This is a genomic window from Rhizobium sp. BK661 (genome assembly GCF_024808825.1).
Taxonomy (GTDB): domain Bacteria; phylum Pseudomonadota; class Alphaproteobacteria; order Rhizobiales; family Rhizobiaceae; genus Rhizobium.
In genome coordinates, this window is sequence record NZ_JANTYT010000031.1 from 1 (window position 1) to 49,683 (window position 49,683).

43 protein-coding genes, 1 tRNA gene and 4 pseudogenes are annotated in these 49,683 nt (G+C 58.3%); 18 read left to right on the top strand and 30 right to left on the bottom strand.

What is annotated here, in order from left to right:
• The 5 genes from FHX16_RS29675 to FHX16_RS29695 form a co-directional block, all read left to right on the top strand.
• Positions 1-239 (top strand): hypothetical protein (locus FHX16_RS29675; RefSeq protein ID WP_259131884.1); only part of this gene is annotated, 239 nt, incomplete at its 5' end.
• A 264-nt stretch (positions 240-503) separates the two neighbouring features.
• Positions 504-944, top strand: coding sequence for an NUDIX hydrolase (locus tag FHX16_RS29680; RefSeq protein ID WP_259131886.1), 441 nt, complete (start codon positions 504-506; stop codon positions 942-944).
• Positions 945-1,349: 405 nt separating this feature from the next.
• A complete protein-coding gene (locus FHX16_RS29685) occupies positions 1,350-1,925 on the top strand; it encodes a (2Fe-2S)-binding protein (RefSeq protein ID WP_183758047.1) in 576 nt (191 codons plus the stop codon).
• Positions 1,925-2,941, top strand: coding sequence for a xanthine dehydrogenase family protein subunit M (locus FHX16_RS29690; protein WP_259131888.1), 1,017 nt, complete (start codon positions 1,925-1,927; stop codon positions 2,939-2,941). The genes FHX16_RS29685 and FHX16_RS29690 overlap by 1 nt, the downstream gene beginning before the upstream one ends.
• Positions 2,938-5,223, top strand: a complete 2,286-nt coding sequence (locus tag FHX16_RS29695) for a xanthine dehydrogenase family protein molybdopterin-binding subunit (RefSeq protein WP_259131890.1) — start codon at positions 2,938-2,940, stop codon at positions 5,221-5,223. Before FHX16_RS29690 ends, FHX16_RS29695 begins: the two co-directional genes overlap by 4 nt.
• A gap of 78 nt (positions 5,224-5,301) precedes the next feature.
• On the opposite strand, the gene FHX16_RS29700 is transcribed toward FHX16_RS29695, so the two are convergent.
• From FHX16_RS29700 to FHX16_RS29745, 10 genes are all read right to left on the bottom strand, one after another.
• Complete coding sequence (locus FHX16_RS29700) at positions 5,302-5,874, bottom strand: cupin (RefSeq protein ID WP_405049340.1); 573 nt, start codon at positions 5,872-5,874, stop codon at positions 5,302-5,304.
• 211 nt (positions 5,875-6,085) lie between these two features.
• Complete coding sequence (locus FHX16_RS29705) at positions 6,086-6,229, bottom strand: hypothetical protein (RefSeq protein ID WP_259131893.1); 144 nt, start codon at positions 6,227-6,229, stop codon at positions 6,086-6,088.
• A gap of 247 nt (positions 6,230-6,476) precedes the next feature.
• A complete protein-coding gene (locus FHX16_RS29710; protein WP_259131895.1) occupies positions 6,477-6,809 on the bottom strand; it encodes a hypothetical protein in 333 nt (110 codons plus the stop codon).
• A gap of 1,435 nt (positions 6,810-8,244) precedes the next feature.
• A complete protein-coding gene (locus tag FHX16_RS29715) occupies positions 8,245-9,243 on the bottom strand; it encodes an Ldh family oxidoreductase (protein WP_259131897.1) in 999 nt (332 codons plus the stop codon).
• 1 nt (position 9,244) lies between these two features.
• Positions 9,245-11,230, bottom strand: a complete 1,986-nt coding sequence (locus FHX16_RS29720; protein ID WP_259131900.1) for an FAD-dependent oxidoreductase — start codon at positions 11,228-11,230, stop codon at positions 9,245-9,247.
• A 228-nt stretch (positions 11,231-11,458) separates the two neighbouring features.
• Positions 11,459-12,535 (bottom strand): glycine betaine/L-proline ABC transporter ATP-binding protein, encoded by a 1,077-nt coding sequence (locus tag FHX16_RS29725; protein WP_259131902.1) that lies wholly within the window; start codon positions 12,533-12,535, stop codon positions 11,459-11,461.
• Positions 12,528-13,415 carry a proline/glycine betaine ABC transporter permease gene (locus FHX16_RS29730; protein ID WP_183758029.1) on the bottom strand — a complete coding sequence of 296 codons (888 nt, stop codon included), beginning with the start codon at positions 13,413-13,415 and terminating at the stop codon, positions 12,528-12,530. The genes FHX16_RS29725 and FHX16_RS29730 overlap by 8 nt, the downstream gene beginning before the upstream one ends.
• Before the next feature lie 101 nt (positions 13,416-13,516).
• Complete coding sequence (locus FHX16_RS29735) at positions 13,517-14,518, bottom strand: ABC transporter substrate-binding protein (protein WP_183864655.1); 1,002 nt, start codon at positions 14,516-14,518, stop codon at positions 13,517-13,519.
• 64 nt (positions 14,519-14,582) lie between these two features.
• A complete protein-coding gene (locus FHX16_RS29740; RefSeq protein WP_183864654.1) occupies positions 14,583-15,377 on the bottom strand; it encodes a pyrroline-5-carboxylate reductase in 795 nt (264 codons plus the stop codon).
• 8 nt (positions 15,378-15,385) lie between these two features.
• Positions 15,386-16,015 carry a TetR/AcrR family transcriptional regulator gene (locus tag FHX16_RS29745; protein WP_183864653.1) on the bottom strand — a complete coding sequence of 210 codons (630 nt, stop codon included), beginning with the start codon at positions 16,013-16,015 and terminating at the stop codon, positions 15,386-15,388.
• A gap of 144 nt (positions 16,016-16,159) precedes the next feature.
• On the opposite strand from FHX16_RS29745, the gene FHX16_RS29750 reads away from it, so the two are divergent.
• The 3 genes from FHX16_RS29750 (at position 16,160) to FHX16_RS29760 (ending at position 20,005) form a co-directional block, all read left to right on the top strand.
• Entirely contained in the window at positions 16,160-18,196 is a 2,037-nt protein-coding gene (locus tag FHX16_RS29750) for an NADH:flavin oxidoreductase (protein ID WP_183758021.1), read from the top strand.
• Positions 18,197-18,283: 87 nt separating this feature from the next.
• The gene (locus FHX16_RS29755; protein ID WP_183758019.1) at positions 18,284-19,033 is read left to right on the top strand and encodes an electron transfer flavoprotein subunit beta/FixA family protein; all 750 of its coding nucleotides are present in this window, start codon (positions 18,284-18,286) and stop codon (positions 19,031-19,033) included.
• Positions 19,034-19,057: 24 nt separating this feature from the next.
• A complete protein-coding gene (locus FHX16_RS29760) occupies positions 19,058-20,005 on the top strand; it encodes an electron transfer flavoprotein subunit alpha/FixB family protein (protein WP_183864652.1) in 948 nt (315 codons plus the stop codon).
• Positions 20,006-20,229: 224 nt separating this feature from the next.
• On the opposite strand, the gene FHX16_RS29765 is transcribed toward FHX16_RS29760, so the two are convergent.
• Positions 20,230-21,255 (bottom strand): NADP-dependent oxidoreductase, encoded by a 1,026-nt coding sequence (locus tag FHX16_RS29765; protein ID WP_183758015.1) that lies wholly within the window; start codon positions 21,253-21,255, stop codon positions 20,230-20,232.
• 473 nt (positions 21,256-21,728) lie between these two features.
• On the opposite strand from FHX16_RS29765, the gene FHX16_RS29770 reads away from it, so the two are divergent.
• Positions 21,729-22,202 (top strand): nuclear transport factor 2 family protein, encoded by a 474-nt coding sequence (locus FHX16_RS29770; protein ID WP_183758013.1) that lies wholly within the window; start codon positions 21,729-21,731, stop codon positions 22,200-22,202.
• 557 nt (positions 22,203-22,759) lie between these two features.
• On the opposite strand, the gene FHX16_RS29775 is transcribed toward FHX16_RS29770, so the two are convergent.
• Positions 22,760-22,835, bottom strand: a tRNA-Val gene (locus tag FHX16_RS29775).
• Between the two features lie 56 nt (positions 22,836-22,891).
• Between FHX16_RS29775 and FHX16_RS29780 the strand changes: the two are divergent.
• From FHX16_RS29780 to FHX16_RS29805, 6 genes and pseudogenes are all read left to right on the top strand, one after another.
• Positions 22,892-23,023 (top strand): annotated as a pseudogene (locus FHX16_RS29780) (GntR family transcriptional regulator); the annotation flags it as partial.
• Between the two features lie 70 nt (positions 23,024-23,093).
• Positions 23,094-24,035 (top strand): annotated as a pseudogene (locus tag FHX16_RS29785) (GlxA family transcriptional regulator); the annotation flags it as partial.
• 15 nt (positions 24,036-24,050) lie between these two features.
• The gene (locus tag FHX16_RS29790; protein ID WP_246720198.1) at positions 24,051-24,785 is read left to right on the top strand and encodes an MOSC domain-containing protein; all 735 of its coding nucleotides are present in this window, start codon (positions 24,051-24,053) and stop codon (positions 24,783-24,785) included.
• A 121-nt stretch (positions 24,786-24,906) separates the two neighbouring features.
• Positions 24,907-25,095: a hypothetical protein gene (locus FHX16_RS29795; RefSeq protein WP_183758011.1), complete on the top strand. Its 189-nt coding sequence runs from the start codon at positions 24,907-24,909 to the stop codon at positions 25,093-25,095.
• Between the two features lie 241 nt (positions 25,096-25,336).
• Positions 25,337-25,936: a YidB family protein gene (locus FHX16_RS29800; RefSeq protein ID WP_246712772.1), complete on the top strand. Its 600-nt coding sequence runs from the start codon at positions 25,337-25,339 to the stop codon at positions 25,934-25,936.
• A 369-nt stretch (positions 25,937-26,305) separates the two neighbouring features.
• Positions 26,306-28,066: a N,N-dimethylformamidase beta subunit family domain-containing protein gene (locus tag FHX16_RS29805; protein WP_259131912.1), complete on the top strand. Its 1,761-nt coding sequence runs from the start codon at positions 26,306-26,308 to the stop codon at positions 28,064-28,066.
• 41 nt (positions 28,067-28,107) lie between these two features.
• Here FHX16_RS29805 and FHX16_RS29810 read toward each other — a convergent pair whose 3' ends face one another.
• The 7 genes and pseudogenes from FHX16_RS29810 to FHX16_RS29840 form a co-directional block, all read right to left on the bottom strand.
• On the bottom strand, positions 28,108-28,890 hold the full coding sequence (locus tag FHX16_RS29810; RefSeq protein ID WP_183758007.1) for an ABC transporter ATP-binding protein: 783 nt from the start codon (positions 28,888-28,890) through the stop codon (positions 28,108-28,110).
• 1 nt (position 28,891) lies between these two features.
• Entirely contained in the window at positions 28,892-29,752 is an 861-nt protein-coding gene (locus FHX16_RS29815; RefSeq protein ID WP_183864651.1) for an ABC transporter permease, read from the bottom strand.
• Positions 29,753-29,772: 20 nt separating this feature from the next.
• Complete coding sequence (locus FHX16_RS29820; RefSeq protein WP_183864650.1) at positions 29,773-30,786, bottom strand: ABC transporter substrate-binding protein; 1,014 nt, start codon at positions 30,784-30,786, stop codon at positions 29,773-29,775.
• 191 nt (positions 30,787-30,977) lie between these two features.
• Positions 30,978-31,709 (bottom strand): histidine utilization repressor, encoded by a 732-nt coding sequence (hutC, locus tag FHX16_RS29825; RefSeq protein ID WP_183758001.1) that lies wholly within the window; start codon positions 31,707-31,709, stop codon positions 30,978-30,980.
• Positions 31,710-31,745: 36 nt separating this feature from the next.
• Positions 31,746-32,754, bottom strand: a pseudogene (locus FHX16_RS29830) (zinc-binding dehydrogenase).
• A 4-nt stretch (positions 32,755-32,758) separates the two neighbouring features.
• The gene (hisD, locus tag FHX16_RS29835; RefSeq protein WP_259131915.1) at positions 32,759-34,087 is read right to left on the bottom strand and encodes a histidinol dehydrogenase; all 1,329 of its coding nucleotides are present in this window, start codon (positions 34,085-34,087) and stop codon (positions 32,759-32,761) included.
• A 268-nt stretch (positions 34,088-34,355) separates the two neighbouring features.
• A complete protein-coding gene (locus tag FHX16_RS29840) occupies positions 34,356-35,126 on the bottom strand; it encodes an SDR family NAD(P)-dependent oxidoreductase (protein ID WP_259131917.1) in 771 nt (256 codons plus the stop codon).
• A gap of 330 nt (positions 35,127-35,456) precedes the next feature.
• On the opposite strand from FHX16_RS29840, the gene FHX16_RS29845 reads away from it, so the two are divergent.
• A complete protein-coding gene (locus FHX16_RS29845) occupies positions 35,457-36,236 on the top strand; it encodes an alpha/beta hydrolase (protein WP_259131919.1) in 780 nt (259 codons plus the stop codon).
• Positions 36,237-36,374: 138 nt separating this feature from the next.
• On the opposite strand, the gene FHX16_RS29850 is transcribed toward FHX16_RS29845, so the two are convergent.
• The 4 genes and pseudogenes from FHX16_RS29850 to FHX16_RS29865 all read right to left on the bottom strand — a co-directional run bounded on the left by FHX16_RS29850 (position 36,375) and on the right by FHX16_RS29865 (position 39,059).
• On the bottom strand, positions 36,375-36,842 hold the full coding sequence (locus FHX16_RS29850) for an HD domain-containing protein (RefSeq protein WP_310503163.1): 468 nt from the start codon (positions 36,840-36,842) through the stop codon (positions 36,375-36,377).
• A gap of 216 nt (positions 36,843-37,058) precedes the next feature.
• A pseudogene (locus FHX16_RS29855) lies at positions 37,059-37,229 on the bottom strand (ATPase); the annotation flags it as partial.
• Between the two features lie 11 nt (positions 37,230-37,240).
• Positions 37,241-38,590 carry a chloride channel protein gene (locus tag FHX16_RS29860; protein ID WP_259131921.1) on the bottom strand — a complete coding sequence of 450 codons (1,350 nt, stop codon included), beginning with the start codon at positions 38,588-38,590 and terminating at the stop codon, positions 37,241-37,243.
• 217 nt (positions 38,591-38,807) lie between these two features.
• A complete protein-coding gene (locus FHX16_RS29865) occupies positions 38,808-39,059 on the bottom strand; it encodes a GlsB/YeaQ/YmgE family stress response membrane protein (RefSeq protein WP_183757989.1) in 252 nt (83 codons plus the stop codon).
• 500 nt (positions 39,060-39,559) lie between these two features.
• On the opposite strand from FHX16_RS29865, the gene FHX16_RS29870 reads away from it, so the two are divergent.
• Positions 39,560-40,456, top strand: a complete 897-nt coding sequence (locus FHX16_RS29870) for a DUF72 domain-containing protein (RefSeq protein ID WP_259131925.1) — start codon at positions 39,560-39,562, stop codon at positions 40,454-40,456.
• A 271-nt stretch (positions 40,457-40,727) separates the two neighbouring features.
• On the opposite strand, the gene FHX16_RS29875 is transcribed toward FHX16_RS29870, so the two are convergent.
• The 6 genes from FHX16_RS29875 to FHX16_RS29900 form a co-directional block, all read right to left on the bottom strand.
• Positions 40,728-40,994 carry a hypothetical protein gene (locus FHX16_RS29875; RefSeq protein ID WP_259131927.1) on the bottom strand — a complete coding sequence of 89 codons (267 nt, stop codon included), beginning with the start codon at positions 40,992-40,994 and terminating at the stop codon, positions 40,728-40,730.
• Positions 40,995-41,165: 171 nt separating this feature from the next.
• Positions 41,166-41,798, bottom strand: coding sequence for a hypothetical protein (locus FHX16_RS29880; protein ID WP_259131929.1), 633 nt, complete (start codon positions 41,796-41,798; stop codon positions 41,166-41,168).
• A 132-nt stretch (positions 41,799-41,930) separates the two neighbouring features.
• Positions 41,931-43,496, bottom strand: coding sequence for a response regulator (locus FHX16_RS29885; protein ID WP_259131931.1), 1,566 nt, complete (start codon positions 43,494-43,496; stop codon positions 41,931-41,933).
• 4 nt (positions 43,497-43,500) lie between these two features.
• Positions 43,501-44,067, bottom strand: coding sequence for a chemotaxis protein CheB (locus FHX16_RS29890; protein ID WP_183757980.1), 567 nt, complete (start codon positions 44,065-44,067; stop codon positions 43,501-43,503).
• The gene (locus FHX16_RS29895; protein ID WP_259131932.1) at positions 44,067-44,912 is read right to left on the bottom strand and encodes a protein-glutamate O-methyltransferase CheR; all 846 of its coding nucleotides are present in this window, start codon (positions 44,910-44,912) and stop codon (positions 44,067-44,069) included. The genes FHX16_RS29890 and FHX16_RS29895 overlap by 1 nt, the downstream gene beginning before the upstream one ends.
• A complete protein-coding gene (locus FHX16_RS29900) occupies positions 44,897-48,331 on the bottom strand; it encodes a response regulator (protein ID WP_259131934.1) in 3,435 nt (1,144 codons plus the stop codon). Before FHX16_RS29900 ends, FHX16_RS29895 begins: the two co-directional genes overlap by 16 nt.
• 299 nt (positions 48,332-48,630) lie before the next feature.
• Here FHX16_RS29900 and FHX16_RS29905 point away from each other — a divergent pair, with 299 nt between their 5' ends.
• Entirely contained in the window at positions 48,631-48,816 is a 186-nt protein-coding gene (locus FHX16_RS29905) for a hypothetical protein (RefSeq protein ID WP_259131936.1), read from the top strand.
• A gap of 284 nt (positions 48,817-49,100) precedes the next feature.
• Here FHX16_RS29905 and FHX16_RS29910 read toward each other — a convergent pair whose 3' ends face one another.
• Positions 49,101-49,394, bottom strand: coding sequence for a hypothetical protein (locus tag FHX16_RS29910; RefSeq protein WP_259131938.1), 294 nt, complete (start codon positions 49,392-49,394; stop codon positions 49,101-49,103).
• Between the last annotated feature and the right edge of the window lie 289 nt (positions 49,395-49,683).

Sequence of the window (49,683 nt, forward strand, 5' to 3'; positions counted from 1 at the left end):
CAGCTTGCCGGCAGTGGCACGTTGATCAGTCCGGCTCACGCCGGAGAGCATGGGACCAGAGCCGTCCAGTTACACCACTGCAGTGGGCACGATCGAAGGGCAAGCTGGCGGAGCTGGAAGCCAGGCTTGAGGAGATCAAGGCAGAAGCACTGGCCTTGGAAGCGCTGAAGGCAGCTTTCAGTGCTCGCCGGCGGACACATCTCCCCGGTCGAGCACGGCTTCGACTTTCGAGTTTTTAGACCGCGTTCTGGGTAATTGTCTCATCCGGCTTGCCGAGGAGATCGCAGGCAAGCAATTTGTCTCTGTCCGAGGTCACCAGCTCGAGCTTTGGTTCAACTTCCGCCATGACCCGCTCCTTTCCAGCGTAAACCTGGAACGTTTTTAGTCGGCAAACAATTCAACTTTTCATCGCTTGAACTATGAACCCATTTCAGTGGACACTCCAGCCCCGACCGGTCTAGAGGGTCCCCGGATGCCGGTGATTGCCAAGCTGAGGCGATGCTATGTTAGAGAGCACCCCGGACTATCAATCCATTTTGTCGCACCGGCTCCCGGACATTCAACAGGCGGGTGCGGTCTGTCTCAGGCGCACTGAAGAAGGCGTTGAGATTCTGCTTGTCGGCAGCAAGCGAAATGGGCGCTGGGGTCTGCCGAAAGGTCATATCGAAGGTACCGAAACGACCCATGCGGCCGCTGAGCGGGAAGCGTTCGAAGAGGCCGGAATACGCGGCCGGGTGGCAGTCCGACCGTTCGGTGCTTTCACCTATGTCAAGGACACCAACCGGCAGCGATACAAGGTGACCTCGCACATCATCCATGTGACGTCGGTCGCCGATACTTTCCCTGAGCAGGCGACACGGATAACCAGATGGTTTCCAATTAACGATGCCGCGGTCGAAGCGGGCCAGCCGGGCTTGCGCGCACTTCTGCGAAGACTGATGTAGAAGCACGCAAGCTGCAAGACCAGCTGACGCCGCGAACCCGACGCGGCTGCCGTCCGCTTGATCGCCTTACGTCTCGATAGTAATCGAAACTCACAAAGCCTCACTCTAAGTGGTGGAGAGTTCGTGGTATCGGGCCGGCACAGGTGCAATCGGCATCGCCCGCTGTCGGTCTTGAGAATGTTTTCAGATCGGGAGATCGCAAACTCAGCGAAATTGGCTTCGGGCCAGGGCAAGCAAGCCAGGAAAAACCAACCGCGCCTTGGAACTCTTTCGCCGAGGAGAGGTTAGCGCACGGTCGACAAGCCTCGTTGGCTGGGGCGGGCAAACGAAATCTGAAGAACGTTGGACGACCGCATGCCTTCACCCACGCACGCCGGAAGTGCCGGCCTTACCAGGCGAACCCTCATGACAGGCACAATCACGGTTGCCGCTGCAGCCATCCCGCTCAAAGGAGCCACCGCAGCTTCAGGGCAAGCCCAGGAATCCGAGAGGCGCAATGCAGACGAGGCTGTGGCGATATCCATGCGGATAAATGGGCAGTCGTATCAATTCAATGTCGACAGCCGCACCTCGCTTCTGGACCTCCTTCGCGACCACGCGGGCCTGACCGGCACGAAGAAAGGCTGCGATCACGGACAATGCGGCGCTTGCACTGTTCTGACGGATGGTGAGCGGACGTTATCCTGCATAAGCTTTGCCGCGATGAACCAGGGTCGCGAGATCACGACCATCGAAGGTCTTTGTTCTGCCGACGGAACGCTGCACCCGATGCAACAGGCGTTCATCGACTGCGATGCCTTTCAGTGTGGCTACTGTACCCCCGGCCAGATCATCTCTGGTGTTGCCTGCGTTAAGGAGGGTCATGCAGACAGCGACGCAGATATCCGGGAATACATGAGCGGTAACATCTGTCGGTGCGCTGCCTATCCCAACATCGTTGAAGCCGTAAAACAGGCCCGTGAAGAGATGGAGAAGGTCTGATGCTACCCTTCATCTACGAGAGGGCCGACACGCTGCACGAAGCTCTTTCAGCAATGGAAGAGGTCAATCAGCAGCCCCCAACCGATGCCCCGTCGCAATTTATTGCTGGCGGTACGAACATGTCCGACTACATGCGGCTCGGAGTCAATCGTCCCTCTCGACTTGTGGACATCAACCCGATCCAGGAAACCGCCATGCGTACGATCGCACTCGAGGGTTCGGAACTCCGGCTTGGCGCCCTGGTGCGGATGAGTGAGGCGGAGGACCACGCCGAAATCAACCGGCGATGCCCGATGCTGAGCGAGAGCCTGAAGCTTGCAGCCAGTCGCCAGATCCGAAACATGGCGACGCTCGGCGGCAACCTGCTGCAGAGGACACGGTGCGAGTATTTTCGCGAAATCTCCTGGCCCTGCAACAAGCGCCTTCCAGGTTCCGGCTGCTCGGCGATGGACGGCTTCAACCGGCAGCATGCGATCCTCGGTGTAAGCGATTCTTGCATCGCAACATATCATGGCGATTTCGCACAAGCCCTGATCGCGCTGGACGCCTCGATCGAGATCCAGGGCCGGGATGCCAACCGTCGCCTCCCGATTTCTGAACTGCATCGTCTGCCGGAGGACCGGCCTGACATTGAAACGGTCCTGCGGCCCGACGAGATGATTACCGCCATCATCGTCCAAATTCCTCAATGGGCTTCAAGGTCCACATATCTGAAGGTCCGTGATCGCCAATCCTATGCATTTGCATTGGCCTCGACCGCGGTCGCTCTCGATCTCGATGATAAAAATGTGCGTGACGTGCGCATCGGTCTCGGAGGACTGGCGACCGTGCCCTGGCGTGCAGTAACAGCCGAGGACGTGCTGCGGGGGCGACCGCTGACTGAGGAAGCCGCAAATGCCGCGGCGGATGCGGCCTTTGCGGAAGCAAAGCCTCGGGAACACAATTCATTCAAGGTCGAATTGGGAAAGCAGACGCTGGTGCGCGCTCTGATGGAAGTCCGGGAGATGAGCTTATGAGCAAGAGTGAAGCTGCGCCAACGCCAGGCGAAAACATGGGACCGCCGCTTGCGCGCGTGGACGGCCGGCTCAAGGTCATGGGCAAGGCATCCTATCCCGCCGACATCCCGCTCAACAATATCGCTCATGGGTATCTCGTCACGAGCGCTATCGCTTGTGGCCGGATCAAGGGGCTTCACCTCGAAGACGCACGTGCCATTCCCGGCGTGCTCGACGTGCTAACGCACGAGGACGTGGGCAAGGAGCTGGAGCCGCCGGAATTTGGAACCTCCGGATCGACATCGATCGGTCCATTGCACGATACGAAGATCTGGCATGACGGCCAGATTATCGCTCTTGTGGTGGCCGAGACGGTCGAGGTCGCCCGCGAAGCGGCAATGCGCATCAACGCCGACTACGAGGAAGAGCAACCGAGTACAGGTTTCGGGTCGGACGGAACGGAAACGGTTGCTGCAGCGCAGGCAAGCGAGGAATTCGGCAAAGACGTAAAGGCCGGCGATTTCGACGCCAATTTTGCCAAGGCGGATGTAAAGGTCGATGCCGAATACGGCATGGCGACGCACCACCACAATCCGATCGAGCTGTTTTCAACGACCGCCTATTGGCAGGGTGATAATTTGACCGTCTACGAGCCGTCGCAGAATGTCTATGGCTGGAAGGTGGAAATAGCCCGGCAGCTGAGGATCGAACCCGACCGCGTGCGAGTGGTTAGCCCTTATATTGGTGGAGCCTTCGGCTCAAAGGGACCGATCACGCCGCGCACGGCAATCGTCGCGCTGGCGGCGCGAAGGTTGGGCAGGCCGGTACGCTGCGTCGTGACGCGGCCGCAGGCATTCACGACCCAAACATATCGCGCCGAGACCCGTCATCATGTCAGGATGGGCGCTGCGCGCGACGGCCGGATTTTGGCCTTTCAGCACGAGGGGTGGGAGGTGACATCGCGTCCCGATCCTTATGTCGTCGGCGGCACGAAAACCACTGGACGCATTTATAACTACGGCTCGGTCCTGACCAAGGTCTTCCTGGTGAAGGCCGACCGACCGACACCAAGTTACATGCGATCGCCACCGGAGACCCCTTACGTCTACGCGCTCGAAAGTGCGATGGACGAAATGGCGGTCGCTCTCGACATGGATCCGGTCGAATTTCGCCGGATTAACGATGCGAGCAGGGATGCGATCGAGGGCAAGCCATTTTCAAGCCGGTCCCTAATGGAGTGCTACGATCAGGCAGCACGCGAATTTGGCTGGTCCAGTCGAAATCCGCAGGTCGGCAGCACGCAGGATGGTGACTGGCTGATTGGCATGGGTTGCGCCACGGCAGTTTATCCCTCCAACGTCGCGCCATGCGCGGTCCGGATCACGCTGACCGATGACGGTCACGCGCGGATACAGACGGCGTCTCACGAGATTGGAACGGGCATCCGCACAGTCGCGGCTCAGCTTGTCGCCGAGCAGTTGGGTCTCGATCCAGTCGTGGTCGAGGTGGAGATGGGTGACACACGCCTACCGCCTGCCCCGGTCGCTGGCGGATCCAATACGACTGCAAGCGTATCGTCAGCCATCATCAAGGCATGTGGCGAAATCCGCGACAAGCTCACACGAGCCGTAGTCACGGCAAACGACGGACCCCTGGCAGGAAGCGATCCGCGATCGATAGGCTTCAAGGGAGGCAGGTTGATTGCCGGCAACGCCTCGCAGGACCTGAGGGATGCCTTCAAAAATCTCGGAAGCGGCGTTATCGAGCAATACACGGAATTTCGTCCGGACACAGCTTCTCCGGAGGCCGTCTCCAAGCTCTACAAGGGCAATATGGAGATGGTGAGCGGTGAGAAGGGCGAGATGATGAAATATGCCTTTGGGGCCGAATTCGTCGAGGTGCGCATCCATCGTCGCACGCGCGAAATCCGAGTCCCGCGCATTGTTGGTGCCTTTGCGGGCGGAAGGATCATGAATACCAGAACCGCACGCAGCCAGCTGATGGGAGGCATGATCTGGGGCATCTCGTCAGCCCTCCACGAGGCGACCGAATTCGATCATAGGAGCGCGCGTGTCGTCAATCGCGACCTGCAGGATTATCTCGTACCAGTGAACGCCGACATCGGGGAGGTTAAGGTCATCCTGGTCCCCGAGACCGACAACGACGTCAACCCCGCTGGCGTGAAGGGGCTAGGTGAGCTTGGCAATGTCGGTACCGCTGCAGCGGTCGCGAGCGCCGTGTTTCACGCGACAGGAAAGCGTGTCAGGCAGTTGCCAATTCGCATCGACAGTCTGCTTTCCTGAACCACTGACGTTCATCAAGCAAATCTCTCGGGAATGACCGAACCTGCACGCACTGGGGAAAGCGAACCGGGCTTTGCCTCAGATCTGATCCGCGTTCGGTGATCGCCAGTGCTTCAGCAAGGGCTCGGGATGGCCCGTCAGGGGATCGGTTGGGGGAAGAGGCAAGTTTTTTATAGCCGTGAGCTCCTCCTCAGTTGCGCCTGACCTCTTGATATCCGCATGTTGGCCAGGCGGATAAGCACCAACCACCAGGAAATCGTCGCTTGCCGCGACAAGGCAGTGCCCCGTCCCAGCGGGCAAGACCAGGCAATCCCCGGCATTTACAGCATAACTGATCCCTGCAGGTCCACCGAGCTGGACGGAAGCTTTCCCCCTCGCAATCCCCAGGACCTCATGCGCGTATACATGGTAATGTTGATAATCGAATATCCCGTTCCGCCAGATTCCAGTCCAGCCATTTTCCTGAAACAAGGCCTCGAACCGTTGCGCGGCGTCGCCCGTTGCATCGACTGCTGACTTGTAGACGATGAGAGGCAGCAGCGAATTATTCGGCACCCACTCACTTTTCGGAAGAAGTTTCGTGTGGACTTCCATCGCTTTAACCCTTCTACGACCGCAACCAACGATGCTGGGTGGATGATGCTTGCTCACTCTAAATCCCGGATGACGCGAGTCGTTCCCACATGCCGGCGGATGGCGACCTTCTGGGAAGCATTGGAGGCATCAACATCCAATCTTCCCTTAGCTTCGTCGCTCCACCTGCATGGATACCCGACGCTTCACAAGCGGCCGCGCGGCAAAACGCCGCCGGGGCCGGGATGAGGATCGATTTGTCCCGGATCATTGGACAGAAATAGCGGTATTAGGAAAAATCGAAGTCCTTATCGTCCTTGGAGAAGCTCTTGCGGAATTCTTCCTCCCAAGGGTCGAAGAACTCCTCGCCCTCAGGCAGCGGTGCAGGCGTTGGCGTTTCGTCGTTTTCGCGTTTGTTTTCAAAATCTCGCATATCGCCACCTCGATGCGTATTACTAAACGACATGAACGCCTGAGTGCGACCTTGGATCGAACACTTATCTGTAGACACTGAAAGACAGCGTGAGGCTCCCATCAGGTCTGGCGGGACCTTGCCTAGGTATCAGGCATGTCGTGATGCCGGTTTTTGGATGGCGTTAGCGCGAGCTCTCAGGATTTTGAGTGCGACCAGGGCGCGCGGAGATGAAAGGAGATTTGAAATGCCATAACGAAAAAACCGCTTAGGCAGGCACTTCACCGTCTTCGTTCGCAGATGTGGTCTCACAGATCCTCAGGAGCCTGTTTATTTGGTCACATAAAACGACGAAAGCGGCGGCAACGAGTTCGTTGGGAGTATCGTCCATCTCGGCAATCAACGTCTCAACATCACGCAATGTGCGGGATGCCATCGGTGTATCCACTCCACTGGCATCAAGTGTATGTTGCAGCTCGCGGATGCTGGCAACGCCGCGGACGACCAGATCTTTTCGCTCGCTGGGAGTGAGCAGGTGGATTTGGTTTACGGCCCGAACGAGTTCGGAGACGAAATCCGGTTTGGTAGAGATGCTTGCCATGCCTCCCCCTAACACGTCGACGTTGCGGCTATATCAAACCTAGCAGTATTGCCAGCTATTGGCGAGTTCGCCTTTCGATTAGGCTGCCACAAGGCAGAGACGCGTACGGCTGGACCAATTCGCCTAGGCCCAAGCCGTACGCTTGTTTGGTTTCGGAGGGGCTGGGGTCGGCTCCGAAACCTGAACGCGTTAAAGTCCTATAGTTCGTCTTTATGTGGTATTTTACAAATCACTAATAGTTAAAACCGGCAGAGTGAGAAAGGAGGAAAGCGAGTACGCAGGACGGAAAGGCGGCTCTTTTGAAGACTGATGGAGTAGCGGCGACTCTTGCAGGAAGAGTACCTGGGCTTCTGCTCTATCAGCGCGCTTTGGTTGAGAGGGTGGCCGGCTCGCGTGCCGGGGCTAATGCTGCTGTGCGAGCCGACCTGCGCTGGTCATCGGGGGGTCGATGGCCGAGCGCCTCATGTAATTTGGTGTCGCAGGGGATTGTTTCCAGAGCCGCTAATACTAATGGTGAGGGGCACACCTCGAACAGGTGAGTGGCCCCGCAAGCATGCTCCGGGCGGAAGATACCTGGTGGTTCCGTGGCTAGGCCTCCTTTACGGCCGCACTTGCCGTGATTTCGACCAACCGGCGAGCATCACCGAGGTCAGCGACGCCAATAGTGGCGCGCGCAGGAAGATCTTCTTCCGCGTACCAAGCCAACCATGCCTTTGCATTCTTCCCTTTTGGTCATGTCGGTAATGTAAATGCGGACCTGCAGCAGGTGTTGTTTGTCCGAGCCGTCATCCGCGCACGGCTTCCAGCTTCTCGCAGACTTCACGGGTCCGGCCTCCATTCCTGGTCGAGTTCACGGCTAGCAAAGGCCTTCGCACGTTCGACGCGGCCTATTGTGAAAGGTTGATTTACTCGTCAGCGAAAATGCGGTTAACGGCAACTCGGTCGGCTTGCCGCTTATAGTTCGGGGAGATCGCCCGAAACAATTCATTGATCACCAACGGAAGAGGAAACACCAGTGGTTAAGCGCATCAGGAAGGCTCACATCATGCATGGAGCTGTCGAACATAATGACCTTCTGTTCAATGGGGGCCACGCAATGGTATGTCGGGCTAGATCTCGACAGTTCGAGGGCGGTTCGAAAGCCATTGCAGCCAGCCGGGCAAGTTGACCTTTGGCTCTTGAAACCCAAACAGCGTCACTCGCCACTGGTGGTGAACCTCCTGGCTGATTTGCTGCGGGAGATTTTCGCGGGTGTCGCTGATACCCCCGCTTCTCTGATGCATAGCGGACTGAAAAACCTGATCGGATCCAGTGCCTCGTCCTCCGCTTAAGGCACGTGGAGAGCCGCGTTTACCAATTGAGGCAAATGCGGCGAATGGCAAACCAACCCGGACCAATCCATGACGAGCCACTACATGCTGGCGTTAACGTTCCTCTACGTGGCGATGATGGCCCCGATCTTTTCGAAGACATTATGAGGGATGGTGAGTTCCAATGGAAGCGGTGCTGGGTCCCTCCCGCTCACTCCCGGGACGAACACACCGTAGTCCTGGAGACGACGAACCTGGGCGCGGGCACGCTCAATTTGCGTTTCTGCATTTTCCCTTGGCATAATTGCGATCACGGTCAAACCAACAGCAGGGGACTGAGTTCCCGACCTGAAATCTGGCGTGTCCAGCGACCAGGGGCCGCCCGACAGACCAGCCGCCAGCATCTCCACCAGAAGCGCGACATTGGCGCCCTTGCGCCCGCCGAACGGCAACAGGGCTCCCATCAGCGCCTTTGAGGCTTCATCGGTCGGGTGACCGTCTTCGTCCACTGCCCAGCCCTCGGGGATCGCTTTTCCTTCTTCGGCAGCTCTTATAATGTTGACGAAAGCAGTCGCGCTGGATGCCTGGTCAATAATGAGCGGCGGCGTGTGGTCGCCGAGCGGAAATCCGAATGCCATCGGATTTGTGCTGTAGACCACTTTGCCCCCGGCCTTGGCCACCATCATGGCATTTGCGTTTGTCGCGGCCAGTCCGATAATGCCTTCATCGCAAAGCCTTCGGACATAGTATCCGAGTTCGCCAGCGGTATAGCTGTTCGTCTGCGTCAAGACGGCAATCCCGAATTTACGGGCCGCGTCGAGCAGATCTGGAAAAGCGAGATCAAAGCCCAGCTGCGCGATGCCGCGATCTGCGTCTGAAACGAGGAAGGCAGGAAAGGCGCGGTCCAGCCGTGGTGTTGGGTTGCAATTTATCCGTCCTTGACGGAAACCATTGAGATAGTCCACGAGGTGTGGAAAGCCGAGCGTTGGCGGCCCGTAACTTGCTGCCGACAGTGTGGCTTCGACGAGCGAACGTGCGCTCGACTTGTCTGCGCCGGAGGCCAGGCAAGCTTTCATGGCGAGTTCCTCGGCATCCCTTCGTTTGAGCACGACGTCGTCGGACATGTCAGATTTCCAATCCCGTCTTCCTGCCTTCGTAGAACGCATAGGGAGCCTGCCGCGGTGCCGCGCAATCGCCGATCTGTCTAACGACGACGCCCAGTTTTGTCAGGCCAGGTATCAGCCAGTCCATTGCGTGATTGGTCGTCGCGATAACAAGTGCGTCCGCTTCCATGAAGCTGTGTTCACCGCTGTTGTGGTCCAGAACAGTCGCGCCGTTTCCGTGCCATTCGACGATGCTGACTTCGGTAGTCCATTGAACCCCAAGCTTTTTCAGGGCTTGTCGCATCGGCACATCGACAGCCGTTCTCTGAAGCTCTTTCCCGACAAGCGGATCGGGTGTGACGATGGTAACGCGATGGCCGTCCTCCGCAAGCTTCCAGGCCGTTCCGCAGCCGCGCCAACCACCGGCCTCATCCAGCAGAAGCACCTGTTTGCCCGGCCTTGCCTGTCTGGCCATGACGGCTTCGACGGTGAAAACGCCACTCTTGTCGAAGCCGGGCATCCTTTCCATCGTTGGTAAGGCTTTCTGAAATCCGGTCTCCGGCGAATAGGACCCGGTCGCAACGATGACGACGTCCACCTTTGATGGGTCGATGTCATCGGCTTCCACATAGGTATTCAGCCTGACCTCAACACCGAGCTTTTCCAGTTGGCGTTCATACCAGGCGAGCAGATCAAGGATCTGCGCGCGCCTCGGCTGCAGTCCTGCAAGCAGAAAGTTGCCACCCAGACGCGTTCCGGCTTCGGAGAGGACGACCTTGTGGCCGCGTTCCGCCGCAACTCTTGCGGCCTCAAGACCTGCCGGCCCGCCACCGATGACAAGGACGCGTTTTGGGTCTGATGTCCTGCTAAAGCGATCGCCGTTCCATTCGAATTCACGCCCCGCTGAAGGGTTGATCAGACAGCTTATCCAGTAGTCCCTCGACCGGCGCCCCCAGCACATCTGATTGCAGGATATGCAGCCCCGGATGTCGTCGGCACGCCCTTCGCTTGCCTTGCGCGCCAAATGGGGATCGGCGATCTGCCCACGAACGAGTGAGACAAGGTCGGATGCGCCTTCGCCAAGGACGGTCTCGGCATTTTCAGGGGTCCGGATATGGCTTTCGGCGATGACGACGGCGTTTTTGACAACCTTCTTGAGATATGCGGCAAGATCGGCGCCGAGCTTTTCGGGATAGATGAACGTCGGCATCAGCTTGTAGAAATCGAGGTAGCCGCCCGATCCACACGTGACGTAGTCGATAAGACCGAGATCGTCGTGAAGCTTCACAATCTCCGCAAGCTCGTCTCGCTGGAGGGCCGCCTTGACATCCGGCTCGTCGCTGACTGCAATGCCTATGATGAAGTCCGGTCCGCAGGTCTCCCTGATCCGCGCAAGAATCTCGCGAGACATGCGCGTTCGGTTTTCGAGCGAACCTCCCCACTGGTCGTCGCGTCGATTGCTCCAGGGCGTCCAGAACTGGTCGACCATGCCAAGATAGGCTGCCCAGACCTCGACACCATCGAAGCCGGCCTCGTGGCATCGTCGTGCGGCCTGGACGAAGCCGTCGATCGTCTCGAGGATCTCGGCCTCGGTCATCGGATGCGAGCCGTCACTGTCGTGGTAGCTCGGCAGACCTGATGGCGACCAGTGCGGGTGGAAGGAGTTGTCGGAATCACCGTGCGCTCCGACGTGATAGAGCTGCTGGATCGCCACTGCGCCATTGTCCTTTATGGCGCTGACAACCTTCTCGAAATGCGGGATGACACTGTCATCAGAGTGCCGGAAGTTTCCTCGGGTCAGAACGGCTGACGCATGGACCGGCATCGGTTCGACGACGATCATTGCAGCGCCGCCGATTGCACGTTCAGCGTAGTAGGAGACATGGCGCTCCGTCGGCAGCCCATCGAAGGCCATGTTGGCTGTATGGGCGCCAAAGACAATCCGATTGCGAAGCGTATGCCCACGAATCTGAAGCGGGCTGAAGAGGCGGGGAAATGTTTCGGGCATAGCCACTCCCGGAGGCAGGTCACTGCTTGGGTTAAACGAGGGGTCTTGGGTGTCAACGGGCTAGAGGGCAGGGAGATGGGAGCCTGGTGGAGCACACCCAGAACGCCTTTCAGGAGAACTTGCTTCCAGGGATCTCGATCGCAAAACCGCGATCCACTGAAATTGACCGGTCACGAGACCTCATGCTCGCGTTCGGCGAGCACGAGGGTCAGATATTTTGCTATAGCCTCACCGGACGAGGGCAATGACACCCTCGTGCGGTTGGGCAGTGTCCGAGTTGACCATTGCAGTTGCAAGTTGGCGGAACGTGACAACGCCAACGGGACGGGATCCTTCACCGATGACGGTCACATCGCCTTCGGGAACCGACGCAAGCTGGCGAACGGCCTCCTCAACGGTCGTCGAGGCGTCGATGGTGTAGCCACCGATGGGAGCACCGGCCCGCAAGGGGCTCATGATGGCACTCACCTGGACGACGCGGCCGCGGTTCACCTCCTTCACAAAATTGGAGACATACTCATCGGCCGGCCGCAACACGATGTCCTGGCTTGTGCCTTGCTGGATGATTTCGCCATCGCGCAGAATGGCGATCTGATCCCCCAACCTCAGTGCCTCATCGAGATCATGTGTGATGAAGACGATGGTTTTCTTTATCTCTTGCTGGATGTCGATGAGAACAGTCTGCATATCCGTGCGGATCAGCGGGTCGAGTGCCGAATAGGCTTCATCCATCAAGAGCACCGGCGCGTCATTCGAAAGGGCGCGAGCCAAGCCGACGCGCTGCTGCATGCCACCTGAAAGCTGGTTCGGGTACTTCTCCTCAAAGCCCTTCAGACCCACACGCTCCAGCCATCGCATGGCGACGTCGACGGCCTTCGAACGCTCTACACCCTGGACCTCGAGACCAAAGAGCGTATTGTCGAGGACGTTGCGATGCGGCAGGAGCGCGAACTTCTGAAACACCATAGCCGTCTGGTGCCGGCGGAACGTCCGGAGTTCGGATTCATCCATCTTGACCACGTCGACACCGTCGACGAGCACTTCGCCGGCGGTCGGATCGATCAGCCGGTTGATATGCCGAATGAGCGTCGACTTTCCCGAACCGGAAAGGCCCATGATGACCTGGATCGAGCCCGACGGCATTTCGATATTGATGTCGCGCAGGCCGAGCACGTGGCCGTATTTCCGGTTCAATTCGGTCTTGGTCAGGCCTTTCTGAACCGCCTCAATATGGGACCGCGCGTTCGGACCGAAGATCTTGAACAGATGGCGGATCCTGATGCCGCCAAAAACATGATCAGCCATGGACGATCTCCCGATGCTTCTGGAGCCGCTTGCCGTATGCCTGGCTGACTCGATCAAAGATGATTGCGATGCCGACAATGGCAAGGCCGTTGAAAATGCCGAGGGTGAAGTACTGATTGGCAATCGCCTTCAGCACCGGTTGTCCAAGGCCCTGGACGCCGATCATCGAGGCCACCACGACCATCGCCAGCGCCATCATGATGGTCTGATTGATCCCGGCCATGATGGTGGGGAGGGCCAGCGGCATCTGCACCTTGAAGAGCTTCTGGGAATTCGAAACGCCAAAGGCATCGGCGGCCTCAAGGACGTCCTTGTCGACCAGCCGGATGCCGAGGTCAGTTAATCGGATCATCGGCGGGATCGCATAGATCACGACAGCGATGAGACCCGGCACGCGTCCGATCCCGAGCAGCATGACAACAGGAATCAGGTAGACGAAGCTCGGCATTGTCTGCATCACGTCGAGGATTGGATGGACAACGCGCTGGAACCGGTCCGATCGTGCCATCAGAATGCCGATCGGCAGGCCAAGTGCGATCGACAGGACCGTACAGACGAAGATCATCGAGACGGTCCGCATGGTGTCGTCCCACATGTCGAAGTAGCCGATGAGCAGCAGCGTTACGAGACAGCCGAGCACAATCTTCAGGCTGCGGCTTCCCAGCCATGCGATCACGAGGACCATCAGTGTTATGATCGGCCACGGCGTCTGGGTCATGAACCGGTCAACAGCGATCAGAAAGTGCTGCAACGGAGAAAAGAAGGTCTCGATGGAGTCGCCATATGCCCTCGTGAAACCTCGAAATCCGTCGTCGATCATCTTTTTGAGGTCACGAAGACTATCGTCGTTCATGTGCGGAAATTTGTAAAACCATTCCATGCGGTTCCCCTTTTCTCTGAAAGAGCCGTGACAAGTCTCCTGGTTACTTTCCGGCTTGTGAAGTGGCGGCGCGTGTCCAAACGCGCCGCCCATTCAACCAATCAAAGCGAGGCTTCGATTTTTTTCGCAGCGTCTTCCGACACCCACTTTGTCCAGATGTCCTTGTTTTCCTTCAGGAAGTGCTTGGCGCCGTCCTCCCCGCTCGCCTGATTGTCGGTCATCCAGGCCATGAGCTTGTTGACCGTATCATTGCTCCACGAACGCTTCTCGAGGTAGGACATCACATCAGGTCCCGCCTTTTCGGAGAAGGGCTTTGCAACCAGCGTGACAATCGTGTCGACCGGCCAAGCGTTCGGCTTCGGATCGCCGCAGTCTGCAACGGTGTTGCAGCGTTTCCACTCGGCGGCATCGGCTGGAACACCGGCGTCGAGCTTCACCATTTCGTACTTGCCAAGCAACGCAGTCGGGGCCCAGTAATAGCCGACCCAACCCTGCTTGCGCTCGTAGGCCTTTGCGATCGAGCCATCGAGACCGGCACCAGAACCGGTGTCGACAAGCTTGAAGCCTGCTTTTTCAGCATCAAACGCCTTGTAGAGCTGAGAGGTGACCACTGTGCCGCCCCAGCCCTGCGGTCCGTTGTAAATTGCTCCCTTCGACGCATCCTCGGCGTCCGGGAACAGTTCCGGGTGCTTCAGCATGTCGGGGATCGTCTTCAGATCCGGATGGGCGTCTGCCAGATATTTCGGGATCCACCAACCCTGAATGCCGCCATCGGGAAGTGGCGAGCCGACCTTGACGATGCGCCCTTCATCCGTGCCCTTCTTCACGACATCCGGAAGAAGATCGATCCAGGCTTCGGGAGCAATGTCTGGCTCGCCTTTTTCGGCCATTGAGGTGATGGTCGGAACGGTGTCGCCAACGGTGATTTCTGCGCTGCAACCATATCCCTCGTTCAGGATGATCTTATCGAGGTTCGACAGAACTTCCGCGCTCTGCCAATTCATGCTCGCGATCGTAACGCTGCCACAGTCCGCCGCATTTGCGTAGGAGGCCGCTCCCAGCAGCCCGAATACCATGCACGTAGAAGCCAATAACTTGTTCATTATCGTTCCTTTTTTAGCGGCGTTTATCTTTGGGCGGGGCGCCGCGAACCCACCTCAACGGTCGTTAGGAAGCGTCTCCCATACTCACCGATTTCCTGAAGGCTGCGGCCAGTCCATTGAACACAGCCTGGTCGAATCCTGATGCTCGCATCTCGTCGATGCCAGCAGCGGTCACCCCGCGGTATTCTAGAAAGCGGCTGACGATTTCGGTCGGACAGTCCTGCCGTCGTTCCAGCAGGCGCCCCGTGCCAATCAGCATCGTCAGGACGGCTCTTCGAGCAACATCCGCTGGCAAACCTTGATCAATCGCATGCCCCATCATGGCTGCGGCAAGAAGCGCAGGGAAAGCCGGTCCGGTGCCCGACATGCCCGTGAGGTAGTCAAGGTCGCTCTCGCTTTTCATTTCATCTTCGACGCCGCACGCGCCAAAGATTTTGCGCACGAGGCTGCGATCAACGGCATCGACGCCAGCTGAGGCGATCCAGGGCGTATAGGATAGGGAGACTTCGGCAGCGGCATTGGGGAGGGCTCGGACAACCCGTTCGGTCGCATGCCGTTCTGAAAGCGCGCAGAGGGGGATGCCGGCCATGACCGAAATCAGAAGTTTCCCTCGCATTGTGACAGGGACGGAGCCCCAGTCCTGCGGACGTACCGACAGGATCAAGACATCCGAGCTGTCCGCGAGACGTTGATTGTCTTGTGTCCAGTGCGACGCGGAAAAGCGATCTGGCTGCGAGCGGCGATAAGACAGTGTCAGATCATCGGGATCGGCGAGGCCGGCGGCTAGGATCGCTTCTGCGATGGAACCGCCAAGCCATCCGGCGCCGCCAATGATCCCGATCCTAACCTTTCCGCTCATCTCGTTCCCTAGCCTGGTTTGTAGCCGTGTCTGGCGAAGAACCGGTCAAGCTCTCGCTGCTGAGGGACTTCGCCCGTGTAGATCGCGATGTATTCAGGGATGCGCTTCATGCGCAGTGCGATGCTTTCGTTTGACTGCATCGAGATATAGCCAATCTGCACCAGGTAGGTCGTCCGGGCGCGAACATCAGCGCTGATTTCGGAATGCCCAAAGCGTTTGAACATGATGGCAAGCGCATCCATCCGTGCTCGATCCGCCTCTTGGACCTCCCGCAGGATCTCGTCGGACTGTAATGCCCAGCTGCGCACGGCAAACTCGAACTTGCTGTCGAACAGTCGGCTGTCCAGCCAGCAGTCGAAGACATTCAGCATCGCTTCCGCCAGGGTTTCCGCATAGGCTTCGGACTGCTTTACGATCGACCCTGTATTCTTGTCGCGCCAGCGAGCAACCAGTCCGGCCAAAAGTTCTTCACGATCCTTGAAGAACCAGTAAAAGCTCGTGCGAGACAGGTTGAGCTTCTTTGCCAGAGGCAGGATCTTCACGGAATCAATGCCAGACTCCAGCAGGACGTCATAGGCTGCCTCGAGCCATCCCTCCTGCGATCCACGCCAGCCACTGTCGCTCAAACTCTGGTCCATGAGCAACTCCTAGCAAATGGTTAAGGTCAACACAATTAAAATGTACATTACTGTCAATAAAATTTAACCCTCATGTTTTCAATGTTGACACATATGTACATTCCACCTAGCGTCCTGACCGATTGCTAATTCGGAGCACGACAGATGTCGAACGATCCCCTCCTGCAGCCGTACCAACTCAAGCACCTCAGACTGCGCAATCGCATCATCGTGACATCCCATGAGCCAGCCTATCCAGAGGATGGCATGCCGAAAGAGCGCTACCGGGCCTATACGGTCGAACGCGCCAAGGGTGGCGTTGCGATGACAATGACGGCCGGCTCTGCAGCCGTGTCCAAGGACAGCCCGCCTGTCTTCAACAATCTTCTGGCATACAAGGACGAGATCGTACCCTGGGTGAGGGAGATGACGGACGCCGTCCACGAGCAGGGTGCTGCGATCATGATCCAGCTCACCCACCTTGGCAGGCGAACGCGTTGGGATAAGGGGGACTGGCTCCCGGTCGTTGCCCCATCCCATCATCGTGAAGCCGCGCATCGGGCATTTCCGAAGAAGCTTGAAGATTGGGATATCGAGCGCATCATCAAGGACTTTGCCGACGCCGCCGAGCGCATGAAGGCTGGCGGCATGGATGGCGTGGAGCTCGAGGCCTACGGCCATCTGATCGATCAGTTCGCATCGCCGCTGACCAACGAACTCGATGGCCCGTACGGAGGGTCACTCGAAAACCGCATGCGCTTCTGTCTCGACGTCTTCAGGGCGATGCGAGAAAGGGTCGGGAACGAATTTATCCTCGGCGTCCGCTACACCGCTGACGAACGCCTTCCCGGCGGCACTGGCAAGGAGGAAGGTCTTGAAATCTCCCGCAGACTTCGCGACAGCGGCCTCATCGACTACCTGAACGTCATTCGCGGGCATATCGATACTGATCCGGGTCTGACTGACGTCATTCCGATCCAGGGAATGGCCAACTCGCCCCATCTCGACTTCGCCGGCGAAATCAGGGCGGCAACAAACTTTCCGACCTTCCATGCGGCAAAGATCCCGGATGTTGCCACGGCGCGTTACGCCATTGCGGCCGGGAAGGTCGACATGGTCGGCATGACACGCGCGCACATGACAGATCCCCATATCGTCCGCAAGATCATCGAGAAACGGGAAGAAGACATCCGGCCGTGCGTTGGTGCCAACTACTGTCTGGACCGGATCTACCAGGGTGGCATGGCGTTCTGCATCCACAACGCGGCAACCGGACGCGAGCAAACGATGCCCCACGTGATCCCGAAGACCGATGTCCCCAGGAAAGTGGTGGTAGTCGGCGCAGGGCCGGCTGGTCTCGAAGCGGCTCGCGTCGCCGCCGAGCGCGGTCACGAGGTCGTCGTATTTGAAGCGGCAAGCAATCCGGGTGGGCAGATCCGGCTGACTGCCCAGAGCGAACGCCGCCGCGAGATGATCAGCATCATCGATTGGCGCATGGCCCAGTGCGAAAAACTCGGTGTCACTTTCCATTTCAATACGTGGGCAGAGACAGACACGATCACGGCGGAGAAACCCGACGTCGTCATCATCGCGACAGGCGGCCTGCCTCACACCGAGGTTCTGACCAGGGGCAACGATCTTGTCGTGTCGTCCTGGGATATCATTTCCGGAGATGTGAAGCCCGGCACGAATGTCCTCGTCTTCGACGATGCCGGAGACCACGCTGGTCTCCAGGCCGCCGAATTCCTGGCCAAGGCGGGCGCGAAGGTCGAGATCATGACGCCCGATCGTTCTTTCGCCCCCGAGGTCATGGCCATGAACCTCGTCCCTTACATGCGATCTCTTCAGAAGCTGGACGTGACCTTCACAGTTACATTCCGCCTCGAATCCGCTGAAAGGAAGGGAAACCAGATTGTCGCCATGGTCGGCAGCGATTACGGCGGTGTGTCGAAACAGCGCATCGTCGACCAGATTGTCGTCAACCACGGGACGATCCCGCTCGATCAGCTCTACTTCGACCTCAAGCCGCTTTCGAGCAATCTCGGAGAGACCTCCTATGACGAGCTCCTGGAAGGCAAGCCGCAGTCGGTGGTCCGCAATAGGGAAGGACTTTTCCAGCTCTTCCGGATCGGCGACGCGGTGGCGGCGCGCAATACCCATGCGGCCATCTACGATGGCCTGCGCATAGCAAAGGATCTGTAGACCAAGAATGCGACTTGTCGAATCTTTCGGTACCGCAGGGAAGACAAGCGATGGCTCGTTTCCGAACTCTAACGAACAGGTGCATTCATGAAAATTCTCGTCCCCGTGAAACGGGTGGTTGATTACAACGTGAAGATCCGCGTGAAGCCGGACGGCACAGGCGTCGAGCTTTCGAATGTGAAGATGTCGATGAACCCGTTCGACGAGATCTCGGTGGAGGAGGCGTTGCGGCTGAAGGAAGCCGGCAAGGCCGAGGAAGTCGTTGTCGTGTCGATCGGTCCTGCCAAGTCTGAAGAGACGCTGCGCACCGCACTCGCCATGGGCGCGGACCGGGCGATCCTGGTCGAGACCGACGATGCCGTCGAGCCACTCGCCGTTGCCAAGATCCTGAAGGGCGTCGCCGACGCCGAACAGCCGGGCCTCATCATCGTTGGCAAGCAGGCGATCGACGACGACTCCAACCAGACCGGCCAGATGCTGGCGGCACTGCTTGGCACCGCGCAGGCAACCTTCGCCTCGAAGATCGAAATCGGTGATGGCAAGGCAACCGTGACGCGGGAAGTCGACGGCGGCCTGCAGACCATCGACGTCAAGCTCCCGGCCGTCGTCACCACTGATCTCCGCCTCAACGAGCCACGCTACGCTTCGCTGCCGAACATCATGAAGGCGAAGAAGAAGCCGCTCGACAAGAAAAGCCCCGCCGATTTCGGCGTCTCCACCGCGCCGCGCCTGAAGGTCTTGAAGACCGAAGAGCCGTCCGGCCGCAAGGCGGGCGTCAAGGTCAAGTCGGTCGCCGAGCTGGTCGAGAAGCTGAAGACCGAAGCCGGCGTCCTCTAGGGTTCGAGAAAGGGAGACATATCCATGGCCATTCTTCTTCTGGCTGATCACGACGGCAGCCACCTTTCCGACCAGACCGCCAAGGCGCTGACGGCAGCAACTATGATTGCCAAGGAGCAGGGTAGCGACGTCACCGTGCTCGTCGCCGGCAAGGGCGCCAAACCAGCGGCCAATGCGGCTGCCGGGCTCTCCGGTGTCTCCAAGGTGCTGCTCGCCGAAAGCGACGCGCTTGCCAACAATCTGGCCGAGCCGCTCGGCGAACTGATCGTTTCACTCGCGGCAAGCTATGATACGATCATTGCCGCCGCCACCTCGACCGGCAAGAACGTCATGCCGCGCGTTGCCGCCCTGCTCGACGTCGCCCAGGTCTCGGAGATCATCGAAGTGGTCTCGGCGGACACATTCAAGCGGCCGATCTATGCCGGCAACGCCATCCAGACGGTGAAGGCGACCGACGCCAGGAAGGTCATCACCGTGCGCACCGCTTCGTTCTCCCAGGCCGGTCCCCAAGGCCCAACTGCTGCCGTCGAGGAGATCTCGACGGCAGCCCTTTCTTCTCGTCTCTCGACCTTCGTCAAGGAGGCGCTGTCGGCCTCCGAGCGTCCGGAACTGACCTCGGCGAAGATCATCATCTCGGGTGGCCGGGCGCTGGGCTCGGCCGAGAAGTTCAAGGAAGTCATCCTGCCGGTCGCCGACAAGCTCGGGGCCGCCGTCGGCGCCTCGCGCGCCGCCGTCGATGCCGGCTACGCCCCGAACGACTGGCAGGTCGGGCAGACCGGCAAGGTCGTGGCACCTGACCTTTACATCGCCTGCGGCATATCAGGCGCCATCCAGCATCTCGCCGGCATGAAGGATTCGAAGGTCATCGTCGCCATCAACAAGGACGAGGAGGCGCCAATCTTCCAGGTCGCCGACTACGGTCTCGTCGGCGATCTCTTCGAGGTGTTGCCGGAGGTAGAGCGGTCCGCCTGACCGCTTCGAAAAGCCCGAGAGCGGCCGAGCGTACCGATCGCAGTCAGTTGGTGGGCTGCTCTGCTGGCACAGGTAAAGTCCGATTTGCGGGCGGCAAATCTAGCGACGGCGGAATATGCTGGTCGACCACTCCCATCTGTTGTGTCGCGACCACTCGTCGTAAATGGCCAAGGCGATAAGGCGGCCGGCTCGGACATAGGGTCTCTTGACAGCTGACTGTCCACTCACTCGCTTACGCGGACAATCAACTTGCCAAAGTTTCGACCCTTCAGAAGGCCTATGAATGCCCTTGGCGCATTCTCCAGGCCATCCACGATATCTTCACGATATTTCAGGCGGCCTTCGGCAATCCATTTTGATGCCTCTTGGTAGAATTCCGGTCGCTGGTCGGCAAATTCGCGCTGAATGAAGCCACGAATGGTCAGGCTCTTGCGAAGGATTGTCCGCATGACGTCAGTCAGCCGATCCGGTCGTGCAGAAACCTCGCCGTTGTAGTGTGCAATCAGGCCGCAAACGGGTACGCGGGCGAAATCGTTGAGGAGGGGAAATACCGCATCCCAGATCGGGCCGCCAACGTTCTCGAAATAGACATCAATGCCATTGGAACAGCTGGCGGCGAGCGCGTCAGCAAAATCCGCCTTGGTGTGGTCGATAACAGCATCGAAACCAAGTTCGTCGAGAACGAATGTGCATTTCTCCTTGCCGCCTGCAATCCCAACGGCGCGCGCGCCATTGATCTTGGCTATCTGCCCGACGGCGGATCCGACTGCCCCGCTGGCCGCCGCCACGACAACGGTTTCCCCGGCCATCGGCTTGCCGATATTGCGAAGACCGGCGTAGGCCGTAAAGCCCGGCATGCCCAGAACCCCAAGAGCTGTGGATATGGGCGCACTCTCAGGGTTGAGCTTCCTTAAGCCGTCGCCATTTGCCACTGCATAGCTTTGCCAACCGGAATGAGAGAGTACGATCTCACCAGGCGTGTAGCTGCGATTCCGGCTTTTCAATATGCGCGCGACCGTTCCACCTTCCATGACGTCGCCAATGGCTACGGGAGCGGCGTACGACTTGGCGGCATCCATCCGACCCCGCATATATGGGTCGAGCGACAGGTACAGGACCTGAAGCAGGATCTCTCCTTCGGCAATCTCGGGCACCGGCCGCCGATCAATCCTGAAATTCGCTTCGGTCGGCTCGCCAACAGGGCGTGAGGCCAACGTTACCCGAAAATTCGTAAGGCTGTCGGTCAACATTTGCTCCTCTTCGAGGCGCGCCCGTGAGCTCATGGACGGGCGCGCTGTTTCGCCCGAAAGGCGTCGCCGACACCTGTGATACTCGTTCCCACGCCTGTTGGTCAATGTACACGGGTTTCGGCAGAAACGTCCTTCCTCCAAGCGTCCAGTTTTGTGTTACGACCTTGGCCGGACGTGGCAAGCGGACGGACCTGGCTGCTCGTTCAATCCACCGCTCTGGGCGCCTCTTATCTCGATTTTGCGCCCCTGACAGTTGCTGCCTGCATGGTGTTGCTGCGTCCACTGAAGGGATGGTTGGCTGCTCACAGCCTTTCACAGAGGAGGCACGCATCGATCGGGATTGGCAGCCCTAACACCGTTCCCATTGCAGCGGGGTCCAAGCACCAATATTTGGCTGAGAACCTAGGACCTGCAAAAATTCATTGGCAATATATTTGCAGCAAATCGGCGATCGAAGCGGAAGGGGTATGCAAATGCATGAAGAACGCCCACCGTTCCCTCCTTGCATCATCGAAAGTGCCGTTTTGAAGGTGAGGGGTGCCGAAGACGCATGGAACACCTGCGATCCCCATAAGGTCTCGCTCGCGTATACCGAGGACAGCCAATGGCGCAATCGCGCCGAGTTTGTCACCGGTCGCGAAGCAATCGTTGGCTTCCTCACGCGCAAGTGGGCGCGCGAACTGGAATTCCGACTAATTAAGGAACTATGGTCGGCTCACGAAAACCGGATAGCAGTGCGGTTCGCATACGAATGGCATGACGACTCGGGCAACTGGTTCAGATCCTATGGTAACGAAAATTGGGAATTTGCATCTAACGGCCTGATGCGACGCCGATACGCCTCCATCAACGATCTGCCGATCAAGGAACAGGAGCGCAAGTACAGGTGGGACCGTGGCGGCCCTCGACCGGTCGACCATCCTGGTCTTTCTGACCTCGGATTGTAGAGCTCGCGCCAGATTTTTCCCCGGGATGGGAGCGGATCGGATGCATGACCCAAGCCTTGCATCCAGGCACGCGGCCCAAGCAGCGTGACGGCCAATGCAACTCAAGTCTCAAATGCATATCAATCGTGTGATGTAGCGCGATCATGCATTGCTTGATCTATGGGGACCCATGCGACAGGTCACCGACCACCACCGGCGCGGCGACGACGCCGTTCATGATAGAGGCCGAGAGGCGCGCGTGGCCCTTGTCCATTCCAGCAAGGAGCTCGATGGAAGCTTGAACTTTCTATCGCTTCCATGACCGAGGAGAACGTCGAGTAAAAAGCTCGGGCGGGGCCCGAGAAGTCTTCTGGCTCCGGCTTCACAATCATCGTCATAGTGATCGCGATGACTGCAGTCACAGGGTGCTCATGGCAGGCCGAAACCCTCTCCGGGTTAAGCCTCCTCAGGCTGTCCCCCTTGCCACTGCATACCTTGCCAACCGGAACGAGAAAACACGATATCGCGAGGCGCGTCTGTGATACGACGCATCTATTTTGAAACATTTGTGAGGAATCTGGTGGGCGATGAGAGACTCGAACTCCCGACATCCTCGGTGTAAACGAGGCGCTCTACCAACTGAGCTAATCGCCCTCGCGAGATCGGTCCGGTTCGGTCCGCCGCGTCGGTGGCCGTGATCTATGCGGATCATGGAGCTTGCCCCGGGTGCTGTCCTTGACGAGGTAGCGCTGAGCGAAGAATTCGGCTTGTCGCGCCCCCCGGTGCGAGAACTGATGCGCCAGATGGCTGGAGAAGGCTTCATCGAGCTGGAGGCAAACCGCGCTGCGCGAGTGAGCTCGATGAGCTACCAACTACAGGCAGGGAGACGCGGTCGGCAAATCCGCCAGCCGTCTGAAGGTCGGATTCGTGCTCGCTCGATCCTTTACGCTTTCAGCGTTTGCGCTCTTCGTCGATACGCTGAGGCCTGCGAGCGACGAGCACGACCGTTCGGGACGCGTGACCGCAAACTGGCAGGTGCTTGGAAGTACCAGGCATCTGATCACCTCCAGCTGCGGCGTGCAGGTGGCCCCGACCCCGGATTTCGTCGATCCGGCGAGTTTGATGACATTGTTGTTGTTGGGGGACTTCTGACAGCCATGGATCCGGTCGATCGCGACACGATCGCTTTCGCCAAGCGTGCGGATGCGGCCAGGATCCCGTTGATCGGTCTCTGCACCGACTCATTCATCCTTGCCGAGGCTGGATTGATGACGAAGCATGAGACATGCGTGAGCTGGCTGCACTACAAGGAATTTCGCGAACGCTTTCCCGATCTTGCCGTGCGATCGGATCGGATATTCAACCTGGATCGGCAACGCGGTTCCTGTGCCGGCGGAAGCAGCGCCGCCGATATCGCAGCCGTCCTCGTGCTCCGGTATATCAGTCGCGAGGCCGAGAGAAATGCCCTGGAAGTCCTGCAGATCGAAAAGGCGCGTTCCGCCGGCGACATCCAGCCCGGCGCCCTTTGCACGATGACTATGAAGACAAGTGCGTGAAAGCCGCGATGATCATGATGGAACAGCACATCGAGGGTGGGATGACGATCCCGAGGCTCGCAGCCTCGGTTCGTTTGTCACGGCGACAACTTGAGCGATTGTTTCTGATCAAGGCTGGAAGTCTCCCGCACAGGCTTACACACGCGTGCGCATGGAGAGGGCGCGGGCGCTATTGGTGCAATCGAAGACGTCGCTGATCGAAATTGCTCTTGACGTCGGCTACGAGAATGCCTCTCACTTCACGCGCACGTTCAAGCGCATCTTTGGCCAGACACCGACACAGGTTCGGGCCTCTGCAATGGGGATTCAATGGATGCGCAAGGTCGGAACGATCCGTGAGCTGTGGCGATATCCAGTCAGTTCAACTACGGGCGAACAGATCGAACAATGTAGGCTTACGGCGACTGGCCTTGTCGGTGATCGTCAGTTTGCCCTGGTCGATGCGGCGACGGGTGTGGTCGCATATCCCGAGCGTGAAAAGCGCTGGCAAAGAGCGGTCTTTGTCAAGTCGCGGACCGCGTCGGATGGTGATGTGGAAGTCCAAGTGCCCGGCCACAACTGGTTTCCTATCACTGCGCCGCGGCTGCTGGAGGCGCTCACGAGCTTCTTTGAATTCGAGGTGGCGGTCAGACCATATGAGAGAACGGGGTCCGCGTCCGGCGACGCTTTATTTGCGGCTGACCGGTACGTGGTATCACCCTTGCATCTTCTGACAAGCGCTTCGGTCGACCATCTGAAGGAGATCCACCCCAGTGGAAATCCTGACCGACGTAGGTTCCGACCCAACATTTATCTGGAGGCTGAGGCCGATCTTTCCGGGTTTGCCGAACTGCACTGGATCGACGCGCCTGTTCGTCTTGGAAATGTCGCCGCGACGGTAATCGCGCCAACCAAACGATGCGGTTTTACGATCATCGCTCAGGATGGTCTGGAAAACGATCCCGACATTCTCCGGAACGTGATGAAATTTGGGAACCGCAATATGGGGGTCTATTGCCGACCGGATGAGCCAGGGGCAATCCGTCTTGGCGATGCGGTTTTCGTCTAGTTTCAAACTTGTCGCAGGTCTGAGAAAATTCACCTCTGATTTGGCCTCTATGCGGCGGATGTGGGCAGGAACGAAGTCAATGGCCACTCGTTAATCTGCGAGAGACGCAGAGGAGACCAAAATGGGTATCGAGGAAGCCAAGACCGAAAAAGGTAGAGACTCCGCACGCGGATTGCGGAAGAACGCCGCCAAGGAAGAGAAAAAAGTTGAAGCTCAGAAAGGGTCGGATCTGGCAAAAGGTGCCGATCGCTTCGAAGAGCGTTCCAAGAGTTCCGACGGCAAGAGCGCAGCGACCAAGCAAAGACTCTGAAACGGTACCTCACGGCGATCTCCGCGATTGGGGAGCATGTCATACGCTGTTGGCAATCGTAGGCCATTCGTTGAGCTGCGATGAACGTTCGGTGCGACCCCTCAACGGTCGAGGTCGACGGCACAACGGCACCGCGTTCTGATGTCCGAAAATTGGCGGGCTTTGCCGCACGAACGGCTGGGCTATCGAAGCTTCGCTTCGCGAGACGACGAAAGGCCCTCGTCGAGCAACACACACCGCAATGACTGGATTTTCGGAACTTACCCGCAGTGCAGGAATTATGGGACCGACTTCGATTTCCGGACTCGAAGTCTTGGACCTGCGGCAAAACAAGGAGCGCTCCATGAACAGGAATTTGACAGCCCTTTTGGGCGTATTGGCTGTGGCTGGGTACCAGAACAGGGACAAAATCCAGGAAATTCTGCGAAAGCTTGTCGACAGCGGGCAAGGAACCGCGGGACAACCTGCCGGAGGCACCGAGGCGAGCGGCGCTGATAACGGATTGGGGGGACTGCTGGGCGGCTTGTTCAGGCCGGGTGGTGTTGGAGATTTGTTGAAGGGCGGCTCGGTTGGATCAGTCGTGAGCGATGGGCTTGGCAGTCTGCTTGATCAATTTTCGAAGAATGGCAAGGGAGAGGTGGCGGGCTCCTGGGTCAATCAAGGTCCAAATCAGCCGATCGATCACCCGGAGCTGGTGCAGGCGCTGGGCCCGGAGCTACTGGCAGAGTTGCAACGAAAGACCGGACTGGACCGCGACGAGATTATCTCACGGCTATCGAAATCTCTTCCGGAAGCTGTCGATAGCCTAACACCTGACGGAACGGTTCCGGCAAACGCCTGACGTCACGCCGTACGGTGAGCTGCAGCCACTGACCGCCGGCAATGCCGAAGGCGCTGATTTCGCCATTGAGGCATTTCGTGCAGGATTGGTCTCGTCTGATTTGGTAGGAGCCGGTCACGAAGAGACGGGAACGCGATGCGACGAAGATTGAATCATAGCGCGATGCCTGCGGTCGGCTACGTTGAGCCGTGGAGCGTGCGCGCAGGAGGCTGGGTAGCGTGTCATGTTTCCTGTGCCGACCCAACGGCGCAGGCCACGGTCGTGACAATTGACCGGGATAAGAACGAGCACCTGAATTGGACAGTCAGGAAGGCATCTCGGTCTTTTGAGGTAAAAGCATACGACCTCGGCTCCTGGGTCGAAATTCCGATGTTCGATGTCGGTCAGGATTTCGTCCTTGATGTCGAGATTCTGTTCACCTCCAATGATGTCGTGAAGCCCGTCATTACTTGGCCGGGCTTCTTGCTGACCATCGATCGTGATGGACGGTTACAGGCCAATGGCACGGACGTCGCGACGATCGCCAATGAGACCTGGTACGGTCTATCCCTCTCGTTCCATGCCGGGGAACTGTGTTTAAGGCTTTCGCCCCATCACGGTGGAAGGGAAGTGGAGAGCAGGACATCTGGCCTGCCAAAACCAGCCACCATCCATATTGGCGCCGAGGCCTCACACGCGCAACTGACGCTCAACGCACGCATCGGGAGGATCAGTCTTAAGACCGCATCCGGTAAATTGCGTTGGTGCTTCCCGGTTCGTGGCCCTGTCGAGAGCCTCAAGCCTGTGGATGGTGGCGGGCCAGACCTTCGCATTTGCAATGCTCCGACTTTTGCGGTTGCCTCACCTCGATTTACCGGCGAGATTCACGACCCGCGTGTCGACGCCGATCATTTTGACGCGATCCATCTGCACGATGACGACTTTGCCGGCTTCGACTGGGCAGCCGATCTCGTCATATCGGTGCCGGCGGACGCACGACCGGGCGTCTATGCCGTCGCAATAGAGACGGACCGAGGGGTTGAGCAGCTTCCATTCTTTGTTCGCCCGCAAGCTCCTACGTCATCGGTTGCCGTGCTCCTGCCGACCGCCACCTATCTCGCATACGCGGATGAACAGCTGCCGCCGGACCGGTATCCGTGGCATGGCAGCGATCGTTCCCACCTTTTCGCAATCGACAACAATTTCCTGAGCCTTTACGACGTCCACAGCGACATGAGCGGGGTCAGCCTCACAAGCAGTCGGCGGCCTCGCGCCACCCTTCGCGCAGACTATCACTATCCCCTCTCGAACTCGCCGCATCTCCTTCCGGTCGATTTGCAGCTTCTGAAATTTCTCGGCCGCCATGGAATTGATGTCGACATCCTGACTGACCATGATCTCGATGACGAAGGAAGAGCAGCCATCACGCCTTATCGACTGCTTTTGACAGGCAGTCATCCGGAATACTGGTCATCGGCCATGATGACTGGGCTGAAGGAATATCTCAGTTCCGGCGGTAGCCTTGCTTACCTCGGTGGAAACGGATTTTATTGGGTCGTAGCGTTCCAGGGCGACAAAATGGAGCTGCGGCGCGGGAAGAACGACATCTGGTCGGGCAGACCGGGCGAAATCCATCTCGCAATGACCGGCGAGCCCGGTGGAAACTGGGAGGATCGCGGCCTTCATCATCCGCAAGCTCTTGTCGGCGTCACCTACGTGATCATGAGCTTCGGCAAGTCTCGACCCTATCGGCGGCTCGAGGAAAGCCACTATGGCAACTATGCGTGGCTCTTTGACGGCGTTTTATCCAATACCTTCGGAGCCGAAGGCGGCGTGCTTGGAGGTGCTGCCGGCTACGAGATCGATGCGGTCATCCGCTCGGAGGAGACACCAAAGAATCTCGTTCGCCTCGCCGTTGCGGATGGCTTTGACGAGAGCTTCCAGGTGCGGCCCGATCTTTGGGTCGCAGGCGGCGAAGCCGAGCGAACTGCCCTTCGGCGGGCAGACATGACGATCTATCAGCATGAAGGCGGGGGCGTTGTCTTTTCGACGGGCTCCGTGGCCTGGATCGGTGCGCTGCCAAACCCGTCGCAGGATAACGACGTCGGACGCATCATGCTGAACTTGATGGGAAGGTTTGGTTGTGAATAGTGACGAAGGAGGCCGATGCCGCGAGCCGGCCTCCGTGGGGTTCAATGTTCCAGTTCGCCCTGGGAGCCCGCACGGATGGCAGCGAGCACTTCCTTTTGGAGCGCGATGAATTCCGTCGTTGAAATCATCTCCTGATTTCGGGGGCGTCCAAGCCCGACGTTGAAGGTCGTACTGATGCGCCCGGGATTGATGCTCATCGCAAGAATGCGATCGGAGAGGTAGACGGCCTCTTCGACATCATGGGTAACGAAGAGAACGGTCAGCCGGTGTTCCTCCCAGATCTGGGTTAGAAGCTCCTGCATCTGGTGACGGGTCAGTGCGTCAAGCGCGCCAAATGGCTCATCCATCAACAGCATTTTCGGACGGTAGGAGAGGGCACGCGCGATGGCGACGCGTTGTTTCATCCCGCCCGAGAGTTGCGAGGGAAAAGCATCGGCGAACTTGTCCAGCTTGACCAGCTCGATGTGATGGCGAGCGACATCCCGGCATTCGGCGGAACTCATCCCGGCCGCCTGCAGGGCGAATTCGACGTTCTGCTGCGCCGTCAACCATGGCAGGAGCGTATAGGATTGAAAGACGACCCCACGATCGAGCCCCGGGCCAACAATCGGAGCGCCATCCGTCAGAAGGACGCCATTATCAAATCCCTGCAGGCCCGCGACGATGGAAAGAAGCGTGCTCTTGCCGCACCCGGACGCGCCAACCAGGGAGACGAATTCGTTGTCGGCAAGTTCAAGCTCGATATCGCTTAAGGCATGAACGCGGGATTTCCTGCCGCTGTACCACTTGTTGAGGCCCTCGATCTTGAGTTTGGGTTCGCTCATGTCAATGCCTCGAGGAATAGCGGAAGAAGACGCGCTCGAGCGCTTTCATGCTCTGGTCGGTGATCAGGCCGAGCAAGCCAAGCAGCAGAATGTAACCGATGATGGTCTGTGTCTGAAAATATCGTTGCGAGACGACAATGCGATAGCCAAGCCCGGATGTGGCGGCGACAAGTTCGGCAAGGACAAGCCAGGTCCAGGCCCAGCCCAGGCTGATGCGCAGGGTATCCCAGATCCCGGGAAGGGCGGATGGCAGGACGATGCGGCGCAGGATTCTGGTTTCCGACATTCCAAGCGTGCGGCCAAGCCCGACGAAGTCGGTTGGAACGCGTTTGACGCTGTCCATGACCATCAGCACCTGCTGGAAGAAGGTTCCGATCCAGATGATGACGAATTTCTGGATGTCACCGGTTCCGGCCCAAAGAATGGTAAGGGGCACAAAGGCAACGACCGGCATGTAGCGAACGAAATCGACGAAAGGCTCGATGGCCGCTTCCCATGTCTTGAAACAACCGATCATGATCCCGATCGGAATTGCCATGGCTGAGGCCAGAAGAAATCCGACCAGCATGCGATAGATGCTGATGCCCGCGTCGGTCCAAAGAGTGCCATCGACGGCGAGTTCGACCATCTTGGCCCAGACCGCTGTCGGAGAGGGCAGGAAGATAGGCTTCACCCAACCGGTGCCGGTCGTGATCCACCAGATGGCAAAGAGCAGGACGAAGACGGCAAGAGCGATCATGAAGAAGGCCCGGCCGCCGATCGGATCGCCGATCCGGAACGCGCTTGGCGGCCGGCCGACGCCCGCGCGCGATTGCGCGCGGGATCTTTCCTTGGATGTCGAGGGCATTTTGGAGCTAGACATTACGGTTCCGTTGGCAGAGGTCACTTGTTCGCGGCGTCAACGAACGAGGTGTCGATCATGCTGTCAGCGGAAACGTCCTGTGTGAGAAGGCCGGCCTGTTTGGCTGCCTTCAGAACATCGGCGAAGGTCTTGCTCTTGAAGTCACCGGCAAAGGCCTTCGAAGCCTCCGCGGAGGTGTAGTACTGAACGCCGTCGAAGGCGGTCTTCAGATCATCCGGCGAGGCACCAACGGCCTTTGCAATGATGGCGCGGTCCTCTTCCGTATTGGCCTTGTAGTCGGCAAGTGCCGCATCCCAGGCCTTGATCATCGCCAGCACCTGTCCCGGCCTTTCCTTCAGCACTTCCTCGCGAACGACGAGGACGTCGGAGACGAGACCCGGGTCCTTGCCTGCTTCAAACAGGAGCTGGATGTTCTTGTCCTGGGCAAGTGCGGTCGAAATGTAAGGCTCGTAGGTTACTGCAACGGGAACCTGTCCTGCGATCAATGCGGTTCCGGCGTCGGCTGCTGGCATCGGCACGCGTTCTATGTCCTTGATGGTCATGCCGTTGCTGGCAAGGGCGTAGTTCAGGAGGATATCGCTGGTCGTGCCTTCCTCGAAGGCAATCTTCTTGCCCTTGAGGTCAGCAACGCTCTTGACGTCGCTGCCGGCGAGGATGGCATCGGCCTTCAGGCTGAAATCAAGCAGGGAGACGATCTTTACCGGAAGACCGGCAGCGACCATGCCCATGGCGGTGTGGGTGGCGATGTTGGCGGCATCAAGCTGACCACTTGCGAGCGCGGCGTTGATGTCTTTGTCCTCGGTGAAGTTGACCAGCTCGACGTTCTCGAGATTGGCTTTCTTGAACAGGTCCTTGCTTGCCGCCACGTGCCACTGGCCATAACCGAGCCATGGCTCGATCCCGATCTTGAAGGTGCCAGCCTCCGGCTTTGCCGGGATGTCCTGTGCGACAACCGGACTGAAGGCGAGCGCACCGACGATCCCGAGTGCCAGCGCTCCGCGGTAAACGTGCCTGCTGATGATAGCGTAGTTCATTTCAAACCCCTCTTTCTCTCGTTGTTAGCGTTGCATCTTTTCAAGTTTCACGCCCGAACATCAAGGCGGAATAGCGGGTGTGATGGCAGTGCTTTTCGATTTGGCATACATTTTAATGTCGCCCTGTCGCTACCCGGTAAGGCTGATGTCTTTCCATTCAGCGCCTCCACGCCACGACCTACCCTAACCAGTCATTTTGCTGGTGGCAGGTATCGGCTCCCGAGCGCATAGCGGCTGCCGACATAGGTGAAGGTATTGACTGTAGCGACGGTCGGTCCGGTCCAAGTCTTCCGGTTGAGGACCAGGCAACTGTCACGTTCACGGATATGCAGAAGCTTTGCGTCCCGTTCCGTCGCGGGAATGGCGCTGATCAGATGCTCGACCTCGGTCAGTGGCGTACTGTGCTGTAGGTAATCGTAGGTCGCACCAGACGTAAAATCCTGATCGAGATAGTATTTCACAAGTGCCGGATTGACGTATCGTTCCTCCAGTTGAACAGGAACGTCATTCTCCCAATGAACGATGAGGGAATGGTCGACCGGTCGGAGCTCTGTGAATTCAAATGCCCCGAGCAGCATTTCATCCGGCTTCTCGATTCTCTCCAGGACGATGACCTCTGCCCGATGTCGACTTCCCCGGTCCTTTATCTCGCTGACGATGTTGCTGATCTCGATCAGGGTGGATTGGGCTCTCGGAGGCGAAACAAAGGTGCCGACTCCCTGGACGCGCCTGAGGTAGCCCTTGTCGGTCAGTTCTCTCAATGCGCGGTGGACAGTCATCCTGGACACTCCGAGCGAGGATACCAGATCGTGCTCGGACGGGAGCCTCCCGTTCTGTGGCCAGTTGCCGTTACCGATGTTGTCGAGGACGAAGTCCTTGACCTTCTCGTAGAGTGGCAGCGCGGTATTTGAGAGACCGGTCAATATTTCAAGCTCCGTCTCACGCCTTGCGTGTCTTGATCAATCGGCGATGCGAATAATGGTTTTCAGCTTGGTTGCCCGCCCTTCGCTCAATTGGCGATATGCATCGGGAATGTCGTCGAGCGAGGGCCGGACGTCGATGAATTCCAGAAGTGAAGACTGAAGCTCGGGCAAGAGGGCGATGGCATCGCCAAGCTCACTCTCGAAGGCGTGACATCCGACAAGGGCAATCTCGCGCTCGACCAGGGTGTTCGGGTCGAGATCGATCTTCCCGTGGCTGATGCCGACGAGAGCAAAGGTGCCGCCTCCATCGAGGATCTCGATACCCTGTTCGATCGCCTTGGTGTTTCCGGTGGCATCGATTGCGTAACGAAGGGAGGCGCCGTCAAGACCGTCTCTCGTCTTTACCTTGTCGAGCGGAACCGCGGCTCCGCCGCAGATCCTGGCGACCATGTTTGCGCGGTCCACGTTCATGTCCGCAAAGAGCAGCTTTCCGTCATGAAGACGCGACAGAAGCAGGCCGCAAAGGCCGCCAATCGAGCCGCAGCCGATGACTATGACCGCTTCGCCAACGCGGGGGGAGAGCCGACGGACGGCATGAAGGGCCACGGCAAGAGGTTCGGTCATGGCGGCAATGGCAGGGTCGAGTGACGGATCGTGCTTCCTGACAAGCCTTGCAGGCAACTGGGTCTGCTCGGCAAAACCGCCATCGCAGACCTCACCGACAAACCCGAGCCGCTCGCAGACATTGGTCCATCCGGCTCTGCAGGCATTGCATTCACCGCAATAGTATCGGGAGTCGGCGACGACCAGGTCGCCCACGGCAAGCCCTTCGACACCCTCTCCAATCGCCGATATCCGTCCACAGAACTCATGCCCGGCGGTCGAGGGACGCCTGCTGATCCATTGTCCGGAAATTATGAAGGCCCGAGCCGCAGATCCCTGCTGCACGAACATCGATCGTTACGGAGCCCGCCGGTGGAGGGCCGGGACTTTCGATTTCCTCGACCCGAAGATCGAGCGCATCGTGCAGGCGAACGGCCTTCATCGCTTTAGCCTCGCTTCGGGAGATAGTCATCACGGACGGCTGAAACGGCATGCGCGTGGGACGAGAACCCTTCGTATTCGGCAAGCTTATGGGCGCGCTTGGCAAACTCGGGATAGGCAGAGGCCGTCACATAGCCGATCGAACTGCGTTTCACGAAGTCGGTCACAGAGAGCGGACCGAATGTCCGCGCCCAGCGACTCGTCGGAAGCACCGCGTTCGGCCCGAGGCAGAAGTTCGCGATGCTGACGGGCGTATGAGGTCCCATGAGGATTTCCGCCGCCTCGGTGATGTGTCCAAGATGGGCAAAGGGATCCTGCGAGAGAATCTCAAGGTGCTCGGGCGCATAGGCATTGACGAAATCATAGCTCTCCTTAATCGACGAGGTGAGGATGATACCGCCGCATCTGCCTGAAAGGACGGCACTGGAAAATTCTACGCGTTGCTTGGTCATGCGGGCCCAGTGCTCTGGGAGGGCGCCAAGCGCCTCCTCGGCAACCCTGCGGCTATGGGTGACGAGATAGGCGGAGGAGTCGGGGCCGTGCTCCGCCTCGATCAGGAGGTCGAGTGCCGCCAGGCCTCCATGAACGGTGTCGTCAGCGAAGATGATCGCTTCGGAAGGGCCGGCCGGAAGCCCGGTGTCGATGATGCCGGCGAGGCTCCGCTTGGCGGCAACCACCCATGGACTTCCCGGTCCGACGATTTTGAGCGCGGGTTTGATCGTCTCCGTGCCGTAGGCGACAGCGGCGACAGCCTGCGCCCCGCCGACCTTGTAGACCGTCCTGACGCCGGCGAGACGTGCTGCGACAAGCGTTGCGGCATCCACGCTGCCGTCAGGTGCTGGTGGCGTGACGATCGCGAGTTCTGGAACACCTGCTACAACCGCCGGGACGGAGGTCATCATGGTAACGGATGGAAACGACCCCTTGCCGCGTGGGACATAAAGCGCGACCGACTTGATCGGTGTGAAGCGGTCGCCCGCGAAGGCCCCCGGCTTGATCTCCTTCAGCCACATGGCCTCAGGCTTTTGTTCCTCGTGAAAATGGCGGATGTTCTCGATGCCGAAGTTGATTGCCTCGATCACATCTTCACTGACTGCCGTGAAGGCCGTATCGAACTCCGCCTCCGTGACCTTGATGGTTTCTTCCGTGACATTTGCCTTGTCGAGGTCACGTCCGAAGCGGGCAATGGCGCGATCACCCTCCGTTCGCACGGCTTCCAAGATCGGCGCAACCTTTTCGATGAAGGCCGAGATATCGGTCTCGGACCGGCGCAGAAGAGCGACTTTCTCGCCAGCACCAAGTTTCGAATAGTCGTGGAAGGTGACGTCAGTCATTTGCATGGGGCCCTTGGTTCTAGACCGCGCAGGCGGCCTTTTGCCACGACAAGGTCGTGGCCGACAAAAACTGGATGCGGCCGGCAGGAGCGCAACGCAACGGGTGCCTCCAGCAGGATTTCTGATCACGCGAGGACGCCGGACTTGAGCCCGGCAGATTCCCAGGAAGTCGACGACTTCGTTGCCGTTATTGTCTATAGTTGTCTATACAGCATGACTGTAATGGTGAACCCGTTGCTGTCAAGGTCAAGGACCGCGTTTGGCAGCCTCAGATGGACGCAAGAAAACCGCCATCAATGGCAATACATTGCCCGGTGACATAGGCAGAGGCTTCGCTCGCAAGAAAGACCACGGCACCGCCAATATCGGAAGGTTCACCGAACCTCTTCTGCGGGATCTTGTCGAGCATCCGCTCCGACCAGTTTCCGTCCTGGTAGAAGCCTTCCGTCATTGCCGTGCGGAAGTAACCGGGAGCGATCGCATTTACGCGGATGCCAAGCGGGGCCCATTCGGCCGAGAGCGCACGTGTCATGCCGAGAAGCCCAGACTTCGAAGAGCCGTAGGGCACGGCTGTGGGAATGCCGACATATGAGGTGAGAGAGCAGAGGTTGATGATGCTTCCACCGGTGGCCCGACTGGACATCCGCCGTGCTGCGGCCTGCGACCAGAAGAAGGCACCCTTTAGGTTCGTTCCGATAATCTTGTCCCAGATCGCTTCATCGACATCGAGCGAGGGAGCCACCTGCTCGCAACCGGCATTGTTGACGAGGATATCGATCCCGCTTGCAATCGTATCAAACCGGTTCAACGTTTCGTCGATGGAGGAGACGTCGGTGACATCCTGGGCGCTGGTCAGGCATGTCCTGCCAAGGGCTTCGATTTTCTGTTTCGTCTCATCAAGCGACGTTTCGTCGCGAGCGGTAACACAGAGACTTGCCCCGGCTTGCGCAAGGGAAAGTGCGATCCATTGGCCAAGGCCACGGCTGGCACCGGTTACCACTGCAACCCGTCCGGTCAGGTCGAACATGTTTTGGGCCATGGGATCCTCTTGCTATTGAAACCTATGTCGTCGCCGCAAGCATATTTATGCGCAAAAGACCAGTCTTCCTACGACCGATCAAGCCTGCGTAAGCGATGGCCATGGTTGTCGACGGACGAACGGTCTTCAGTTTCGTGCTGCTTGTACCTCGACCGATGAACTTCAGGGATTTATCTGCGGGCATGGATTCGCATCGGAAAGAGCTGATGGCATGCATTGGTGCGGGGGGACGTTCAAGAGCGGTCATTTGCAGTCTCTGGGCGTGGCCTGCCTGTTGGAACGATTACCCTTTGATGTCGTTCGCCTTCTTCCAACAGAAGAGGAAGTGCTATGACAACCATTGTATTTGTGCACGGCATGTTTCAGAATCCGAAAAGTTGGACGAGATGGGTAGAATACTTCTCCCGTCATGGTTTTGAGTGCGTTGTTCCTGCCTGGCCATTACACGATGGTGATCCGGCGGAGCTGCGTGAAAGTCCTCCTCCAGGACTTGGCGAACTCAGTCTTGATGACGTCGTCGCGACAATGCAAAGGGTTGTTGGCAACTACGATCGCCCCGTCATGATCGGCCACTCTGTCGGCGGACTTGTCACGCAACTCCTTGTCGCGAAAGGACTCTTATCCGCCGGCGTGGCGATCTCTTCTGTCGCTCCCAATCGTATGCTCGAATTCGACTGGGGTTTCATCAAGAACGCAGCAATCATAGCTAACCCTCTCAAGGGGGATGAACCTGTTTTCATGGATGCCAAAACGTTCCACCGGTCATTTGCGAATTCGCTGTCCAAAGCAGACGCGGCGCTTGCCTTCGAGGAAACTGCGACACACGATAGCCGCAACGTGCTGCGCGACTGCATGGGAGGGGCCGGTCGCATTGATCTGGAATGTCCGCATTCGCCATTGCTGTTGATCGGCGGCGAGAGAGATGAAATCATTCCGTCCGAGCTGAACGAAAAGAACTACAAGGCATACAAGGACGTGGGCAGCGTGACCGATTTCCTGACCTATCCCGGACGCAGCCACTTCATTTGCAACGAGCCGGGTTGGGAAGAGGTGGCGGGCTTCGTCTACCAGTGGGTCGAACGGAATACGGCGGGGAGGCCGGCGATCTAGCCCAACAGCATCCCATCCCATAGCGCTTCGCGGCGGGCAAAAACATCCTGTCTAAAAGTTTGCGAGTGCTTCCAGGCGAATGAGTGCACAGCCGACAAACCGGTCGATGCTATGCGCAACCGACCCGCGTCCGGCGTGTCAGTGGCGTCCGAATTTTTTCTCGATGATCCTGAGCCCATGTTCGTATCTGGACGTATCTGAATTCATCTTTCGAGCCTGGGCAAGGTTGTCCTTGAGATCGGCTATTTTCACGGGCCGGGCAATCTGATTGGACGCTGCCCTGAGGACGAATCTCTCGTCGTCTTCGCCGGGGCGTTTGGTGAGTGCGTCCACGGCATCAACGATCAGCGGGCTGAAGCCCTGTTCGCGAAGCCGTTCCAGACTCCAACCCGGTGCCTTCTCGACCAGATCATGCAGATAGGCGACTGTTCGTTCGTCCTCGTCGGTGACGGCCTCGGCAACACGTTTGCAGTGGGAAAAATAGGGCTCGCCCTGTTTGTCCTTCTGACCCGAGTGGCCATCGAAAGCGAGCTTAACTGCTTTCAGAAGGTCGGACATCGATGCATGCTCATCGGTATCGGTTGCGTGGCCGTCAAAGCTCATCATCTTCACCTCTTCAGGACCGCATCCTGCTTTTCCTTCTGCGGAGAGGTCGCGATGCGTTTCTCAAGAACCGCAGCTTCTGTCGTTCCCCTCACTAAATAGGAGGAAATAGGCCTGTCCGTTCGTTGTGGAAGCCGGACCAAGGTCCGATGGTTCAGTAATGACCTTCGGTCCATTAGCGAGTCGGCAACGTCGATATACGCAACCTCATCCAATCCTTCAGCCGTCCAGCCCAGCCACGAGACCATCCAGTGTCTGCAGCCCATATTCGCCCGCACCGAAGCCGATAACGATCTGACGCCGCTCGCGAGTAGGGTGGAGCTGGCGCATCGTCAGCACTGTCTTGCCGTCGCCCTGTTCATCAAAGGTCACGGTGGCGCGAAAACGATCGCAACTGCTGCCTAAGCCGGAGCTTGGATTCTTTGTTCCGACCGACGGGCACGGATCGCGGAGGCGATGAAGACCCTCGAAAGTCCATGATATAGTGGTTCATGCGACAATATCCGCGATGTTAAATAGCCGATCATGGAAACGGCCATGATTGGGATCACGGCCTGGTGATCGCCAGTCATTTCCAGGATGATAACGAAAGCTGTCATCGGCGCTTGCACGACACCGGAAAAGTACCCTGCCATCCCAAGGATCGCTGCCAGGGCAATGCTGGTGCCAAGCAATGATCCAACTGTACTGCCGAACCCTGCGCCCACGGCGAGTGACGGAGCGAAGATACCGCCGGGTATGCCGGACAGCATCGAAAGAAAACTTGCCGCAAGCTTTTCGATGAAGAACAGCATTGGAAGGGCATGACCCTCGACAGCGCCTCTGGCCTGTTCATAGCCAGTGCCGAATGTCGCACTGCCGGATCCAACCCCAATGACGGCAACGAGTAGACCGCAAAGTCCTGCAACCGCGACCGTCCGTGTGAGTGGCTGTGGGTGGACCCAACGGCGAAGGCGCTGACCGAAATGGAGGGCGAAACCACTGAAGCAAGCGCCGAGTGCGCCGCCACCAACACCGCAGATCAAGACCAGCCCCCAATCTCGAATGTCAGTTGGGGTTGCCGATGCTTCGCCGAAATAATTATAGCTACCCGCAAGAGCGAGAGCCGCCATGCCGGAAAGAATGACAGCGGTCAGGACGATACCATTCGCACGCGACTGATAGCTCCGACTCATCTCTTCGATTGCAAAGACGATCCCGGCGAGCGGTGTGTTGAAAGCGGCGGCGATACCGGCTGCGGAACCTGCCAGGATAAGGCCTCGAGCCTGCGCCATGCCTCCGAAGCGAGCCACCGCGAGCATGATTGCTCCGCCAACTTGAACAGTTGGTCCTTCGCGTCCGATCGAAGCGCCGCAAAACAGGCCCAAAATCGTCAGCATGATTTTGCCAACTGCTATCCTCAAAGACAACAAGCCCTGACGGTCTTCATTCTCCTGGAGATGCCGGGCGGCTATCGCTTGCGGAATGCCGCTTCCTTGAGAGTTTGGGAACACTTTGGCTGCTAGATAAGCAGACAGCATAAATCCCAGTGGCGTAATCAACAGAGGCAACAAAAATGCGAACTCACTCGATGATCCAATCGAGGTGAAAGCCTTTTGCGCAAGATCGGCAAGTTTGGCAAATATGACACTTACAATGCCTATCGCGATTGCGCCGAACCAAAATACGGCCCTTGTACGCCAGAGGGACAAGGAACCCCGAAGAACACGAGAACGACGGAAAAGCTTTGATTTGCGATAAGCGCTTGGCATCTGAAACTCTGGCAGAACGGTATTTACCCGAGCCTTTTAGCGCCATAAAGCAGTACGCGTCACCCCTTACGTCGTGGCTCAAATCATCAACCAATAATTCCACTGCAGCAATTCCTTGATCCCAGGGTCGGACTGCATGGTCCGAACCGCCACCTGATGACCGATCGCGCCGGCTTAATGTTTCGCTCTGCAGAAAGTGCCGGTCTGGGCTTACGCATTAGCGGCGGATGAGCCTTCCCACCCAAATCAATATGCAGGCTCCGACAAATCCGGCAACCAGGTATCCGAGCCAACCGCTCAGAACGATACCGACCAGCGAAAGCAAGATATTGGCGATGATAGCCCCAACGATTCCGAGGATGATGTTCATCAGCACCCCCATGTTCGACTTCATGAACTGCTCGGCGAGCCATCCCGCAATACCGCCGATGATAATCGCTGCAATCCAGCCGATACCTGCTTCTTCCATGTTGAACCTCTCGAAATAATGCTGATCCAAATTGACTACAGTTCATTGCACCTAGAGCGGGAGGCGCCGCCGTCAATCACCGATCGTTTCTCGAAACTTCAACGGCGGACACACTTGGATGACCGCGACCATCTCTTACGACGCTTTCGGGCTTTCCGCGTCCCGGGAGGGGTTTCAACTCCAGCCAGCAGCGACAACCGAGGAGGCCGTGTTTTCCTGAAAGTTCAACGTTTTGAGGTCCGGACGAAGACGATGCTTCGCTCGGTTGCTGTCCGGCCGGGTTGCCCGGCTCCGGCTGTTCGAGTAGCGCACCGGAACGATTTCTTACGAGGGATGTTGTCTCCAGGGATGATGGTCGTCCCAGTTTTTCTTGGAGGCGAAAAGGGCATGGTCCGATCGAAAAGTTGCTTCTCGGCCCTCGCGATAGCCAATGCAATCCGGTCGCAGCCAGGACCCGCCAAACGCATGCAGGATCCGGAGCTCAAACCGGGAATCCGCTGATGTCAGTCCCGGCAGCAGAAGAGGTGGAGGCGCGCAGGGCCCGGCGGGCCTTGCGCCGACAGAAGCAGCGCGATGAAAACGAAGAGCGCGCCGCAAAAATGCACGATCTTAGAATGGGTGCGAAACAGGCCAGCTTCTCCGGAGCGCTCCCGGCCGTAAGCAACATGCAAATCGGCTGCTCGGGGTGGTATTACTGGCATTGGAACGGACGATTCTATCCCTCCAATCTTTCACGAAGCCAATGGTTTGTCCATTATCAGAAAAGTTTTCGAACCGTCGAGCTTAATGCCCCGTTTTATTCGTGGCCAACGCTCGCCACCGTAAAGACATGGCTGCGCCAGGCAGATGACGCCTTCGTCTACACCGTGAAAGTATGTGAGTTAATTACGCACATCAAAGCTTTCGAAGGCACCCACGAACTGGTGCGGGACTTCGCCTATATTTCGGACGTGCTTGGAGACCATATGGGGTGCTTTTTGTTCCAGCTGCCTCCGCGCGTGCGCTACACAACGGAGATGCTGGATTTGATCCTCTGTCAGCTTGACCCGGCTCGACGGAACGTCGTCGAATTCCGGCATAAGAGCTGGTGGGATGATACTGTGTTTAGGAAGTTCGAGGCTGCCGGAGTGATCTTTTGTTCAACCAGCGGACCGCGGCTTCCTGATCAACTCGTCAAGACTTCGGACGACGTGTATTTACGTTTTCACGGCACCACCCAGTGGTATCGACATGACTATAGCGACGAGGAGCTGCTCGGATGGGTCGAGCGCATTAAAGCGAGTGGCGCGAAACGGGTCTGGGCCTATTTCAATAACGACCGTGATGCCAATGCAGTCAAGAACGCCGAGGCGCTTTGCCGACTGCTTGAAGCGCAGAACCCGATGCTGACCAGCTAGAAAAGCAGGCATCTATCTTTGATAGGGTGGATCGTACGTGGCTGGCAATCTGTGGTGATGGCTTTCGTCAGTCACGCCCTGCAAACCCGGCAGCTTGCTTAGCGATCATGTCGAAGTCGCTACCCTCGCTCGGTCACCGCGACGCGATTTCGGTGCTGCTCGTACTGCGAGCCTATTTTAGCCCCGGCAAGGATGGCCAATCCCATCGCGATAACGCTGGCCAGCAAGATAACCCAGGGTCCAATTTCCCGATTTGATGGTCTGTGAATGCTCATAGCGACGACGATGGCACAAGGCCGATCTGGTTGGGCTGGGGTAGCACAGCTTGCGGCCGCTCGTCACTGTTGAGGGCAGCGCGGGTTTCATCTTCGTCCCAGCCGGCGGCTAGCGCCGAGGAAACCAGAATTTCCAGTCTCTCTGCTTCCGAAGCGTTTGACGTCTCATTGAGGCGATGCCTGGCGGTCTCGAGACACTGCTTTAGGTTGGCTTGCCGGGCAAACGGGTTGTCCGAGTAGGTGGGCGATGCGACGTAGGTCATTTGATGGCTCCTTTATTTTATCTCACAACGAGCAGCCGTCAGTCCGGTTCCACCCCGTATTCCGACATCATGCCGCCCAGTTCGGCAATTCGGGCGAAATTGGCAATACCGTTGAGATCGTTTAAGCTCAGCAACCGGGACCATTCGAACGGGGTGAGGAAGGCTGACAGCCTAACGAAGAAAGCCTTCGCGCCCGAACTCTTCCCAGCCGCGCAGTTTCGACGGTTCATCGTCGGCGCTCACCTCGGGCGGCGTCGGAGCTTTGCCACCCTTCTTGAGGGAGCGGGTCAGTTTCGCCTTCCAGGCCGCACGCCTTCTGTTTTCCGCCGCAGTTGCGGCGTCGTCTTCGCGCCATTCGTCGACGATACCGCGGTCGAGCATGTCCTCGACCGCCCGTGGGTCGAAGACATGAAAGGTTATCTTGCGTGCACGCCCACGAAGCTTCACCGTTCGGGTTCCAGCGCTCGGCAGTCGGCCATCGTTGAGCCAGCGATGTCTCTCGGTTGTGGATATGGATAGGATTTCCTCTATTTCGCGAGGAATCACGGGGAGGCTTTCGATATTTTCAAGTGCCTCTGCGACGACTGCCGAGGCCCTGCGAAACTCGGCTTTCGCACATTCGGGCATTCCCAAGGTGAGAAAGCTACCGCTGAGATCAAGCGACTTGCGGCTTACGGAAGGCAATCGGGCTCTGATCTCGAGGAGGATCCCTTTGGCGCGCACGGATGACCCCAGCGTGGCCGCGGGAGGCAGCGCCCAGGTCTCGGTCAGGTCTGAAGGGACATTCTTTCTCGTCTTTGACATCTGACTGTAGATGGGCCTTCAAAGCAGAAGCGTCAACGACCAGGCCCGCTTAGGCGCCACTGGATATGCCGTGAATGGGAGGCCTTGGTCCCGACAAGCCCTCGAAGGATCATCGTCGGTAGCTGCACGTCGTTACTGAGCTCTTGGCGTGTCCCGAACAATCTGGCCAAGAACCGATCCAAGTTCGTCCAGATCGACCGGCTTCGTCAGATGGTGGTTGAAACCAGCCGCCGAAGCGAGGTCCTTATCCTTGCTCTGTCCCCATCCGGTCTGGGCGATGATCGGAATATCCTTGAATTCGCCGTCGGCTCTAAATGCGCGGCACACCTCGTACCCATCCATATGAGGCAAGCCGATGTCGAGAAGCACGATGTCGGGTTGGAAGGAGCGGGCCGCCTGAAGAGCTTCCCGTCCGTCATGAACGAGGTGATATTCGTATCCGATCTCCTCCACCATCCAGCCCACCACCTGAGCGACGTCGACGTTGTCATCGACAATGAGAACCTTTCCTGTCTGTTCAGAAACAGTTTCATCCACGCTCGGTCGGGCTTCAGGCGTGGTTTCCGCCGGAGCGGAAACGAGAGGCAGCCGAATGACAAAGGATGTGCCGGTTCCCGTTGGGCCGGCTTTTGCCTCTATGCGGCCGCCATGCAAGGTCACGAGCTGCTTCGAAAGAGAAAGGCCGATGCCCAGGCCGCCCTGGGAACGTGTCAGGTGATCCTCGACCTGGGTGAACAGCAGGAAGACATTTGAGCGCATATGCTCCGGAATGCCGATCCCGTTGTCGGACACCACGATGACGACCTCCGTTGTCTCCCGATAGGCTGTTATCTCAATCCGCCCGCCCGCAGGCGTGTACTTGGCCGCGTTGTTCAGCAGGTTCCCGACGACCTGGGAGAGGCGAGCGGGATCGCCATCGACCCATAGCGCTTCGCTTGGCAGGTCGGCCACAAACCTATGCCCGGCCGCATCGATCGCGGGTCGGCTTCCTTCAACCGCCAGATTGACGATGTCCTGGACTTTGATGGGTTCTCTGCGCAGCTCGATCTTGCCCTGGCTGACACGTGAAACATCGAGAAGATCATCGATCAGCCGCACCAGATGGGATAGCTGGCGATCCATCGTCGACCGAATTTTCTCCGCCTCGGCGCTGTCAGGCTTTCGATTCAGAATGTCGAGCCCGTGGCGAAGTGGTGCGAGTGGGTTGCGCAGTTCGTGAGCGAGCGTTGCAAGGAAGATGTCCTTCCTCTGGTCGGCTTCCTTCAACGCGGTTGCATGCGCTTCAAGCTCATCGCGCTGCATTGCCAGCTGTTGGCGCTGCCGATAGAGTTCAAAGAAAACCTCCGCCTTGCTGCGCAGAATGTCGGGCTCGATCGGCTTCTGGATGAAGTCGACGGCGCCAGCTTCATAGCCCTGGAAACGCCACGACCGGTCAGGGCTACCAGCGGTCACGAAAATAATCGGAACCCGCCGCGACCGTTCGTTTCCCCGCATGAGTTCGGCCAATTCAAAGCCGTTCATGCCAGGCATCTGCACATCGATCAGGGCGAGAGCGATATCGTGCTTCAGCAGAAGTTCCAGGGCTTCATCTCCAGAGCGCGCCTTCAGGAGCCTGAGACCCTCACGGCGCAAGAGCGCCTCCAGGGAAATGAGGTTTTCTTCGAGGTCGTCCACCAGGAGAAAGGACACGGGGTCCATGAGCTTACACCTTCTTCAGATATTCAGTGATCGCCGCAAGCGACATGATGTTTGCGCCCGGGCATGCCCGGATTGCCGCTTCCGGCATCGCCGGAGCAAAAGCGCCGTGAGGATTTTGGACAAGGGCTGTTCCACCAGCGTCGACAACTGCGCGCAGGCCCGCAGCACCGTCATGGTTGGCACCGGTCAGGACGATCGCTATCAGGCCCGAGCCGTAGACATCCGCGGCAGTTTCGAACAGCACGTCGATCGATGGGCGCGAGAACATGATCGGATCATCGCTGGACAAGGCCAGAGAGCCGACCGATTCCACGAGCAGGTGATAGTCGGGTGGTGCGAAGAATGCCGTTCCGGCCTTGATCGTTTCCTTGTCTTCGACCTCTCGGACATCGATGGCACATTTCGTGCGGAAGAGTTCGGCGAGAATGCTCCGCTTGTCTGGAGGCACATGCACCACAACGAAGATCGGCAGCGGAAATCCGTCTGGTAGTGCCGGCAGGATCACCGACAATGCTTCGAGCGCGCCTGCGGACGCGCCGATGACCACTGCTTCATGGCGCCGAACGCTCATCAGTCCGTCCTCTGATAGATCTTTTCCTCGCGCACAAACTCCTTGAACGACTTTGCATGCGACGAGAACCGGATGCTTTCCTTGGATCCAAGACCCAGAAAGCCGTTCCGCGGCAGGGAATCCTTGAACAAGCCAATCGCCCGATCCTGGAGGGACCGATCGAAATAGATCATCACATTGCGGCAGGAAACGAGGTTCATCTCCCCGAAGACTGCATCAGTGACCAAGCTGTGATCGGAAAAGACGACGTTGCGGCGCAACGTCTTGTCGAACGTCGCCCGGCCATAAGCGGCTGTATAATATTCCGACAGGGAAGATTTGCCCCCGGACTTTCGGTGGTTCTCGGTAAAGAGCTGGATCCGGTCGAGATCGTAGATCCCGCGCTCCGCAATCGCCAGGGCATCCTGGTTGATATCGGTGGCGTAGAATATCGTACGCTCTTCGAGACCTTCTTCCCGAAAGAGGATCGCCATCGAATAGAGTTCCTCGCCGCCGCTGCAGCCTGCGATCCACACCTTGAGGGAAGGATAGGTAAGAAGATGCGGGATCACCTGCTCCCTGATCGCCTTGAAGTAGGCGGGATCCCTGAACATCTCGCTGACCTGGACCGTGAGGTAATCGAGCAGTCGCGGAAGTGCTGACGGGTCGTGCAGGAGGTTTTCCTGCAGTGCCGAGTAGGTCGAAAATCCGAGCTGCTCGCGCGCCTGCTTCAGCCGGCGCTTGATCGACGCCATGGCGTAGTTCCGGAAGTCGTAGTGATAGCGGACATATAGCGCTTCGAGCAGCAACCGGATCTCGATATCCTCGACCTTGCCGATATGTATTTCGGTCACCGCGGCATCCATACGCGTACGAGTGAGAGGAGCTTTTCGACGTCGAGAGGCTTAGCCATGTAGTCGCTCGCACCCGCCTCAATGCACCGCTGCTGATCATCGGGCATGGCCTTTGCCGTCAACATTATGATCGGCAGCTTGTTCCAGGCGGCGTTCTTGCGGATCTCCCGGGTCGCCGCCAGACCATCCATGACGGGCATCATCACGTCCATGAGAACAAGATCGATAGCCTTCGCTGGGTCATCCCCGGACTTTGCAAGCGCATCGAGTGCTTCCTGGCCGTTGCGCGCAATCTGGATGACCGCGCCTTTCGGTTCGAGGATATTGGTGAGCGCATAGACGTTGCGCACATCATCCTCGACGACGAGGATGCGGCGTCCCTCAAGAAGGGCGTCCCGGTTTCGGGCCTTGCGGATCATCTTCTGCTGCTCGTCGGGGAGTTCTGAGACGACCTGGTGAAGGAAAAGGGTCACCTCGTCCAGCAGGCGTTCCGGTGACTTTGCCCCCTTGATGATGATCGATTTCGAGTAACGCCTTAGTTTCTGCTCGTCGTCCGCAGACAGGACGCGTCCGGTATAGACGATGACAGGGGGGAAGGAGTGGTCGCCGTCCTGGCTGATGGTCTCCAGCAGCGAATAGCCGGATGCGTCAGGCAAGGACAGATCAAGCACGATGCAGTCGAATGTCTGTTCCTTCAGGAGCTTCAGGCATTCGGCAGCCGTCCCGGCGCTGACCGTTTCGACGTCATGCGACGTCAAGAGCTTCGCGACGGCCTCCCGCTGGACCTCGTTGTCTTCGACAATCAGGACGCGGTGCATTCGTTGAGAAAGCTTCGACTCCAGCTTTGCGAGCACCTCGATCAATTGCTCCCGCTTGACCGGCTTGAGCATGTAGCCAACGGCGCCAAGCGACAACGCGGTTTCCACATTATCGTTGGCCGATACGATATGGATCGGGATATGACGGGTCCGCACGTCCCGCTTCAGCCTGTCCAGCACCGATAGTCCCGATTGATCGGGCAAACCGACATCGAGGACGATCGCGCTCGGCATGTACTGTTTAGAGAGAGAAAGAGCCTCCTGCGCTGTGCCGGCGACCACGACACGGAAACCCATTTCCCGGGCAATGTCCCTGAGGATAGCGGCAAAGCTGTGATCGTCTTCGATGACAAGGAGAAGGTGTCGTTCGTCTAAGGGTGCGGCGCGGTCGTCTTCGATGATTTGACGACGCGGCGGCTGCGGGATAGCTGTGGTGTCGACCGGCGCAGATGAAACCGTGACGATTGGCGCGGCAGAACTAATATCGCGCGGCGCGACCTTCGCGGGGTCGTAGGACTGGGGCAGCACGATTGTAAACGTGCTCCCTTGTCCCTCCCGGCTCGCGAGATGGATGCTGCCACCGAGAAGGCGAACAAGCTCCCGGGAAATCGACAGCCCGAGACCTGTTCCGCCATATCTGCGGCTGATCGTTCCATCGGCCTGGTGAAACGCCTCGAATATGCTTTTCTGCTGTGTTTCTGCGACGCCGATGCCGGTGTCACGGACGGCGAAGGCGACGTGACCGCGAGCTTCAGGCTTGACCGTGATCGTCACGCTTCCTCGCTCGGTGAACTTGAATGCGTTGGATAGCAGGTTTTTCAGAACCTGCTCGAGCTTTTGCGGGTCGGTTTCGATGACGCTCGGGGCGTCTGCGGTGACGTCGACATGGAACTCCAATTCCTTGCTTTGAGCAACGGGATCGAAAAGCTGTGAAAGGTTGTTTGTCAGTCTCTCGATCGAAAGAGGCTCCGGCTTTATGTCGACATGCCCGGCTTCGATCTTCGAAAGGTCTAGAATATCGTTGATCAGGTTGAGCAGGTCGTTGCCTGAGGATTGGATCGTCTGGGCGTACTTGACCTGCTCCTCCGTCAGGTTCTCCTCAGCATTGTCGGCAAGCAGCTTGGCGAGGATCAGGGAGGAGTTCAGCGGCGTTCTGAGTTCATGCGACATGTTCGCGAGGAAGTCTGACTTGTAGCGGCTCGCCTGTTCGAGCTCGCGGGCCTTCAGTTCCACCGAAGCATTGACCTGCTCCAGGCTGTCCCGCTGGATTTCCAGTTGCCGCGCCTGTTCCTCGAGCTGCGAGTTGGTTTGCTCCAGTTCAACCTGCTGCTGCTCCAGCCGGGCCTGCGATTCCTTGAGCGCGCGGCCCTGTTCCTCGAGTTCCTCATTGGAAACGCGCAGTTCCTCGCTCTGAACCTGAAGCTCTTCCGATTGCCGCTGCGTTTCCTCCAACAGTTTCTGGAGCTCAGTGCGATAGTTCGCCGAGCGTATTGCGGTTGCGATGGAGGATGACGCATGCTCCAGAAAGTACAGGACGTGTTCGGGGACCTTGCGGAGGAAACCGAGTTCGATGACAGAGTTGACGGTCTCATCGAGAACAGCCGGCGAAATCACCAGATGCCGTGGCTTGTCCTGACCGAGTGCCGATCCAAAGGCCAGATAGCCGTCGGGAACGTCATCGACGAGAAGTGTCCTGCGTTCAGCGGCTGCCTGGCCCAGCAATCCTTCTCTTCCGCTGAACCGTGCAGGGATGGACACACCCGCGGGGACGCCATAGGTGGATGCCCGTCGATACCAATCCTGATCGCCGACGAAGATTGCTCCGGCGACAGCTCCCGCATAACGCGCCGTGAACTCGAGAATGCTGTTGCCGAGCTGATCGGTCTGCTGGTCGCCCATCATGGCGGTGGCGAGACCCAGCTGGCCCGTCCTCAGCCACTCCTCATGTCGGCGCGCCATCGTTGCCCGGCGGACCATGACGCCGATGGCAATGGTCAGGACGATGCCGAGGGCTGCTGCAAGCATGCTGGTCACCAGCGCCGTATTGTAGGCGCTTTCCATCTCGGCGAGCCGTGCTGCACGGAGGTTAGTCTCCTCCTCAGTCATGGCGCCGAGTTGAGCTCGCACGGCATCCATTTCGATCTTGCCGCGGTCGGAGTTGACAAGGGCAAGCGCCGGCTCCAGACCCTGCGAGCGCCTCATGTCGATCGTTTCCTTGAGTTCCGCGAGCTTCGCATCCACGTGCTGTCGCAGCATAGGCAGTCGGCGCTGTTGTTCGGGATTATCCTTCGTGAGATCCGCGATCTCGGCAATCCGCTGCGGAATACTGGTCAGGGCCGCCTGGTAGGGGTCCAGATACCGCTCATCGCCGGTAAGGACGAAGCCTCGCTGCCCGGTTTCTGCATCCTGGATACTGGAAAGCACCTTGCTCAGGCCTAAGATGACCTCGTGCGTATGCACGATTCTCGCGTTGTTCTCGCGTAGCGACCGCAGATTGAAGGTCCCGATCACGCCGCTGATGACGAAGAAGGCGACTGCGGTGGCCAAGGCGAGCGCCACGGCGGGCTCAAGGCTGGATTTGAGCCTGTTGGTGGACACTGCGGCATGCGACATGAAATGCTCTCGCGAATGTGTGACGGTTCCGAATATCCCAGCTTGCGCGCCGAGCACACAGTCGGATCAAGAGGAATGTCGGCGCGAGATAATGCCCTGACACGAAACGTCAATGCGAGATTTCGCATGTTTTCGACTGCCGGGCCCAATGCTTCCGGTCATTCCAATGCCATGTATGGGGCCAGGCATCTCGCAAGCGCCATAGGCGGAGCGCTGACGACGTCAGGCTCCGACGGGCGATGGTCGGTTGATGTCCTCCTTCGCCAGCTGATTCACCTTCGCAGAGCGAAGACCCCTCTGTGGAACATTTCGGCATTGAGCTGGTTTTCTCTTTGCAGCGCTCCGCCGACACGCTGGGGGACCTTGCATCGCCCATTATGAAGGTCCGCGACAGGCCCGGCGAAGATCTTCAGATCCGCCGGGCTTTTCATTTGGCCTATGGAACCTTCGACAATCCTATCGGTTTCTGCTTCGCAATGTCCTGACAGGCGCAGTGCAAAGCTGGCTCCAATCCTTCTTGGACGCCAGAAGGCTCGGTTGCTCCCGCTGCCGGGCCTTTTTCAGTCGGGTTTGTTAGCTCCCTGCCCGAGCGGCGGAGATTTCCCCTGCAGGCTCGCCTGAAACCGATCTGGATTGGGAAGTCAGGAAGCGCAATCGAGAGGCGGTGAGGTCCATGCAAAAACTTGGCGATGACACCTGGGTCGCCATGGCCTTGACGCTTTAGCGCGGAACGCTGCCCCTCATGCTTCAACCTGATCCTAGGCGACGGCTATCTTACGCAGTCGAGCTTTCCCCTGCCAAGGGTCGGTCGGTCCGTCCTGATATCCTTGGGCCTGTGGCAATCTTCCTGGTTCGTGGAACCTTTCTGCGAGGCGTCGATGTTTTTTCTGTCGGCAGATCTACCGAAGCCGTCCGGATTGGTGATGGCTTCCTCTGAAGGGATAGAACTGTGGCTGCCAAATATCGGCCCGGCCTCATCGGGCAGGGACTGGGCATGAGCGTTCAGGGAAAGGCCAAGACCAGCGGTCAAGATCAGATAGGCTGCGAGGTGGAACCGGCGCATGGGCGTTTCTCCTTTGGAGACAAACTCTGTACCGGGGGGTGCTGTTCCCGAAAATCGTCCGGAAGCGGTGACTGACGTCGCGTGCCTGTCGCGCGGAACTCACAAGACCCAGCCTAACGTCCGCGTCAATCCAGGGGCGACTGAATCGCTCTAACGCCCGAAATGACGCGATGGGCCAACAACTGACATCGGAGGCTCACCTACTTTAGTGCAGCTTCGATGGCGTTAACCAAGTCGTTTTCCGTGAAGGGTTTCAAGATTATTCGCCAGTCCTTCAGTTCCTTCAGGG

Excerpts from the sequence above, each read along its gene's own strand:
- FHX16_RS29790 (WP_246720198.1), top strand. The coding sequence starts at position 24,051 with ATGCGCAAGGTCGGAACGATCCGTGAGCTGTGGCGATATCCAGTCAGT.
- FHX16_RS29900 (WP_259131934.1), bottom strand. The coding sequence starts at position 48,331 with ATGTCGCATGCCGCAGTGTCCACCAACAGGCTCAAATCCAGCCTTGAG.
- FHX16_RS29800 (WP_246712772.1), top strand. The coding sequence starts at position 25,337 with ATGACTGGATTTTCGGAACTTACCCGCAGTGCAGGAATTATGGGACCG.
- FHX16_RS29715 (WP_259131897.1), bottom strand. The coding sequence starts at position 9,243 with ATGTCCGACGACGTCGTGCTCAAACGAAGGGATGCCGAGGAACTCGCC.
- FHX16_RS29865 (WP_183757989.1), bottom strand. The coding sequence starts at position 39,059 with ATGGAAGAAGCAGGTATCGGCTGGATTGCAGCGATTATCATCGGCGGT.
- FHX16_RS29695 (WP_259131890.1), top strand. The coding sequence starts at position 2,938 with ATGAGCAAGAGTGAAGCTGCGCCAACGCCAGGCGAAAACATGGGACCG.
- FHX16_RS29845 (WP_259131919.1), top strand. The coding sequence starts at position 35,457 with ATGACAACCATTGTATTTGTGCACGGCATGTTTCAGAATCCGAAAAGT.
- FHX16_RS29685 (WP_183758047.1), top strand. The coding sequence starts at position 1,350 with ATGACAGGCACAATCACGGTTGCCGCTGCAGCCATCCCGCTCAAAGGA.
- FHX16_RS29870 (WP_259131925.1), top strand. The coding sequence starts at position 39,560 with ATGTCAGTCCCGGCAGCAGAAGAGGTGGAGGCGCGCAGGGCCCGGCGG.
- FHX16_RS29885 (WP_259131931.1), bottom strand. The coding sequence starts at position 43,496 with ATGGACCCCGTGTCCTTTCTCCTGGTGGACGACCTCGAAGAAAACCTC.
- FHX16_RS29875 (WP_259131927.1), bottom strand. The coding sequence starts at position 40,994 with ATGACCTACGTCGCATCGCCCACCTACTCGGACAACCCGTTTGCCCGG.
- FHX16_RS29820 (WP_183864650.1), bottom strand. The coding sequence starts at position 30,786 with ATGAACTACGCTATCATCAGCAGGCACGTTTACCGCGGAGCGCTGGCA.
- FHX16_RS29895 (WP_259131932.1), bottom strand. The coding sequence starts at position 44,912 with ATGGATGCCGCGGTGACCGAAATACATATCGGCAAGGTCGAGGATATC.
- FHX16_RS29890 (WP_183757980.1), bottom strand. The coding sequence starts at position 44,067 with ATGAGCGTTCGGCGCCATGAAGCAGTGGTCATCGGCGCGTCCGCAGGC.
- FHX16_RS29730 (WP_183758029.1), bottom strand. The coding sequence starts at position 13,415 with ATGGAATGGTTTTACAAATTTCCGCACATGAACGACGATAGTCTTCGT.
- FHX16_RS29910 (WP_259131938.1), bottom strand. The coding sequence starts at position 49,394 with ATGCGCCGGTTCCACCTCGCAGCCTATCTGATCTTGACCGCTGGTCTT.
- FHX16_RS29770 (WP_183758013.1), top strand. The coding sequence starts at position 21,729 with ATGCATGAAGAACGCCCACCGTTCCCTCCTTGCATCATCGAAAGTGCC.
- FHX16_RS29720 (WP_259131900.1), bottom strand. The coding sequence starts at position 11,230 with ATGCCCGAAACATTTCCCCGCCTCTTCAGCCCGCTTCAGATTCGTGGG.
- FHX16_RS29795 (WP_183758011.1), top strand. The coding sequence starts at position 24,907 with ATGGGTATCGAGGAAGCCAAGACCGAAAAAGGTAGAGACTCCGCACGC.
- hisD (WP_259131915.1), bottom strand. The coding sequence starts at position 34,087 with ATGACTGACGTCACCTTCCACGACTATTCGAAACTTGGTGCTGGCGAG.
- FHX16_RS29725 (WP_259131902.1), bottom strand. The coding sequence starts at position 12,535 with ATGGCTGATCATGTTTTTGGCGGCATCAGGATCCGCCATCTGTTCAAG.
- FHX16_RS29750 (WP_183758021.1), top strand. The coding sequence starts at position 16,160 with ATGTCGAACGATCCCCTCCTGCAGCCGTACCAACTCAAGCACCTCAGA.
- FHX16_RS29860 (WP_259131921.1), bottom strand. The coding sequence starts at position 38,590 with ATGCCAAGCGCTTATCGCAAATCAAAGCTTTTCCGTCGTTCTCGTGTT.
- FHX16_RS29690 (WP_259131888.1), top strand. The coding sequence starts at position 1,925 with ATGCTACCCTTCATCTACGAGAGGGCCGACACGCTGCACGAAGCTCTT.
- FHX16_RS29815 (WP_183864651.1), bottom strand. The coding sequence starts at position 29,752 with ATGTCTAGCTCCAAAATGCCCTCGACATCCAAGGAAAGATCCCGCGCG.
- FHX16_RS29710 (WP_259131895.1), bottom strand. The coding sequence starts at position 6,809 with ATGGCAAGCATCTCTACCAAACCGGATTTCGTCTCCGAACTCGTTCGG.
- FHX16_RS29765 (WP_183758015.1), bottom strand. The coding sequence starts at position 21,255 with ATGTTGACCGACAGCCTTACGAATTTTCGGGTAACGTTGGCCTCACGC.
- FHX16_RS29805 (WP_259131912.1), top strand. The coding sequence starts at position 26,306 with ATGTTCGATGTCGGTCAGGATTTCGTCCTTGATGTCGAGATTCTGTTC.
- FHX16_RS29740 (WP_183864654.1), bottom strand. The coding sequence starts at position 15,377 with ATGAGCGGAAAGGTTAGGATCGGGATCATTGGCGGCGCCGGATGGCTT.
- FHX16_RS29880 (WP_259131929.1), bottom strand. The coding sequence starts at position 41,798 with ATGTCAAAGACGAGAAAGAATGTCCCTTCAGACCTGACCGAGACCTGG.
- FHX16_RS29810 (WP_183758007.1), bottom strand. The coding sequence starts at position 28,890 with ATGAGCGAACCCAAACTCAAGATCGAGGGCCTCAACAAGTGGTACAGC.
- FHX16_RS29680 (WP_259131886.1), top strand. The coding sequence starts at position 504 with ATGTTAGAGAGCACCCCGGACTATCAATCCATTTTGTCGCACCGGCTC.
- FHX16_RS29760 (WP_183864652.1), top strand. The coding sequence starts at position 19,058 with ATGGCCATTCTTCTTCTGGCTGATCACGACGGCAGCCACCTTTCCGAC.
- FHX16_RS29735 (WP_183864655.1), bottom strand. The coding sequence starts at position 14,518 with ATGAACAAGTTATTGGCTTCTACGTGCATGGTATTCGGGCTGCTGGGA.
- FHX16_RS29850 (WP_310503163.1), bottom strand. The coding sequence starts at position 36,842 with ATGATGAGCTTTGACGGCCACGCAACCGATACCGATGAGCATGCATCG.
- FHX16_RS29755 (WP_183758019.1), top strand. The coding sequence starts at position 18,284 with ATGAAAATTCTCGTCCCCGTGAAACGGGTGGTTGATTACAACGTGAAG.
- FHX16_RS29705 (WP_259131893.1), bottom strand. The coding sequence starts at position 6,229 with ATGCGAGATTTTGAAAACAAACGCGAAAACGACGAAACGCCAACGCCT.
- FHX16_RS29840 (WP_259131917.1), bottom strand. The coding sequence starts at position 35,126 with ATGGCCCAAAACATGTTCGACCTGACCGGACGGGTTGCAGTGGTAACC.
- FHX16_RS29745 (WP_183864653.1), bottom strand. The coding sequence starts at position 16,015 with ATGGACCAGAGTTTGAGCGACAGTGGCTGGCGTGGATCGCAGGAGGGA.